Below are 56,710 nucleotides of genomic sequence, written 5' to 3'. Positions count from 1 at the left end.
CGTGGCCCTTCCAGCCGGCGCGGCGCAGCGCGTCCAGGCCGCGGTGGTAGCCCGTACGGGCGTAGGCGTACGACTCGACCGTGCGGCCGGCCCCGAAGGCCTCGTCGGCGAGCAGGGCCCAGGCGAGGGACGACGTCGGGTGCGCGGCGGCCACCTCGACGGCGGGGGTGCCGGCGGCGATGGCCGCGCGGCCGGGCTCGTCGGGCAGGTGGGTGGGGGCGGGGCCCCCGAGCAGGTTCTGGTGAAGAGACATGCCCACAGTCTGGGGCACCGGGGACATGCCGAAGGCGGCAGCCCCGCGGGAACGGTGCTGCCGCCTCTTGCCGGCTCAGGTCGCCTCGTGCCTGTTCATGCTCAGTACAGGGACTTGTACATGTTCCAGCCGCCACCGATGTCCACGGGGCTGCTCAGGGTGCCGTCGGACTTGCCGTCGTAACGCCACAGCCTGCCCGCCTTGTCCCTGGCCACCAGCTCACCCTGGTAGAAGTCGCCGTGCAGGTCCGACACGCCCACGATCGCCGTGTAGGTGTTCCAGCCACCCGTGCCGATCATGACGCGGGGCGCCAGCTTGCCCTTGCCCAACGCGTCGTAGCGGAACAGCTTGCCCGAGGGGTCCCGCGCGATCAGCGCACCGACTCCGCCCTTGCCCATCTTGTGACCGCCGACCAGCAGGTAGCCCTTGAAGCCGCCGGTGAGCTTCACCTTGGCCTTGAACTTCCCCTCCGTGCCGTAGCCCTCGTACAGGTACAGGTCACCGGCGGGCGTCTTGGCCAGCAGATCGGGACGCGTGTCGCCGATCATGTCGCCCGGCGAGACGATCTGGTCGTAGACGTTCCAACCACCGCCCACGACCTTGTACTTGGTCTTCGGCGTCAGCACGCCCGTGCAGCCGGGCAGGTACGCACGGAGCTCACCCGAGGGGTGCCGAACCAGGACGTCCGAGCACAGGTCCTTGTCCACGTCGCCGAACGGTACGGCGGCCGTGACGGCGTTCGCACCGGTCCAGCCGGCGCCGGAGACCGGAGCCTCGAAGGTGCCCTTGCCGGCTATCGAGCCCGGCCGGACGTCCGCCCGGCCCTCGGGCGTGAAGGCCAGCAGATCGCCGTGACGGCCCCCGGCGAGGTCACGCGCCGAGTTCTTGCGGATCCCCGTCGGCGCCTTGCCGCTGACCGAGAGCGGAGCACCCGCGCCATCGGCAGGTACGGCCGTGAGCTTCCACTCGTAGGTGCCGATGGTGACCTTCTTGCTCGTCGACGGGTCGATGCCGTCCCACTGCGCACCGATCGAGTGGCGGGCCTCCCCGCCGGTCAGCGTCTTCACCACGCGCCCGGTCAGCTTGTGGGTGAAGGTGAGCTTCCAGGACGCCGCAGGCTTCGACAGCAGCCACCGGCCGGCCCAGGGCCCGCCGGCGGTCAGGAGGTGCTCGGAAACGCGGACCCCGACCACCGAGATTGGCGCGGCCGGCACACCCGACTTCACGATCTGGATGTTCTTCCCGGCGTCGACATAGGCCAGCGACCCGCCGAAACGGTCCACGGTCCAGCCGAAGCCCGGACGCTTGTCCGCAGGACGGCCCACCGGACGGGTGGACGGAGTGCCCCGCAGCGCGGTCACGCTCAGGTTCCCGTCCTTCTCCCACGCCACGTAACCGTCCGCCAGCAGAGCAGACCCGTGCGCCGGCAGAGCGGCCACCGGAGCATTGGCGACCGTGTCGAACACGCCCGCCGCCTTCGTCCCGCACTTCCAGTACAGGTCCTTGCCGACCACCTGGATGTCCGTCAGATCGCAGTCCGCCACGTCCACGGTCCGCGACGGCGTGCCACCGGCGTTGCGGGGGATCACATTGACCACGCCGTCGGTCGTGCTCTCCACCCACAGCACCCCGTTGTCAGCCAGACCGAACGCGGGCGCGGGACGGCTGCCCGTCTGCGCGGGTAGCGACGTGTCCCCCGCGGAGTACGGAAGGGGGAGGAGCCCGATCTTCAAGCTGCCGTCCGGGTTCTTCACCCGGTAGGCGACATGGAGTCCGCGGGCCTGCACGGTGCCCTTCTGCATCCCCGCAATGGGGTACGTGTACTCCTCCGAAGGCGTCCCCGGGCCGGCCGGCGTGAGGATCGTCAAGGCCCCGTCCTCGGCCCTGAGCAGGTCGCCGGATCCACTCGCGATCCATCCGCTGTCCGTGTTCGTCCCCCCGGCCCGACGGGGGGTCCGGGGGCCCGCGGACACGGCGCCGGCACCCACGGTCAACTGCCGTTCCACCAGCTCGAAGGCGCCGCTGCTGGTGGTGGTTTCGCGCGAGCTCAGGGTGCCGTGCGCCAGTGCGAGCTGAACCGGTGCCTTCGGGACGAACGGGAAGCGCTGCAGGACTGCCGTGGTCAGCGAGCCGTCGGGCGCGGCCTGGACCGCGTAGGCCTCGGGATCCTTCTCGGTGTCCCGGAGGAGGATCAGGCGGCCGTCCGCCGTCATGTTCGGCCGGGCCGAGGACTTCCGGGCGATGACCCGCTCCGGCCCGCCCGCCAGCGGCCTGGCGATGATGTCGAAGATGCGCTCATCGGGACGCTCGGTGCGGGAGATGAAGTCGTCGCACTGCCCGTCGCACGGCGGCGGCGGGGCTACGTCCGCCCCCCGGCGGGACATGATGAGGTCCTTGCCGACCACACCCAGCACATCGGACTCACCGCCGATCTTCACGCCGCTCAGGACTGCCTGCGGCTTGTCCAGGTCCTTGGCGAGGTCCCAGTACTGCAGCTCGTCGTCTTTTGCGCCGTCCATGCCGTTGGGGTGGACCAGATAGTGGCCCTCGCCCCAGATGACCTGCTGCTGATACTCGGGCCACCCGAGTTCGGGGAACTTCGTGGGGCGTACCGTGCCGTCGGGGCCGATCAGGACGTTCCCGTCCTTCCCCGGAACCAGCAGGCCGATCGTTCCGACACGGGATCCGCCCCGCCCAATGGATTCGGCAAGCACCTCGCGAGTGGTGGGCGCGCCGTCCTTCACCTCGGTGAAGAAGACCCTGCGGTCACTGCTGCCGCCGGAGACGACCGCCTTCCCGATGTACCCGAGGACCTTGTGCCCCTCAGGGGCACTGGGCCGGACGAACTCCGCCCCCGTCTTCATGTCCCGCACGACCTGGCGGTCCGGGTAGCTGAGCACCAGCGAGTCGGACCCGTCGGCCTCCACCCCGCGGGTGGGCCGGGGCTCGATGAGCTGAGGGGCACCGCCGGCGTAGGGGTTCCAGAAGTAGTCGGACCCGCTACTGGTGACGTAGCCCGTCTCCCCGACCTTCCAGTAGCCGGCACGCGGGTCCGGTTTCACCTCGGACTTGATGGTGAGTGCGGACGGCAGCGGCGCCTCCGCCGCGAGCGCCGGAACGGCACCCAGCAGCGGGGACACCGACGCAAGAGCCGCCACGACGGCGACGGCTGCGGACAATCGCGTCACACGCGATGTCGACATAGAACTGAACAAAAGGGTCCCTCCCCCATGTGCCCTCACGGACACGACCATCGACGGGGGACGTCACACGCCACCGGAGAAAACCGGACACCGGAACAACCAGCCCCCCGCCGGTACCCGACGCACATTACCGGGCGACGGCCCGGGGACGTCGACCCGGTTACCGGCACGAAAACGCCCGGCCGGGGAAACCCGGCCGGGCGTTCTGCCTACGTGAACCGCCCCGCGATCAGTACAGGGACTTGTACATGTTCCAGCCACCGCCGATGTCCACGGCACTGCTCAGGGTCCCGTCGGGCTTGCCGTCGTAACGCCACAGCCTGCCCGCCTTGTCCCTGGCCACCAGCTCACCCGGGTAGTCGCCGTGCAGGTCCGGCACGCCCACGATCGCCGTGTAGGTGTTCCAGCCGCCCGTGCCGATCATGACGCGCGGCGCCCACTTGCCGCCGCCCAACGCGTCGTAGCGGAACAGCTTGCCCGAGGGGTCCCGCGCGATCAGCGCGGTGCGTCCCTCCTTCGTGCCCATGGTGTGGCCGCCGACCAGCAGGTAGCCCCTGAAGCCGGTGCTCACCCGGACCCGGGACTTGAACTTCCCCTCCTTGCCGTAGCTCTCGTACAGGAACAGATCGCCGTCAGGGGTCTTGGCCAGCAGGTCGGGACGCGAGTCACCGATCAGGTTCCCGGGCGAGACGATCTGGTCGTACATGTTCCAGCCGCCGCCCACGACCTTGTACGGGTTCTTCGGCGTCAGCACACCGGTGCAGCCGGGCAGGTAGACCCGGAGCTCACCCGACGGGTGGCGGACCACCACGTCCGAGCACCCGTCGTAGTCCACGTCGGCGATCGGCACGGCGGCCGTGACCGCGTTCGCACCGGTCCAGCCGTTGCCGGAGACCGGAGCCTCGAAGGTGCCCTTGCCGGCTGCCGAGCCCGGCCGGACGTCCGCCCGGCCCTCGGGCGTGAAGGCCAGCAGATCGCCGTGGTAGTCCCCGGCGAGGTCACGCACCCAATTCTTGACGCCCGCCGACGCCTTGCCGCTGACCGAGAGCGGAGCACCCGCGCCATCGGCGGGTACGGCCGTCAGCTTCCACTCGTAGGTGCCGAGGATGACGGGCTTGCCCGTCGACGGGTCGATGCCGTCCCACTGCGCACCGATCGAGTAGCGGGCTTCCTTGCCCGTGATGGTCTTCACCACGCGCCCGGTCAGCTTGTGGGTGAAGGTGAGCTTCCAGGACGACGCGGGCTTCGACAGCAGCCACCGGCCGGCCCAGGACCCCTGCTGGGTCCGGATGTTCTGGGCGCCGAAACCCTCGGGCGCGTACATCGGGGAGGCCGGTACGCCCGACTTCACGATCTGGATGTTCTTCCCGGCGTCGACGTAGGCCAGGGCCCCGCCGAAGCGGTCCACGGTCCAGCCGAAGCCCGGACGCTTGTCCGCAGGACGGCCCACCGGACGGGTGGACGGAGTGCCCCGCAGCGCGGTCACGCTCAGGTTCCCGTCCTTCTCCCACGCCACGTAACCATCGGCCAGCAGGGCCGAGTCGTGTGCCGGCAACGCCGCCACCGGAGCGTTCGCGACCGTGTCGAAGACACCGGCCGCCTTCGTCCCGCACTTCCAGTACAGGTCCTTGCCCACCACCTGGATGTCCGTCAGGTCGCAGTCGGCCACGTCCACGGTCCGCGACGGCGTGCCGCTGACGTTGTGGGGGATCACATTGACCACGCCGTCGGTCGTGCTCTCCACCCACAGCACGCGATCGTCGCCCAGACCGAACGCGGGAGCCGGCCGGCTCCCCTTCTGCGGGGGCACCCTCTGATCCACCCCGGAGTCCGTGATGGAGTGGCGCACGATCTTCAAGCTGCCGTCCGGGTTCTTCACCCGGTAGACCGCATGGCGCCCACGGGCCTGCAGGGTGTCCTTCTGCATCCCCGGCACGGCATACGTGTCCGGCACCGAAGGCTTCCCCGTGGCATCCGGCTTCAAGACCCTGATGGCCGCATCCTCGGCCCTGACGAGGTCGCCCGAGCCGGTCGCGATCCATCCGCTGTCGGTGTTCTTCGCCCCCTCGTCCCGACGGGGGGTCCGGGGGCCCGAGGAGACGGCCCCGGCGCCCACGGTCAACTTCCGCTCCACCAGCTCGACGGAGTCGTCCCCGGCGGTCTCCCGCGAGCTCAGGGTGCCGTGCGCCAGTGCGAGCTGAACCGGCGCCCCGACGTACGGGAAACGGCGCAGTGCGGTCGTGCCCGACGAGCCGTCGGCCGCGGCCCTGAGCGCGTACGCCTCGGTGTCCGTCCCGGTGTCCCGGGAAAGGATCAGGCGGCCGTCCGCCGTCATGTTCGGCCGGGCCGAGGACTTCCGTGCGATGACGCGCTCCGGCCCGCCCGCCAGCGGCCTGGCGATGATGTCGAAGATGTACTGATCGGGACGCTCGGTGCGGGAGATGAAGTCGTCGCACTGCCCGTCGCACGGAGCCGGCGGAGGAACGTCCGCCCCCCGGCGGGACATGATGAGGTCCTTGCCGACCACACCGAGGACGTCGGACTCGCCGCCGATCTTCACACCGCCCAGGACGGCCTGCGGCTTGTCCAGGTCCTTGGCGAGGTCCCAGTACTGCACCTCGTCCGCGTTCGCGCCATCCATACCCTTGGGGTGGACCAGGAAGTGGCCCTCGCCCCAGATGACCTGCTGCTGGTACTCGGGCCAGTTGAGTTCGGGGAACTTCGTGGGGCGTACCGTGCCGTCGGGGCCGATCAGAAAGTTTCCGCCCTTCCCCGGAACCAGCAGGCCGGTCGTTCCGACACGGGAGCCGGCCCACCCCTTGGCGTCGGCGAGGATCTCGCGGCTGGTGGGCGCGCCGTCCTTCACCTCGGTGAAGGACACCTTGCCGTCACTGCCGAGGGAGACGACCGCCTTCCCGACGTACCCGAGGAGCTTGTGTCCGGCAGGGGCACCGGGCCGGACGAACTCCGCCCCCGTCTTCATGTCCCGCACGACCTCGCGGTCCGGGTAGCGGAGCACCAGCGAGTCGGACCCGTCGGCCTCCACGCCGCGGGTGGGACGGGGCTCGATGAGCTTCGGGGCGCCGCCGGCGTAGGGGTTCCAGAAGTAGTCGGACGCGTTACTGGTGACGTAGCCCGTCTCTCCGGCCTTCCAGTAGCCGGCACGCGGGTCCGGTTTCACCTCGGACTTGATGGTGAGTGCGGACGGCAGCGGCGCCTCCGCCGCGAGCGCCGGAACGGCACCCAGCAGCGGGGACACCGACGCGAGAGCCGCCACGACGGCGACGGCTGCGGACAATCGCGTGGCACGCGATGTCGACATTGAGCTGAACAAAAAAGGGTCCCTCCCCCATGCGTCCTCACGGACACGACCATCGACGGAGGGGGCAGACGGAACCAGAGAAATCCGGACACGCAATGGCCGACCCCCCGTCGGTACCCGACGCACATTACCGGGCAATGACCGAAGAAAGGCGACCCGGGTACCGGCACGAAAACGCCCGGCCGGGGAAACCCGGCCGGGCGTTCTGCCTACGTGGACGGCCCCGCGATCAGTGCAGGGACTTGTACATGTTCCAGCCACCGCCGATGTCCACGGCACTGCTCAGGGTGCCGCCGTACTTGCCGTTGTAGCGCCACAGCCTGCCCGCGGAATCCCGGGCCACCAGGTCACCGTAGTTGTCGTTGGTGAAGTCCCCCATGCCCACGATGTGCGTGTACTTGTTCCAGCCGCCCGCGCCGATCATGACGCGGGGCGCCAGCTTGCCGTTGCCCAACGCGGAGTAGCGCCACAGCTTGCCCGAAGGGTCCCGGGCGACGAGCGCACCGGTCATGGTCTTCGCGCCCATCTTGTGACCGCCGACCAGCAGGTAGCCCTTGAAGCCGCCGGTGAGCTTCACCTTGGCCTTGAACTTCCCCTCCGTGCCGTAGGTCTCGTACAGGTACAGGTCACCGGCGGGCGTCTTGGCCAGCAGATCGGGACGCGAGTCGCCGATCATGTCTCCCGGCGAGACGATCTGGTCGTACATGTTCCAGCCGCCGCCCACGACCTTGTACTTGTTCTTCGGCGTCAGCACGCCCGAGCAGCCGGGCAGGTACGCACGGAGCTCACCCGACGGGTGCCGGACCAGCACGTCCGAGCAGTAGTCCCTGTCCACGTCACCGAACGGCACGGCGGCCGTGACCGCGTTCGCACCCGTCCAGCCGGAACCGGACACCGGAGCCTGCAGACCGCCCATGTTCCCGGGCCGGACGTCCGCCCGGCCCTCGGGGGTGAAGGCCAGCAGGTCACCGTCGAAGTTGCCCGCGAGGTCACGCGGTCCGGACTTCGTGTCCCCCTTCGCCGTCCCGCTGACGGTGAGGGGGGCTCCCACACCATCCGCGGGCACGGCCGTCAGCTTCCACTCGTAGGCGCCGTAGCCCACCTTCTTCCCCGTCGACGGGTCGACGGCGTCCCACTTCGCACCGATCGAATAGCGGGCTTCCTTGCCCGTGATGGTCTTCGCCACGTGACCGGTCAGCTTGTGGGTGAAGGTGAGCTTCCAGGACGACGCGGGCTTCGACAGCAGCCACCGGCCGGCCCACGGTGCGGTGGCCCCGAGGGCGATACCGCCGCCACCCTCGACCACGGACATCGGCGCGGCCGGCACACCCGACTTCACGATCTGGATGTTCTTCCCGGCATCGACGTAGGCCAGGGCCCCGCCGAAGCGGTCCACGGTCCAGCCGAAGCCCGGACGCTTGTCCGCAGGACGGCCCACCGGGCGGGTGGACGGAGTGCCCCGCAGCGCGGTGACGCTCAGGTTCCCGTCCTTCTCCCACGCCACGTAACCGTCGGCCAGCAGGGCCGAGTCGTGTGCCGGCAACGCCGCCACCGGAGCGTTCGCGACCGTGTCGAAGACACCGGCAGCCTTCGTCCCGCACTTCCAGTACAGGTCCTTGCCCACCACCTGGACGTCCGTCAGATCGCAGTCCGCCACGTCCACGGTCCGCGACGGCTTGCCCTTGGCCCCACGGGGAAGCACGTTGACCACGCCATCGGTCGTGCTCTCCACCCACAGCATCCCGTCGCCGCCCAGACCGAACGCGGGCGCCGGACGGCTCCCCGTCTGCGGGGGCACGTCCTCCGCTGCGGCGGAGCTGAGGGAGTGCTGCTGGATCTTCAAGCTGCCGTCCGGGTTCTTCACCCGGTAGGCCGCATAGCGTCCGCGGGCCTGAAGGGAGTCCTTCTGGAGGCCGCTGACGGAGTGCCTGGTCTCGCTGCCATACAGACCCGCACTCGCCGGCAGGACAGCCAGGGTGCCGCCCAGGGACCCTTCCTCGGCGCGGACCAGGTCACCCGAGCCGGAGGCGATCCATCCGCCGTCCTTGTCGGATCCCGACGCGTGCCCCCGCTCGGTCCGGGGCCCCGTGGACACCGCTCCGCTGCCCACGGACAGGTCCTGCTGCACCAGGCCCTGGCTGGGCGTGGTGCGCCTGCTCAAGGTGCCGTGGGCCAGCGCGAGCTGGGTCGGCTCCGACTGAGCGGGCGGGATGTCGCGCAGCGTGGGCGTGCTCAGCGTCCCGTCGGCCGCGGCCTGGATCACGTAGACCTCGGGTCCCTTCGCGCCCTCCCGCTTGAGGACCAGGCGGCCGTCCGCCGTCATGTTCGGCACGGCCGAGGACTTCCGCGCGATGAGCCGCTCCGGGCCGCCCGACAGCGGCCGGGCGTAGACATCGAAGATGGTCGCCCCCGCGCGGTAGGAACGGGAGGTATCGCACGACTCACAGTCGTACGGAGGGGCATCCGCCCCCAGGCGGGCGGTGATCAGGTCGTTGCCGACCACACCCAGCAGTTCGTTCTCGTGGCCGATGTTCACCCCGTCGAGGGCGGCGATCGGCTTCTCCACGTCCTTGGTCAGGTCCCAGTAGGTGACCCTGTCGTCCCCGAACTCGCCCCTGGGGTGGACCAGGTACTTGCCCGCACCCCAGGCGACATACTGCTGGTACTCGAACCAGATGGCCATCGGGGCCTTCGTGGGGCGTACCGTGCCGTCGAAGCCGACCAGGGTGACGGCACCCGACCCGGTCAGCAGACCCGCCGCACCGGCCGGGGAGTAGTCCCCTCCGTAGGCGCCGACGGCCTCACGGGTGACCGGCGTGCCGTTCTCCATCTTGGTGACGTAGTACTTGCCGTCGTTCTTCACGGAGATGACCGAGGTCGGCGAAGAGCCCCGGACGGAATGCCCGGCGGGGACTTCGATCTTCGGGATGTCCGCACCCGTCTTCATGTCCCGGTACACCGTGCGGTTGTTCGGATACGTGAGTTGGAACACGTCGGACCCGTACGTGGGAGACACCCACAAGGGGCGCGGCTCGATGGGCTTGGACGGGCCGCCGGCATAGCTTTCCCAGGTCAAGCCGCCCCCGTCAGCGGACCACGCGTAACCGGTCTCGCCGAACTGCCCCGAGGAGTAGTTGGGGCGTGCGTCTGGTTTGATCGTGAGTGCGGACGGCAGCGGTGCCTCCGCCGCGACCGCCGGTACGGCGCCCAGCAGCGGGGACACCGACGCAAGAGCCGCCACGACGGCGACGGCTGCGGACAATCGCGTCACACGCGATGTCGACATAGAACTGAACAAAAGGGTCCCTCCCCCATGTGCCCTCACGGGCACGACCATCGACGGGGGTGGACATGCGTCACCAGAGAAATCCGGACACGAAATGGCCGGCCCCCGCCGTACCCGACGCACATTACCGGCCGGTGGCCCGAGGACGTCGACCCGGGGGACGAACAGCGAAACGCCCGGCCGGGAAACCCGGCCGGGCGTTCTGCGTGTGATCCGCCGGAGCGGTTACTTCAGCTTCGTGCCCGTGGAGCGCAGGTTCGCGCAGGCCTCGGTGACGCGCGCGGCCATGCCGGCCTCGGCGGCCTTGCCCCACGTGCGGGGGTCGTACTTCGACTTGGTGCCGACCTCGCCGTCGACCTTCAGGACCGCGTCGTAGTTGCGGAACATGTGGTCCACGACCGGACGGGTGAAGGCGTACTGGGTGTCGGTGTCGAGGTTCATCTTCACGACGCCGTTCTCCAGCGCGGTGGCGATCTCCTCGGCCGTGGAGCCCGAGCCGCCGTGGAAGACGAAGTCGAACGGGGAGGACTTGCCGTACTTCTCGCCGACGCCGGCCTGGAGGTCCTTGAGGAGCTCGGGGCGCAGGACGACGTTGCCCGGCTTGTAGACGCCGTGCACGTTGCCGAAGGAGGCGGCCAGCAGGTAGCGGCCCTTCTCGCCCAGGCCCAGGGCCTCGGCGGTGCGCAGCGCGTCCTCGACGGTGGTGTACAGCTCGTCGTTGATCTCGTGGCTGACGCCGTCCTCCTCGCCACCGGTCGGGGTGATCTCGACCTCGAGGATGATCTTCGCGGCGGCGGCCTTGGCGAGCAGCTCCTGGCCGATGGCCAGGTTGTCGGCCAGGGTCTCGGCGGAGCCGTCCCACATGTGCGACTGGAAGAGCGGGTTCAGACCGCGGGCCACGCGCTCGGCGGAGATCTCCAGGAGCGGGCGGACGTAGCCGTCCAGCTTGTCCTTGGGGCAGTGGTCCGTGTGCAGCGCGACGGTGATGTCGTACTTCGCGGCCACGATGTGCGCGAACTCGGCCAGGGCGGCGGCGCCGGTGACCATGTCCTTGTTGTACTGGCCACCCAGGAACTCCGCACCACCGGTGGAGATCTGGATGATGCCGTCGCTCTCGGCCTCCGCGAAGCCGCGCAGCGCAGCGTGCAGGGTCTGGGTCGAGGTCACGTTGATCGCCGGGTAGGCAAACTTGCCTGCCTTCGCCCGGTCGAGCATCTCGTTGTAGACCTCGGGGGTTGCGATGGGCATCTGTCCGCTCCTTGGATGTGCGGGGAGTGTGCTTATTGCGGGCCCTGACCTGGGGGCGACGTTGCCGTCGTCCCCATCTTTCCAGACTCGCGCCCCCACTCCACCTCCCCGGCGGCACCGCGCGGCCCGATCCGGGTGGAGTGTTTCACGTGAAACACTCCACCGGACCGCAAAGACGCAGGTCAGGGCCTACTTCCGGACTTCCGGGGACCTAAGTCACCAGTTGTGCGGAAGCACGACCCGCCGTCCACGGGTTAGGACAAACCGAGGTCGTCCAGCTGGTAGCCCGTGAGGTAGGGCAGCCCCACGGCCGCAATCGCGTCGGCCGCGCCGCGGTCGACGATCGTCGCGACGGCCACGACCTCGCCGCCGGCCTCGCGGACCGCCTCGACGGCGGTCAGCGGGGAGCCGCCGGTGGTCGAGGTGTCCTCGACCACCAGGCAGCGCTTGCCCTTCACGTCGGTGCCCTCGATGCGGCGCTGCATGCCGTGCGCCTTCTGCGCCTTGCGGACGACGAAGGCGTCCAGGCGCGCGCCGCGCGCGGCGGAGGCGTGCAGCATCGAGGTGGCGACCGGGTCCGCGCCCAGCGTCAGGCCGCCGACGCAGTCGAACTCCAGGTCGGCGGTGAGGTCGAGCATGACCTGGCCGACCAGCGGGGCGGCTTCGCCGTCCAGCGTGATCCGGCGGAGGTCGATGTAGTAGTCGGCCTCGCGGCCGGAGGAGAGGATCACCTTGCCGTGCACGACGGCCTTGTCCTTGATCTGCTGCAGAAGCGCATCGCGTACGTCACTCATGGCCCCGAGCTTAATTGGGCACTACCCGAGCCGCCGCCACGTCCACGTCGTGGAGATCTCCAGCGGGTCCACCGGGGTGACCAGCTGCGGGAGGCTGTTCAGGCCGTTCGGCGGGCCCGACTGCGGTTCCACGCAGACGGCCTCGGGCTCCTCGTCGTAGACGACCACCCATTCGGAGCGGCTGGCGACCTTCAGCTCCAGGGCGTCGGGCCAGGTGAGGGTGACGTCCACCCCGTACGGCATGCCGAAGCAGTCGTCCCAGGGGCCGGGCTTGGGATCGATGCGGTTGCCGGTGGGCAGGTGGTCGGCTCCGCGCTCCTCCTGCCAGGCGGCCTCGAAGTCGATGCGGACGTCGCCCCCGCCGGCGCCGAGGTTGCGGCGGAACCAGGGGTGCCAGCCGGCCTGCGCCGGGAAGGAGTCCCCATAGGTCTCGATGCCCATCGTCAGGGTCAGCGCGTCCTCGCCGAGCTCGAAGATCTGGGTGACCAGGCCCTCGTAGGGCCACGGGTCGGCGAGCGGGTACGTGAAGGCGGCCTCGGTGCCGGTGGCCCGGGCGCGGTGCCAGGCGGCGTCGCGGCCGAAGCCGTGGATGGCGTGCGGCGGGTGGTTGAGCGGCAGCTGGTGCAGGGTCGCGCCGTCCTGGAACTGCCCGTCCCTGGTCCGGCCGCACCACGGGACCATCGGGAAGGACCCGTAGTGGTCCCCCTGCCGCAGCAGCTCCGTCCCGTCGATGCGCAGACTGCTGATCCGGCAGCCGTTCTCCTGGTCGATGGTCACCTCGGCGCCGCCGGCGCGCAGTTGCGTACTCATGCCATGACCTTAGTCAGCCCGGCGGGATGATCAGGTCCGCACGCGGAAGCGGGCGGGTCCCGCGGGGCCCCGGGGTCAGCGGCGGCGGCGCAGGGCGCGGCCCAGGAGCACCGCCGAGGCCACGGCCACGGCGGCCGCCGGGGCGATCCAGCGCAGGCCCGCGCCCGCGGAGGCGGAGGCGGGGGCCGGGACGGGGGCGTAGCGGCCGCGCGGGGGCGCGTGGTCGACCTCCTCCGCGCTGCGGCCGATCATCGTGCGGCGGGCGTGCGCGGCCTCGGCCGGCGGGCGCGGGGGGCCACCGAGGTCCCCGAGGTCGGCCATGCCCTCGAAGGTGCCCTCCAGGAAGGGGTCCAGGGACGGCGGCGGCACCTCGGTGTCGAACACGGACGCGCTGACCTCGGTGAACCCCGGGCCGGGGTCCTCCTCCCGGTCCGGGTCCACGTCGAAGGCCCCGACCCCATCCGCGTCCACATCGGCGTCCGCCTCGACGACGGGGGCCTCCGCGAGGGCCCCGAGGTGCCCGGCGGCCCGGTCCAGGAGGCGGTGCGCGGCCGTGGCGGCGGCCTCGGGGGCGAAGGCGGCGGCGCGGCCGTCGGCGGCGGACTCGGCGGTGAACTCCAGCCGGGTGCCGCCGTCCGCCTCGGCGAGGCGCAGCGCGAGGGTGAGCTTCACGGTCCCGCTCCCGCGCACCTCGGTGCCCTCGCCCGCGAGGGTGAAGCGGTCGGGGTCCTGCTCGGTGACGGAGAGGGCGCCGCGGTAGGTGACGGTGTGCCCGCCGACCCGCACCCTCAGCCGGCCGGACAGCGGCCCGGCCTCGGTGTCGGCGTCCTGCTGGAGCCCCGGCACGCACCGCGCCAGCCGGGCGGGGTCGCGCAGCACGGCGCGGACGTCGGCGGAGGGGACCGGTACGAACACCTGATGCTCCATGCGAACGAGCCTACCGACGCGGCCGCCCGGCCACGAGTACCCGGCTACGAGTACCTCGGGTGCGGCAGCGTCGAAGGCGGCAGCCCCGCCACCCGGGTGCGCTCCGCGTCCCGGGCCGCGTCGGCCAGGGACTGCGTGGACAGGGAGCGCAGGGCGGGCGTGTCCCGGTCCACCCGCAGCCGGGGCACGCCCTCGCGGGCCGCCAGGACGAAGCCCCAGTCCTGCGGGAGCTGCGCGGCGGAGCCGGAGGCCGCGCCGAGCGCCCGGTCGGGGCCGGCGGCGAAGCCCGAGAGGCGGCCGCCCGCGCTGTAGGGGGCGGTGCTCAGGCCGGCCGCGCGCAGGGTGGCCTCGACGGTCCAGTAGGTACGGGGCCTGGTGCCGGGCGGTCCCGCGTGGACGGCGAGCCGCCCGCCGGGGCGCAGGGCCCGCGCCGCCAGCCCGTAGAACTCCTGCGAGTACAGCTTCGTGCTGGGGGTGATCCCGGGGTCGGGCAGGTCGGAGACGATGACGTCGAAGCGGCCCCGGGAGGCGGGTGCGCGCAGCCAGCGGAAGGCGTCCTCGGTGACGACCCCGAGGCGCGGGTCCTCGTACGCCCGGCCGTTCAGCGCGGAGAGCATCGGGTCGGTCCGGGCGAGCCGCACGACCCCGGGGTCGAGCTCGACGACGGTGACGGAGGCGACGTCGCGGTAGCGCAGCACCTCGCGGGCGGCGAGCCCGTCGCCGCCGCCGAGGACCAGGACGCGGGTGTGCGGGCCGGTCATCGCGGGGTGCACGAGGGCCTCGTGGTAGCGGTACTCGTCGTAGCCGCTGACCCGCAGGCGGCCGTCGAGGAAGAGGTCGAGGGAGCGCGGGGAGCCGGTCGGGGGGCCGGTGAGGACGAGTTCCTGCACTCCGGTCTGGACGGCGACGCGGACCTCGCCGCCGTAGACGGCGCGGCGGGCCATGCGTTCGAAGTCGTCGGCGAGGACGGTGGCGCCGCCGAGGACGGTGAGGACGGTGACGTTGACGGCGACGAGCAGCCAGCGGGCGCGCCGGCTCAGGTCCTGGCGGAACAGCCACAGGACGAGGCCGCCGCCGGCGACCACGTTGACGGTGCCGGTGAGCATGGCGCCGGTGAGCTGTCCGAGGACGGGCAGCAGCAGGAAGGGGAAGGCGAGGCCGCCGACGAGGGCGCCGACGTAGTCCGCGGCGAACAGGTCGGCGACGGCGCCGCCCGCGTCCTGTCTGCGGATCCGCTGGATGAGGACCATCAGGAGCGGGATCTCGGCGCCGATGAGGACGCCGATGGCGAAGGAGAAGGCGACGAGCGCGGGCCGGGACTCCCCCAGCCAGGCGAAGCTGGCGTAGAGCGCTATGGCGGAGAGCCCGCCGAGCAGGGCGAGGCCCGCTTCCACGAGGGCGAAGCCGAAGGCGGGGCGGGTGCGCAGGGCCTTGGCGAGCAGGGATCCGACGCCCATGGCGAAGACCATGACGGACAGCACGACCGAGGCCTGGGTGACGGAGTCGCCGATGAGGTACGAGCCGAGGGCGAGCAGCTCCAGCTCGTATACGAGCCCGCAGGCGGCGCAGACGAACACGGTGGCCAGGACGAGGAGCCGGCCGGTCCTGGGCCGTACGGGCAGGGCGGCCGGGACGCGGGCCACACCGCGCGGATCCGGAGCCGGGGGGCGGCGCCACCGGGTGCGGAGCACCCCGCGCGGGGCGGAACGGTCGATCATGAAGCGAACCGTACGTCACCGCCTGCTCGCATCCGGTCACCCACATGGGTGTAAGTGGCGCACTGGTTCGGGCAGTTGGCGTAACCGGACGGCAACCGCGCCCGGAGGCGGCCTAGATCAGCACCGGCGCCTCCAGGACCGCCGCGGGGGCGTCCGCCGGCGCCGGCGCCGCGCCCGGTGCGGCCGCCCGGACGCCGACGCGGGTGCGGGTGGCCACCAACTGGCCTTCCTGCGGGTACGCGTGCCAGGTCCGCCACCGCACCTGGCCCTCGTAGCGCTGCGCGAGCATGGCGGTGAAGGCGTGCGGGCTGCCGGGGAAGGTCCCCGCGAGCCCGTTCGGGTGGTCCGCGACCAGCGCGAGCAGCTCCTGCGCCCGTCCGGCGAAGGAGCCGCGCGAGAGGTTCTCGACCCGCGCGGCGAACTCGTACTCCCAGTCGCCGACGCGCTTGGCCACGCCGAGCGGAAGCGGGGTGCTGCTGCCGGGCATGCAGGCGACGGTCTCGGAACAGAGCACGTCGCCCTCCTCCAGGAGCACCTGGTGGGAGGCCCCGAGCAGGCGCAACTCGACTTTGGCACCACCCAGTTCGAGATTCAGTACGGCCAGGGCGGGCAGCCGCTCCCGACCCAGGGCCCAGGCGAGATCGGCGGCACGCGTGTCGGTATAGGTGGTCTGGAGGGTCGTGAGCATGAGTCGGCTCCGCAAACGCGCGAGGGAGATGGGCCGGGGCCCGCCAGCGGTAGTCAACGGGTGGGGGGACACCGGCACGGGTCCACAGGAAGTCCAGGGAGGTCCGAGGACTGGTCTACTCAACCGAGGGAATCATGAAAGGCACGGCACTCACAGCGTTTTTACCCAAGTTGCAGGGGTTTACATCCCCTCGGGGGCTACACAGTTCACGTGTTCAGCAACATGCCGCCCGTACGCCGTAATGCGCGGCCGTGACGTCCGAACAAGAAGACGCCCGACGGAAGTTGTGCCCGGCGGGCGTCTCACGTATGCGGGACGCGGGAGGAAGGTGGTCCTGCGGCGGAAGCCATGGATCCATGCTGCCCCGTGTCAGCTGGAACCGCATCCTCCGCCGCCGCCACCGCAGGACGAGGAGGAGGAGCTGCAGGAGGAGGAACCTCCCGAGTCGCCCCCGATCCACCAGGCCGAGCTGCCGCTGCCGGCGGCACTGCTGCCGCCGCTCCAGCCACCGCGCCGGCCGGCCTTGACCACCATCGCGACGATCACCACGGCCACCACAACGAAGATCGTTATTCCGAGGAACATCCCCCGACCCCTCTCTGACCCCCCGGTTCCCCGGGGTGCGGGATCCCCTTCGTCCCGCGTGCTGGGGGGATGCCCGCGCCGTACACGGCCCAAAGCACACTTGAGCAAGTCCAGAGCTTCCCCGCAGGATGACGCCCATGAGCGATCCCGAACGCACCCACCGCCCCTTCCTCAACCGCAAGCTGGCGGCCTTCGGCACGACGATCTTCGCGGAGATGTCCGCCCTGGCCACCGCCACGGGATCGATCAACCTCGGCCAGGGCTTCCCCGACACCGACGGCCCCGCCGAGATCGCCGAGGCGGCGGCGCGCGCCGTCCGCGACGGCCGCGGCAACCAGTACCCGCCGGGCCCCGGCGTCCCGGAGCTCCGTCAGGCGATCGCCGCCCACCAGCAGCGCTTCTACGGCCTGACCCACGACCCCGACACCGAGGTCCTCGTCACCGCCGGGGCCACGGAGGCCATCGCCGCCTCGCTCCTCGCCCTCCTCGAACCGGGCGACGAGGTCATCGCCCTGGAGCCCTTCTACGACTCCTACGCCGCCTGCATCGCGATGGCCGGAGCCGTCCGCGTACCGCTGACCCTGCGCGCCCCGGACTTCCGCCTCGACGTGGACGCGCTGCGGGCGGCGGTCACCCCGCGCACCCGGCTCCTCCTCCTGAACACCCCGCACAATCCGACGGGCACCGTCCTGACCCCCGCCGAGCTGGCCGCGGTCGCGGAGCTGGCCGTCTCCCGGGACCTCCTCGTCATCACGGACGAGGTGTACGAGCACCTGGTCTTCGAGGGCGCCCACACCCCGCTGGCGAGCCTGCCGGGCATGCGCGAGCGCACCGTCACCATCTCCTCCGCCGGCAAGACCTTCTCCTTCACGGGCTGGAAGGTCGGCTGGGTGACGGGGACGCCGGAGCTGGTCACGGCGGTCCGCTCGGCGAAGCAGTTCCTGACGTACGTCTCCTCGGGCCCGTTCCAGTACGCGATCGCCGAGGCCCTCGCCCTCCCCGACACGTACTACGACTCCTTCCGCGCCGACCTGGCCGCCAAGCGCGCCCGCCTCTCCGACGGCCTCGCCGCGGCCGGCTTCGAGGTGTTCCGCCCACAGGGCACCTACTTCGTCACCACCGACATCACCCCCCTCGGCGAGCGGGACGGCCTGGCCTTCTGCCGGACCCTGCCGGAACGCTGCGGGGTGGTGGCCATCCCGAACCAGGTCTTCTACGACGACAAGGCCGCCGGCGCCACCCACGTCCGCTGGGCCTTCTGCAAGCGAACGGACGTCCTGGAGGAGGCGGTGGAGCGGTTGCGGCGGCTCTGAGGCGGGTGCGGGCCCGCCGGAAGCGGGCCCGGCCTCGTTAGGGTTCCTCTCGTGGCGGCTCCGACCGGGAGCGCCCCAGGGAGTCGGGACGCGGGACGCATGGCGACGGAAACGCTGACGGACGGCGCACGGCCCGACGGGCCCGCCGGTCGGCCCACCAGTCGGCTCACCGGCCGGGGCGACCGGGTCCCCGGCGCCCTCCTCGCGCTCGGGGTGTACGCGGCCGTGCGCGGGGGCGGGGTGCTGGCGGTCGCCGTGGCGGCCTGGTGGAGCGGGCGGAGCCCCCTGCGGGTGCTCGGGGAGTCCTGGGACTCCGTCTGGTACCTGCGGATCGCCGAGCACGGCTACGGGCGGACCCAGATCTATCCCGCCATCGGCTCCGTGCAGAGCGACTCCGCGTTCTTCCCGCTCTACCCCGCCCTGATCCGCTGCGCCTCCGCCGTGCTGCCGGGCCCCGTGACCGTCGCCGCGCTGGCCGTGGCCTGGATCGCCGCGGGCGCGGCCGCCGTGGGGGTGTACCGGGTCGGGACGCACCTGCTCGGGGCCCGCGCCGGGGTGCTGCTCGTCGCGCTGTGGGCCGCGCTGCCGCACGCCCTCATGCTGACCCTCGCCTACACCGAGCCGCTGCTCGCCGCCTTCGCCGCCTGGGCCCTGTACGCCCTGCTGCGCGGCCGCTGGGGGTGGGCGGCGGGGCTCGCCGTGCTCGCGGGGCTGACCCGGCCCACCGGGATCGCGGTCGCCGCCGCGGTGACGGCGGCCGCCGCGTACGAGATCTGGCGGCGGCGGGGCCGCGCGCCCGCGGCGGTGTGGGCCGCCGGGCTGGCCGCTCCCGCGGGCTGGGCCTCGTACGTCCTGCTGGTCGGCGTGCGCCGGGGGGATCCGCTCGGCGGCTACTTCGCCGTCCAGAGCGGCTGGGGCTCGCGCTTCGACTTCGGCGCCGGGGCGCTCGCCTCCGCCCGGCACGCGCTGGGCAGGGCGCACGTGGAGCTCGCCACCCATGTGACGGTGGTGCTGCTGGTGGCCGCGCTGGTGCTCGCCGGACTGCTGGCGGCGGACCGCCGGACCCCGCTGCCGCTGCTGGTGTACACCGGCGTCCTGCTGCTGATGACCTACGGCGGCGCGGGCTTCTTCGAATCGAAGCCGCGCTTCCTGCTGCCCGCGTTCCCGCTGCTGCTGCCGGTGGCGGCCCTCATGGCGAAAGCCCGGCCGCGCACCGCGGTCGTGGTGACCGTGGTGCTGGCCGGGCTCTCGTACGGATACGGGCCGTACCTGCTGCTCGCGTCCGGGGTGGCGCCGTAGGGCGCCGCGGGACCTAGTTGGTCTCGGAGTCGCCGTCGCCGGCCTCGTCGCCCTCGGCGGAGTCGACTTCCTTCTCCAGCCCGAACTGCTCGACGAGCCACTTGTCGAACTCGATCGACGCGCGGACCCAGCTGACCGTGGAGGACACGAAGTGCTCCAGGTTGACGCCGGTGCCGATCAGCATCTGCGCCTCGCCGATCAGGCGGACGGAGCCGTCGTCGTGCGTGTGGCTGTAGACCTTGGGCCACAGCGTGCGGCGGTTCCAGTCGTCGATCGACTCGAGGAGCTGGGGCTTCTCGTCGATCTTGTGCGGGCGGTCGTAGAAGGTCCGCACGGAGAAGACCTGCTGCTCGTCCTCGCCGCGGAACATGAAGTACGTGCGGAAGTCCTCCCACGGCGCCGCGAGGTCACCCTCGTCGTCGACGACGTACTTGAGCTCCATCTGCTCCAGGAGCTGCTTCACGAGGTCCTGGTCGGGGACGACGGGGCCCGCCGGTCCTGTGGCCTGCGGATCGGGCTGCTGCCCTCCGAAGTTCGGAATCGAGGCCGGGTCGATGCTCACCGTGTGACTTCCCTTCGTGCGGATGCGGCCATCCTCCCCCATCGCGCCCCGTCCGTGTCCACCCCGGAGGGCACCGATCCGCGCAGGGCGGACAGGAGTAGGGCCCGGGTAAGCCGGGCCCCGGGGATACGGGGCCCGGCTGGAGCGGGAATGCGCCGGAATACGGCCACTGTCCTACAGGGCCTTGCCCACCAGGAGGTCATCGCCGGCTACGGACACGCGGACGGTGTCGCCGTCGCGGACCTCGCCCGCGAGGATCTCCTTGGCGAGGCGGTCGCCGATGGCCGTCTGGATCAGGCGGCGCAGCGGGCGGGCGCCGTACGCCGGGTCGTTGCCCTTGTCCGCCAGCCAGGCCAGGGCCTCGGGCGTGACGTCCAGGGTCAGGCGGCGTTCCGCGAGACGCTTGGCCAGGCGGCCGATCTGGAGCTCGGCGATGTGGGCCAGCTCGGCCCCGGACAGGGCGGAGAAGACCACCAGGTCGTCGAGGCGGTTGAGGAACTCCGGCTTGAAGGAGGCCCGCACCACGTCCAGGACCCGGGCCTTCTTCTCGTCCACACCTGTGGACGGGTCCATCAAGAACTGCGACCCCAGGTTCGAGGTCAGGATCAGGATGGTGTTGCGGAAGTCCACGGTGCGGCCCTGGCCGTCCGTGAGGCGGCCGTCGTCGAGGACCTGGAGCAGGACGTCGAAGACCTCGGGGTGGGCCTTCTCCACCTCGTCCAGGAGCACCACGGAGTACGGGCGGCGGCGGACGGCCTCCGTCAGCTGGCCGCCCTCCTCGTAGCCCACGTAGCCGGGCGGGGCGCCGACGAGCCGGGCCACGCTGTGCTTCTCGCCGTACTCCGACATGTCGATGCGGATCATGGCCCGCTCGTCGTCGAAGAGGAAGTCCGCGAGGGCCTTGGCCAGCTCCGTCTTGCCCACGCCGGTCGGGCCGAGGAAGAGGAACGAGCCGGTCGGCCGGTCCGGGTCCGCGATGCCCGCGCGGGTGCGGCGCACGGCGTCGGAGACGGCGCGCACGGCCTCGCCCTGGCCGATCAGGCGCCGGCCGAGCTCCTCCTCCATGCGGAGCAGCTTCTGGGTCTCGCCCTCCAGGAGGCGCCCCGCCGGGATGCCCGTCCAGGCGCCGACCACGTCGGCGATGTCGTCGGGGCCGACCTCGTCCTTGACCATCGTGTCGCGGGACACCTCGGCCTCGGCCTCGGTGGCCTCCACGAGCTCGTGCTCCAGGGCCGGGATCTCCCCGTAGAGCAGCTTGGAGGCGGTGTCGAAGTCCCCGTCGCGCTGGGCGCGCTCGGCCTGGCCGCGCAGGTCGTCCAGGCGCTCCTTGAGCTCGCCGACCCGGTTGAGGGACTGCTTCTCCTTCTCCCAGCGGGCGGTGAGGCCGCGCAGGTCCTCCTCCTTGTCCGCGAGGTCCTTGCGGATCTTGTCGAGGCGTTCGCGCGAGGCCGGGTCGGACTCGTTGTTCAGGGCCAGCTCCTCCATGCGCAGGCGGTCGACGGAGCGCTGGAGCTCGTCGATCTCCAGCGGGGAGGAGTCGATCTCCATGCGGAGCCGGGACATGGACTCGTCGACGAGGTCGATGGCCTTGTCCGGGAGGAACCGGGAGGTGATGTACCGGTCGGAGAGGGTGGCCGCGGCGACGAGCGCGCTGTCGTTGATGACGACCTTGTGGTGGGCCTCGTAGCGGCCCTTGAGCCCGCGCAGGATCGCGATGGTGTCCTCGACGCTCGGCTCCGCCACCAGCACCTGCTGGAAGCGCCGCTCCAGCGCCGGGTCCTTCTCGATCCGCTCGCGGTACTCGTCGAGGGTGGTCGCGCCGACCATGCGCAGCTCGCCGCGGGCCAGCATGGGCTTGAGCATGTTGCCCGCGTCCATGGAGGAGTCCCCGCCGGCGCCCGCGCCGACGACCGTGTGCAGCTCGTCGATGAAGGTGATGATCTGGCCGTCGCTGGACTTGATCTCCGCGAGGACGGTCTTGAGCCGCTCCTCGAACTCGCCGCGGTACTTGGCTCCGGCCACCATCGCGCCGAGGTCCAGGGAGACCAGCCGCTTGTTCTTCAGGGACTCGGGGACGTCGCCCTTGACGATGCGCTGGGCCAGGCCCTCGACGACGGCGGTCTTGCCGACGCCGGGCTCGCCGATGAGCACCGGGTTGTTCTTCGTACGGCGCGAGAGCACCTGGACGACGCGGCGGATCTCGTGGTCGCGGCCGATGACCGGGTCGAGCTTGCCCTCGCGGGCGGCCGCCGTGAAGTCGGTGCCGAACTTCTCCAGGGCCTTGTACTGGCCCTCGGGGTCGGGGGTGGTCACCCGCCGCCCTCCTCTTGCGTTCTCGAAGGCGTCGCGCAGCTTCTTCGCGGTCGCGCCCTGGGCGGAAAGGAGCTCGCCGGCCGCGCCGCCCTTGGCGGCGATGGCGATGAGCAGGTGTTCGGTGGAGAGGTACTCGTCGCCGAGCTTCCCGGCCTGCGCGTCGGCCTCCGCCAGTACGGCGAGCAGCTCGCGGCTGGGCTGCGGGGGCGCGACCGTGGAGCCCGTGACGCTGGGCAGGGCGGCGAGCAGCCGGTCCGCTCCGGCGCGTACGGCGGCCTGGTCGGCGTCGGTCGCGGCGAGCAGGTCGGTGATGTTCTCGTTGTCCTCGCCGGCGAGCAGCGCCAGCAGCAGGTGCGCGGGCGTCAGGTCCGCGTGCCCGTCCTTGACGGCCCTGGTGGTGGCCGCGTTCAGCGCGTCCCGGCTCCTGTTGGTCAGCTCGGCATCCACGTGCGCCTTCTCCCTTCCACTACTTCGTGTGCTTTACATGGGTAACCTGCACAAAGTTGAGTCTATTCCACTCAAGGTGGAGGGACGTACCCTTCGCGCATGTCGACTCCCAGCCCGGCCGGCACGGCCCGCCCCTCCCAAGACGTACTCAACCCGACGCCGGAGTTCCTCGCCTTCTGGCGGGAGCGGCACCTCTGCACGCTCACCACGCAGCGCCCCGACGGCAGCCCGCACGTGGTCCCGGTGGGCGTGACCTACGACCCGGAGGCCGGACTGGCACGGGTGATCACCAACAAGGGCAGCAAGAAGGTCCGCAACGTGCTGGCGTCGCAGGGCGGCCCGCAGGGCGGGGCCCGGGTGGCGGTGTGCCAGCTGGAGGGGCGGCGCTGGGCGACCCTGGAGGGCCGCGCGGTGGTCCGTACGGACGAGGCCTCGGTCGCGGAGGCGGTGCGGCGCTACGCGGAGCGGTACGGGCGGATGCCCTCGCCGAATCCGGACCGGGTGGTCGTGGAGATCAGCCTGGACCGGGCCATGGGGCGCGCGTAGCGGGCCGTGGCGTGTTCAACCTTGTCCGGTTCAACCACTGGACACGGACATCACAGCGACGCCATCGTGGTCAGGTCCACGATGGCGTCGCTGTGTGGGGGTAGCACCTGAGCGATCTGCGACGACAGGGGAATCGCTTCAGGCACTGCGGGGGGTGGCGGCGGAGTCGGGCTCGAAAAGTTGGTGATCACGCTGGTCCAGATTGACGAAGACCATGCCGTACCGGATCTCGCAGCGGACAGGCTGCGGCGCGCCCCGGGGACGACGCAGACAACGGTAGGCGCGGACGTCCTCGTCCTCCTCGCGCACCACGATGATGGGCTGGCCGAAGAGGGTGACCTTCAATGAGTCGCCGGCATAGGGAATGGCACTGGTGAGATCGATGAACTGCCAGCCGGAGCGGTACGCGGACGCCATTTCGCGGCGGAATCCGCTGTCGTCGGGGGTCATCAGGCAACCCGCGCAGTGATGGTGTCCCAGCCGAAGTCGTTGCCGACCTTCTTGTCGGCGGGCGAACTCGCACTGACTTCAGCGCTTCCCGTGTCCCCGTTGACGGCGGCGACTGCCCCAAGGATCGCGACGACGGAGAAAACAACGGCAAGCGCCGAGCGAAGCATTCTCTTATACATGGTCGGCTTCGTCCTCACTTGATGGAATCTTCTCCCCCGCACTGACAGACGATGGCTCATTCAGGCACGTCAGTGCCACAGGGACGATGCATCATGTTCTTACATGTTCAGGACCCTGGGGGGTGGAGATTTGCCGCAAAGCACAACGAACCCGACACATCGCCACCCCGTCACGGAGATGTGCGCCGAGGGAACCCGACTCTACGCAGCGGCCCTGAGCGCCGGCCGCGTCGCCCGCGGTGATGTCAGGAACGCCCCCTGCCTGCTCGAATTCGCTCTGCTGCGCCCCGACCCCGACGACGCGAACCAACTCCGCGCGGTTCCACCGTCCGTCGCGCTCGCCCAGCGGCTCCACCCGATCGAACGGGAGATCCAGGACCGCCGGCGCACCGCCGTGGATCTCACCGACGCATTCGAGCCGTTCCTCGCCCTCAGCGCCCAGAGCCCCGCCAACACCCACGCCATCACGGTGCTGGAGGGATTCGACCAGATCAACGCCGCCATCGACCTGGCCACGGCCGAGTGCCACACCGAGGCCCTGACCGTCCAGCCGGGCGGCGCCCGGCCGACCTTCAGTCTCAGCCAGTCCCTTGAACGCGCCTCACCCATGATCGACCGCGGGGTGAAGATCCGTACGCTCTACCAGCACACCGTCCGGCACAGCCAGGGCACGCTCGCCTACGTGGACAGGATCTCCACGGGGAAGGTGGAGATCCGCACGCTCGAGGAACTGATCGAGCGTCTCATGATCTTCGACCGCACGGTGGCTTTCATCCCCGCGAGTCACGATCGGCGGGTCGCCCTGGAGCTGCGGCACCCGGGACTGATCGAGTACCTCATCAAGGTCTTCGAGCAGCTGTGGCGCAGGGCCGTACCGCTGAACGACAAGGTCACCTACACGCACAGCCCGGACGGAATCTCCGGAGTGCAGCGCTCCATCGCCCAGCTCCTCATCGAGGGGCACGTCGACGAGGCCATCGCCCGGCGCCTGGGGATGAACGTGCGCACCTGCCGCGCGCACATCGCGAAGCTGGCCAGCGCCCTCGGCAGCGGCAGCAGGGCCCAGCTGGGCTACCTCATCGCCCAGTCCGGCATCCTGCACGACTCGGGCCCCGGCGACGCCGAGGGGCTCGTGGAGCCGCACTGAGGGCCCCGGAAGCCCGGAAGACCCCGCTGACGGCGGACAGGGCTCCAGACACGCACCGAGGCCCCGCGCGGGCCCTTCGAGAAGGGTCCGCGCGGGGCCTCAGCACATGTCCGACGGCCAGCCGGGGATCAGCCCAGCGGCCGCTTCGGCGCCGGCCGCCACACCACCAGGGCGTTGCCCGGCTGCGGGGGCTGGTACGGGACCAGGTCGCGCCGGTACGAGGCGTGCACCTGGGCCTCGCGCTGCTGGAGGACGGCGGCGGCGCCGTCGACGGCCGTGGAGAGCTCGGCCACGCGCTGCTGGAGCGCGGCGACCTGGTTCTCCAGCTCGATGATCCGCTTGATGCCGGCCAGGTTGATGCCCTCTTCCTGGGACAGCGCCTGCACCGTGCGGAGCAGTTCGATGTCACGGGCCGAGTAGCGCCGGCCGCGCCCGGCCGTACGGCCCGGGGAGACCAGGCCGAGGCGGTCGTACTGGCGCAGGGTCTGCGGATGCAGTCCCGAGAGCTGGGCGGCCACCGAGATCACGTAGACCGGGGTCTCATCGGTGAGCTGGTACTGGCTCCTGCGGCGGCCGTCCATGTCATGCTCCCTTCGCGGACTCGAACAACGCGGAGCGCGGGTCCTCGGACTCCGTCGCCTCGCGGTACAGCTCCATGGCCTCACGGGCCTTGTCGTTCAGCTCGGTCGGCACCGCGACCTCGATCGTCACGAGCAGGTCGCCGCGGGTGCCGTCCTTGCGGACCGCCCCCTTGCCGCGGGCCCGCATCGTGCGGCCGCCGGGGGTGCCCGGGGGCAGCTTCAGCGTCACCGCGGGGCCGTTCAGGGTCGGGACCTTGATGTCGGCTCCGAGCGCCGCCTCCGCGAAGGTCACCGGGACGGTCACCGTGAGGTTGTCGTCCTTGCGGCCGAAGACCGGGTGCGCGTCCACGTGCACGACGACGTACAGGTCACCGGCCGGGCCGCCGCGCTCGCCCGGGGCTCCCTTGCCGCGCAGCCGGATCCGCTGGGAGTCGGAGACCCCCGCCGGGATCCGGACCTGCATGGTCCGGGAACTGCGGGCCCGCCCGCTGCCCTTGCAGATGTCGCACGGGGTCTCGGCGATGAGGCCGCGGCCCTTGCAGTCGGCGCAGGGGTCGGTCAGCGAGAAGCCGCCGCCGCTGCCGCGCGAGACCTGGCCGGTGCCGACGCAGGTCGGGCACACGCGGGGCGTGCCGTTCTTGTCGCCGGTGCCCGAACAGGCCTTGCAGGGCGACTGCGAGGACATCCGGAGCGGGACCGTGGCCCCGTCCACCGCCTCCGTGAAGGAGAGGGTGACCTCCGACTCGATGTCCTGGCCGCGGCGCGGCTGGGTACGGTTCCCCGCACCCGCGCCGGCGCCGCCGCGGTTGAACAGGCCGCCGAAGACGTCGCCCAGACCGCCGCCGCCGAAGCCGCCCGCGCCGCCCTGCTGCTGGCCTCCGAAGAGGTCACCGAGGTCGAAGTTGAACGAGCCGCCGCCCCCGCCGGGACCGGGGCGGAAGCCGCCGTTCCCGAACAGGGCGCGGGCCTCGTCGTACTCCTTGCGCTTCTTGGCGTCCCCGAGGATGTCGTTCGCCTCGGAGATCTCCTTGAAGCGCTCCTCGGCCGAGGCGTCGCCCTTGTTGGCGTCCGGGTGGAACTCGCGGGCGAGCTTCCGGTACGCCTTCTTGATCTCGGCCTCGGTGGCGTCCTTCGGGACACCGAGGACCTTGTAGTAGTCCTTCTCGACGAAGTCCTTCGTGCTCATCCCCGGTGTCCCTCCTCTCGTGCCTCTACTGGTTCAACCTCAGCCGTTGTCGGCTGCATCCGCGTCCTTGTCGGACGGGTCCGACGCAGATTCGGCCTCCGCCGCCTCGGACTTCGGCGCCGCGCCCGGCTGGGGCTCGGCCACCGCGACCCGCGCGGGACGGATCGTACGCTCGCCGATCCGGTACCCCGGCTGCAGGATCGCCACGCAGGTGTCCTCGGTGACGTCCGGCGCGTACGAGTGCATCAGGGCCTCGTGGATCGTCGGGTCGAAGGGCTCGCCCTCCTTGCCGAACTGCTGCAGGCCCATCTTGGCCGCGGCGGTCTCCAGCGATTCGGCCACCGACTTGAAGCCGCCGACCAGCTCGCCATGTTCCCGCGCCCGGCCGATGTCGTCCAGGGTCGGGAGCAGTTCCGTCAGGAGGGACGCGACCGCGATCTCCTTGACGGCGATCCGGTCCCGCTCCACCCGGCGGCGGTAGTTCTGGTACTCCGCCTGGAGCCGCTGGAGGTCCGCGGTGCGCTCGCCGAGCGCGGTACGGGCCTGGTCCAGCTGGGCCAGAAGAGCTACATCTGCTGCTGCGGAGTCCCCGGCCGGGGCCGCGGCCTCCTCCTTGGAGGAAGCTGCGGCCTTCGGCTCGGCGGCCGCGTCGTCAGGCGCGGCGTCGGCGGGGACTTCGGGCTTCTCGTCGAAGCCCGGGGTCTCCTCCGACATCAGGCAGCGCCGCCCTTCGGCTTCTCGTCGTCGACGATCTCGGCGTCGACGACGTCGTCGTTGGCGTCGGCGTGGCCGGCGTCACCGGTCGGCGCGCCACCGGCGGCCTGGGCGCCCTGGGCGTCGGCGTAGATCGCCTGGCCGAGCTTCTGGCTGACGGCACCGAGCTTCTCGGTCGCGGTGCGGATCTCGGCAGCGTCCTCGCCCTTGAGCTTTTCCTTCAGCTCGGCGATGGAGGCCTCGACCTCTTCCTTGACGTCGGCCGGGACCTTGTCCTCGTTGTCCTTGACGAACTTCTCCGTCTGGTAGACGAGGCTCTCGCCCTGGTTGCGGGACTCGGCCGCCTCCTTGCGGCGCAGGTCCTCGTCCGCGTACTGCTCCGCCTCCTGGCGCATGCGGTCGACCTCGTCCTTGCCGAGCGAAGAGCCGCCGGTGACGGTCATCTTCTGCTCCTTGCCAGTGCCCAGGTCCTTGGCAGTGACGTGCATGATGCCGTTCGCGTCGATGTCGAAGGAGACCTCGATCTGCGGGACGCCACGCGGGGCCGGCGGCAGGCCGGTCAGCTCGAACATGCCGAGCTTCTTGTTGTACGCCGCGATCTCGCGCTCGCCCTGGTAGACCTGGATCTGCACGGACGGCTGGTTGTCCTCGGCCGTCGTGAAGATCTCGGACCGCTTGGTCGGGATCGTGGTGTTGCGCTCGATGAGCTTGGTCATGATGCCGCCCTTGGTTTCGATACCCAGGGACAGCGGGGTCACGTCGAGGAGCAGGACGTCCTTGACCTCACCCTTGAGCACGCCCGCCTGGAGGGTCGCGCCGATGGCGACGACCTCGTCCGGGTTGACGCCCTTGTTGGCGTCCTGACCGCCGGTGAGCTCCTTGACGAGCTCGGCGACGGCCGGCATGCGGGTGGAGCCGCCGACCAGGACCACGTGGTCGATCTCGGACAGGTTGATGCCCGCGTCCTTGATGACGTTGTGGAACGGGGTCTTGCAGCGGTCGAGCAGGTCCGCGGTCAGCTGCTGGAACTGCGAGCGCGTGAGCTTCTCGTCCAGGTGCAGCGGGCCCTCGGCGGAAGCCGTGATGTAGGGCAGGTTGATCGAGGTCTCCGTGGAGGAGGACAGCTCGATCTTCGCCTTCTCGGCGGCCTCGCGCAGACGCTGGAGCGCCATCTTGTCCTTGGACAGGTCGACGCCGTGGCCGTTGGCGAACTGCTTCACCAGGTAGTCGACGACGCGCTGGTCCCAGTCGTCACCACCGAGGTGGTTGTCACCGTTGGTGGCCTTCACCTCGACGACGCCGTCGCCGATCTCCAGCAGGGACACGTCGAACGTGCCGCCACCGAGGTCGAAGACGAGAATGGTCTGGTCGTCCTTGTCGAGGCCGTAGGCCAGGGCGGCGGCGGTCGGCTCGTTGACAATACGCAGGACGTTCAGGCCCGCGATCTCGCCGGCCTCCTTCGTCGCCTGGCGCTCGGAGTCGTTGAAGTAGGCCGGGACGGTGATGACCGCGTCCGTGACCTTCTCACCCAGGTACGCCTCGGCGTCGCGCTTCAGCTTCTGCAGGATGAAGGCGCTCATCTGCTGCGGGTTGAAGTCCTTGCCATCCAGGTTGATCTTCCAGTCAGTGCCCATGTGGCGCTTGACGGAGCGGATGGTCCGGTCCACGTTCGTGACCGCCTGGCGCTTGGCGACCTCGCCGACGAGGACCTCGCCGTTCTTGGCGAAGGCGACGACGGACGGCGTGGTCCTGGCGCCCTCGGCGTTGGTGATGACGGTGGGCTCGCCGCCTTCCAGAACGCTGACGACGGAGTTAGTGGTGCCCAGGTCGATGCCGACCGCACGTGCCATTTTGATTCCTCCAGCTGACTTGAGTGGAACAGACTCAAGAGTGCCCCACCACCCTCCGCGTGTCAACAGAGGTGAGTCGAGGGGACTCAACCTTTAGGCTCCCCTTACGCGCAACGTGAGCAGATCCAGCCCCGCCGGCGTTTGAGGCGCAGGGTCCGGGGCTGAGCCCCGGCAACGGCGCCGCACCCGAACGGGGCACCACGGCCGCGCGGCACCCGCACACGGCCGGAGGCGTGCGGCACCGTGCTGGCATGCCTCTGCTGCTACACCTCCCCGCACGGCCGGTGCCATGGCCGTCGGCCAAGCGGGTGCTCGACCTGGCCGGGGCGGTGCTGCTGCTCGGGGTGCTCCTCGTACCGCTGCTGCTGATCGCCGGGCTGCTGTACGTGGCCCCGGGCGCGGGCGCCCTCGTACGCGAGCCCGCGGCGGGCCTGGCCGGGCGGCCCTACCGGGCGTGGCGGTTCCGCGCCGGCAAGGGGCGGGCCGGGGCCGCGCTGGAGCGGTGCGCACTGGACGGACTGCCGCAGCTGCTCAACGTGGTGCGGGGCGAGATGTCGCTGGTCGGGCCGCGACCGCAGCCCGGGGACGACCGCCCAGAGCGGCTCCTCGTACGGCCCGGGATGACCGGGCTGTGGCAGGTGAGCGCGCGCTCGGACCTGCCGTGGGAGGAAATGGACCTGCTGGACCGGCACTATGTGGAGAACCACTGGCTGGGGATGGACCTGGCGATCCTCGCGCGGACCCCGCGGGCGGCCTGGCGGCACAGGCAACCCTGAGCGACGCAGATCACCGCGCGCTCGGCTACATTGCGGCGTCGGGACTGGGTAACCTCAAGCCTTGACTGAATAAGTTACCGCTTAGTAAGTGCCGCCCGAGGAGCCCTCCCATGCAACTCGCCGCGATCATCGTGTCGCTGGTCCTGACCGTGGTCGGCGTCGCGCTGCTCGCCCGAGCCGTGGCGCAGATCTACCGCTTCGTGAAGCTCGGACAGCCCGTACCGGCAGGCAGCCGTACGGACGCCCCGAAAGCCCGAACGCTCACCCTGGTCCGGGAGTTCCTCGGCCACAGCCGGATGAACCGCTGGGGCCTCGTCGGCTTCGCGCACTGGTTCGTCGCGATCGGCTTCCTGACGCTGCCGCCCACGCTGGTGCAGGCGTACGGGCAGCTCTTCCAGGCGGACTGGGTCCTGCCGCTCGTCGGCGGCTTCCTGCCGTTCGAGCTCTACATCGAGTTCATCGGCCTGATGACGGTGGCCGGCATCCTCGTCCTGATGGGGATCCGCCTCGCCTCGCTGCCCTCGCGGGCCGGCCGCAAGTCGCGCTTCGCCGGCTCCAAGGCCTGGCAGGCGTACTTCGTCGAGTACATCATCCTGACCATCGGCCTCGCGATCCTGTGCCTGCGCGGCCTCGAAGGCGCGATCCACCACGTGGACTCGTACGAGCCCGCGTACTTCGTCTCGTACCCGCTGGTGCTGGCCTTCAAGGGCATGTCGCTCGGCGCGCTGCAGAACGCCATCTACTTCACCGCGATGATCAAGATCGGCACCTCGCTGATCTGGATGATCGTCGTCTCGCTGAACACCAACATGGGTGTGGCCTGGCACCGCTTCCTCGGCTTCCCGAACATCTGGTTCAAGCGCAACGCGGACGGCGCGGTCGCGCTGGGCGCGCTCCAGCCCATGACCAGCGGCGGCAAGGTCATCGACTTCGAGGACCCGGGCGAGGACGACGTCTTCGGCGTCTCCCAGGTCGAGCAGTTCTCGTGGAAGGGCATCCTCGACTTCTCCACGTGCACCGAGTGCGGCCGCTGCCAGTCGCAGTGCCCCGCCTGGAACACCGGCAAGCCCCTCTCCCCCAAGCTCCTGATCATGTCGCTGCGCGACCACGCGCACGCCAAGGCCCCGTACCTGCTGGCCGGCGGCGGCAAGGACATGGAGGGCAACGAGAAGGCGACGGCGGAGCAGCTGGCCAACGTCCCGGCCGCGGCCATCGCCGAGGCCGAGCGCCCGCTGATCGGCACCGCCGAGGAGAACGGGGTCATCGACCCCGACGTGCTGTGGTCCTGCACCACGTGCGGCGCGTGCGTCGAGCAGTGCCCGGTGGACATCGAGCACATCGACCACATCGTCGACATGCGGCGCTACCAGGTGATGATCGAGAGCGCGTTCCCGTCGGAGGCGGGCACGATGCTCAAGAACCTGGAGAAGAAGGGCAACCCCTGGGGCCTCGCGAAGAAGCAGCGCGTCGAGTGGACCAAGGAGGTGGACTTCGAGGTCCCGATCATCGGCAAGGACGCGGAGGACCTCTCCGAGTTCGACTACCTGTACTGGGTCGGCTGCGCGGGCGCCCTGGAGGACCGGGCGAAGAAGACCACGAAGGCCTTCGCGGAGCTCCTGAACATCGCGGGCGTCAAGTTCGCGATCATGGGCGGCGACGAGAAGTGCACCGGTGACTCGCCGCGCCGCCTGGGCAACGAGCCGCTGTTCCAGCAGCTCGCGCAGGAGAACGTCGCGATGCTGAACATGGCCTTCGGCGAGGACGACGAGGACGAGTCGACCAAGAAGCCGAAGTCGGCGAAGCGGATCGTCTCCACCTGCCCGCACTGCTTCAACACCATCGCGAACGAGTACCCGCAGCTGGGCGGCGAGTACGAGGTCATCCACCACACGCAGCTGCTCCAGCACCTGATCGACGAGGGCCGGCTCACGCCGGTGACCCCGGTCGACGGGCTGATCACGTACCACGACCCGTGCTACCTGGGCCGGCACAACAAGGTCTACACGCCGCCGCGCGAGATCATGTCGGCCGTGCCGGGCCTGCGCCAGCAGGAGATGCACCGCCACAAGGAGCGGGGCTTCTGCTGCGGCGCCGGTGGCGCGCGGATGTGGATGGAGGAGCGGATCGGCAAGCGGATCAACAACGAGCGCGTCGACGAGGCCCTGTCCCTGAACCCGGACATCGTCTCCACCGCCTGCCCCTTCTGCCTCGTCATGCTCACCGACTCGGTGAACGGCAAGAAGAACGACGGCCAGGCGAAGGAACACGTCACGGTAGTGGACGTGGCGCAGCTGCTGCTGGAATCGGTGAAGACGCCGGAACCTCCGGTGGCGGAGCCGGAGCCGGAACCGGAGCCGGAGGCGGCGGAGGAGCCGGCGGAGGCAGTGGCAGAGGCCGCTGCCGAGGCTGAGGCACCGTCGGCGGAGACCGCGAAGCCGGCCGCCGAGGCCGCGAAGCCGGCCGCCGAGGCCGCGAAGCCGGCCGCCGAGGCCGCGAAGCCGGCCGCCGAGGCGGAGGTCCCGGCGGAGCCGGGGACCGACGCCGAGGCGAAGTAGCCCGCGCAGCAGGAACGCCGGAACGGCCCGCTCCCCTGAGGGGGGCGGGCCGTTCCGCTGTACGGGGTCGGGTCAGGACTGGTCGGACCGGTGGCGGCGCAGCATCGCGAAGCCGAGGCCCGCGGCGCCGACCGCCGCCATGCCCCCGCCGGCGGCGAGCATCAGCGTGCCGTCGCCTTCGGAGGACACCGGCGCGACACCCTCCGCACCGGCCTTGACGCCGCCCTTCGGCACGACCCGCTCGACGGCCGTGTCCACGGCCTTCTTCTCGACCGGCTGGGCGACCGGCTTCTTGCCGCCCTTGTCGCCCTTGTCGACCTGGTACTTCTCGATCAGCTTGCCGGTGCTGAAGTCGTAGACCCAGCTGTTCCCGCCGCTCTTGCCGTCGATGACGACGAACTTCACGCGCTTCCCGTCCTGGACGAGCTTGTACGTCCAGCCGTCGTTCGTCGCGGTCGGGTTCTTCAGGTCGATCGTCCCGAGGAGGTTCCCGTTCGGCATCGAGATCTCGACGCGCTTGCCGTTCGGGCCGTCGATCAGCCGCGCGTTGCGCCCGTCGGGCATGGCGACCTGGAAGGAGTTCTCCTTCTTCTCCACCGGCGGCTTCGGCTTGGGCTTCGGCTTCTCGGCCGGCTTGGTGGCGCCCTCGATCCACGAGGTGACGGTGCCGTTCGGCTGGAGGACGACGTGCATCCCGTTGTTCTGGCCGTAGGCCGGCGAGCCGCCCTTGCTGACCAGGGTGTCCAGCTTGACGCCACCGGCGAAGACGTCGGCCTCGAAGTGACCCTCGCCGATCTTGTAGACCTTGGCGACCGATCCGTCGGCCAGCTTCACGGTCGTGACGTAGGCCCGGACGGACGGCTTCACCGGCGGGGTGGTCGGGGGCGTGGTGGGAGGCGTGGTCGGCGGCGTGGTCGGCGGCGTGGTGGGCGGGACGCTCGGGTCCACCTGGGGCTGCTGCGGGTCCACGGACGGCTGCTCGATGCCCGGCAGGACCTGCTGGTCCGGTACGGCCGGGGAATCGGCGAAGGCGGACCCCACCGGGAGGGCGAGTACGGCGGCCGCACCGGCCACGACGGCGGCGGTACGGAGGGTGGTGCGGCGGTGCGGGCTGCGCATGAGGGGGGCTCTTCTCGTGCTCGTTCGTACTTCGTGGGCGGGGTGGGGCTGCGTCGACACCTACGAAGCTACGGACCCGGTATGTCCGTATTCCGTCGGAGATGTAACGGACATCAGCAGACTGCCGCGCAGCCACGTAACCCGCCCGGGGCCCACCCCGGGCCCACCCCGCCCCCGTCCCCGACCCACCCCGAGAAGGCCCTCCAGGTACCCCCTAGGGGATGTCACAGCTCAGCCGCAAAGGGGGCCTCTTCCCCCGCCCCGGCCACCGGGGCGCCCGGGAGCGGGTACTTTCGATCACGTGGCTGGATTCAGGATCGGACGCGGCCGGGACAACAACCGCACCCCGCAGCAACCCCCGCGGCAGCAGCCGTACGGTCAGCAGCAGGCGCCCCAGGCGCCCGCGCCGTACGGCCAGCAGCCCTACGCACCCCAGCAGTGGCCGCAGCAGGCCGCTCCCGGGGGGCACGGCGAGCCCGAATACTTCGACCCGCACGGCGGACACGGCGGCCAGGCCGGCCAGGGTCAGGGGTACGGCTACGACTACGGCCGTCCCCCCGCCCAGGGCCCCGGCGGCCCGGCCGACTCGCCCGGGTACACCCAGGCCTTCGCCATCGGCGAGGACCCGTACCCGTACAACCAGGGCGCGACCTACCAGGCGGGCGCGGCCCAGGCCGCCGGCCCCACCGGTCCGCGGCTGCCGTGGAAGGACCTGCTCCGGGGCATCGTGACCCGCCCGGGCCCGACCTTCCTGCAGATGCGCGACTACCCCGTCTGGGGACCCGCGCTGATCGTGACCTTCCTCTACGGGATGCTCGCGGTGTTCGGCCTCGACGACGCCCGCAAGGACGTCATCAACGCCACCCTCTCCAAGGCCGTCCCGATCGTCCTCTCGGCGGGCGTCGCCTTCGTGATCTGCGGGCTGATCCTCGGCGCCGTCACGCACACGCTGGCCCGCCAGCTGGGCGGCGACGGCTCGTGGCAGCCCACGGTGGGCCTGTCGATGCTGGTCATGAGCCTGACGGACGTACCGCGCCTGCTCTTCGCCATCTTCCTCGGCGGCGACAACATGCTCGTCCAGATCCTGGGCTGGGCCACCTGGGTGGCGGCCGGGGCGCTCTTCGTCTCCCTGGTCAGCAAATCCCACGACCTGCCGTGGCCGAAGGCCCTGGGCGCATCGGCCATCCAGCTGATCGCCCTGCTGTCGATCATCAAGCTGGGCACGATCTGACCCGTACGCCCGCACAAACGGAGGGGCCCGCCGCGCTGTGCGCGGCGGGCCCCTCCACACTCACCCTCAGGCGTCGAGGACCTGTCCCTCGCGCTTCACGACGGGCGGTTCGACCGACCAGGGGAAGTTGACCCACTCGTCGGTCTTCTTCCACACGTACTCGCACTTCACGAGCGAGTGGGACTTCTCGTAGATCACGGCGGACCGGACCTCGGCGACGTGCCCCAGGCAGAAGTCGTGCACCAGCTTGAGCGTCTTGCCGGTGTCGGCGACGTCGTCGGCGATCAGCACCTTCTTGTCGGTGAAGTCGATCGCCTCGGGGACGGGCGCCAGCATGACCGGCATCTCCAGGGTGGTCCCCACCCCGGTGTAGAACTCGACGTTCACCAGATGGATGTTCTTGCAGTCGAGCGCGTACGCCAGACCGCCCGCGACGAAGACGCCGCCCCTGGCGATGCTCAGGATGATGTCGGGCTCGTAGCCGTCGTCGGCGATGGTCTGCGCCAGCTCGCGCACGGCCCGCCCGAACCCCTGGTAATCGAGGTTCTCGCGCACTGCGCCACCCACTCCGTCGCTCACTCCGTCACTCATGCCTCGTGCCTCACCTGGGTCCGGTGGAAGTTCTGGAAGGACCGCGAGGCCGTCGGGCCGCGCTGGCCCTGGTACCGCGATCCGTACCGCTCGCTCCCGTACGGGAACTCGGCGGGCGAGCTGAGCCGGAACAGGCACAGCTGCCCGATCTTCATGCCCGGCCAGAGCTTGATCGGCAGCGTGGCGAGGTTCGACAGCTCCAGGGTCACGTGCCCGGAGAACCCGGGGTCGATGAACCCGGCGGTCGAATGCGTCACCAGCCCGAGCCGGCCGAGGCTGGACTTCCCCTCCAGTCTGGAGGCAATGTCGTCGGGCAGCGAGATGACCTCGTAGGTCGAGGCGAGGACGAACTCACCCGGGTGGAGGATGAACGCCTCGTCCCCCTCCGGCTCGACCATCCGCGTCAGGTCGCTCTGCTCGGTGGCGGGGTCGATGTGGGCGTAGCGGTGATTCTCGAAGACCCGGAAGAACCGGTCGAGACGTACATCGATGCTGGAGGGCTGCACCATCGACTCGTCGAACGGGTCGATGCGAACCCGTCCGCTGTCGATCTCGGCCCGGATGTCTTTATCAGAGAGAAGCACGTCCCGAGGATACGCAGAGCGCGCGGGCCGCCCCAATCGAGGCGGAATCCCGCGCGCCGGTACCTACCGTTCCCTACCGCTTCAGCGTCGCCGCCACGGGCACCGCGTGCCGCAGCCGCGCACACCGCGGACACCGCAGCAGCCGCCCCGGCCCGATCCGGCCGGCACCGAGGTGCTGCAGCGGAAACGAAGCGGTGCTGAACACGTGCCCTTCGGCACAACGGACGACGGTGTGCTCCATCGAGTCCCTTTCCCCAACCAGCCGTACTGCGATGAATCGCCACATTAGGGGATGAACAAGACCCACTCCAGCCACCACTCCGCACGCACAAGGTACGCCCCAACTCCCGCCCCCACGCCCCCGCATGCACCGCACACGCGACACCACGCCCGGGACGAATTCACCAGGGGTCGATCATGGGGTAGGGTGAGAAACGATAGCGCTCCAGGCAACTGGACCACTGTGCGGATGTAGTTTAATGGTAGAACATGAGCTTCCCAAGCTTATAGCGCGGGTTCGATTCCCGTCATCCGCTCTTGCAAGAAGGCCCAGGTCAGCGACCTGGGCCTTCTTCGTTGTCCAGACCTGCGAGACCCTGATGCGCCCTCCGCGTGCCCCAACTGGCTGGAATGCCCCGCTCGGAGGGCCTGCCGCGCACCACTTGCACCACACGGGCCCACGAGGATCCCGCGTCGCGAGACGCGCTCTCGACGACCTACACCACACCGTCGCTTCCTTCGCGTGAACTCGCTTTCAAAAAAGGGCAGTTGGCCAGAGGGGTTGACTCGGATCCTCGACGGGGCCGCCCAGTCGAGAGGGCACGGCTGGTCCTGCCGTTCACGTGTGGGCCACAGCCGACGCACCGCGCCTTCCCACTGAGGCGGCCGCCACCATCGAGGCCATCGTGCGGGCTGCGCACCATGGCGATGGCGTTCGCATCCGGATCCCGGTGGCAGCCCCGGGCGACCCCGAGACCGTCGTGGAGCACCTGCGAGCTTCTGATCCCTTCGGGAGGGTGCTGCGGGCCCACCCCGCAGGCCCGGCTCACGCCCCTGGACTGCATGTCGCAGCTGTCGGCCGCCCTTACTCGCGAAACGCTCCACTCGAGGGGAATCAATATCTATCGCCGCGGTCGGAGAGTTAATGGACCCCGCAGGGAGAATTTTTCCGCACCGCACGCGATGGAGATATTTAACGCACACAAACCGCTGCAGCGTGCTACTGTCGATCTCGGTTGCAGTTTTGGTACCCAAAAACTTCAAGCGCTCCAGCCGGCCTCCGCGCCACATTCGAGCGCTTCATATTTCCGGTCATTTTCCGGCGGGGCATCATCGCGGCGACACGGCGTCCGTGCGGGTGCTGGTGTAATGCCCCAAAGGAGATATGACATGGCATCTGGCACTGTGAAGTGGTTCAACGCGGCCAAGGGTTTCGGCTTCATCGAGCAGGACGGTGGCGGCGCTGACGTGTTCGCCCACTTCTCGAACATCGCCGCTCAGGGCTTCCGTGAACTGATGGAAGGTCAGAAGGTCACCTTCGACATCGCGCAGGGCCAGAAGGGCCCGACGGCCGAGAACATCGTTCCCGCCTGACCCTGACGCGCATTTCGTAGCTGGGGCCCGCATCCCTCGGGGTGCGGGCCCCAGCTGCACACATTTCCCGCAGCGACGCCACCTGCGGGACGAAAGATTCAGGGTTACAGCGCGCTCGGCGCTTCGCCCCTCGATTTCCCTTTGTTTCGCGTCCATATGACGCCACCCCACCTCAGCACATGTGCCCGTACAGAATCCCTGTAGGCCAGAGGTGCTTTCGCATTCCATTCGGCCCGTTCTTGCGATTCCCCGCGCCACGTTTCTGCTTCGGGAATTCCTTGATATGTGCCGCATCAAGGAAGGTTCTGAATGAACCGCACACGTACGAACGACCGTTCCTCTCGCACCCGCAGCCGCACCGGCGGCCCCGCTTTCGGCGCTGCCGCCGGTTCGGAGCGAGGCAGCCGCTTCGGCTCGTCGGCCCCGAGCCGTTCCGCAGATCCGCGCCGCTCCGGCGGCTCCGGCCGCCGACCCGCCTCGGTCCCAGGCGAGTTCGCCCTGCCGAAGACGATCACACCGGCGCTGCCCGCCGTCGAAGCCTTCGCCGATCTCGGCATGCCGGTCGAGCTTCTGGCCGCCCTCGGCGCGCAGGGCGTGACGGTGCCCTTCCCGATCCAGAGCGCCACCCTGCCCAACACCCTTGCGGGCCGTGATGTGCTCGGCCGCGGGCGCACCGGCTCCGGCAAGACGCTCGCCTTCGGCCTCGCGCTGCTGGCCCGTACCGCCGGGCAGCGCGCCGAGCCCCGCCAGCCGCTCGCCCTCGTTCTCGTCCCGACCCGCGAGCTGGCCCAGCAGGTGACCGACGCCCTCACCCCGTACGCCCGCGCCGTGAAGCTGCGCCTGACCACGGTCGTCGGGGGCATGTCGATCGGCAAGCAGGCCGGCGCGCTGCGCGGAGGCGCGGAGGTCGTCGTGGCTACGCCCGGCCGGTTGAAGGACCTCATCGACCGTGGCGAATGCCGACTGAACCAGGTCGCCATCACCGTCCTCGACGAAGCCGACCAGATGGCCGACATGGGCTTCATGCCGCAGGTCACCGCGCTGCTCGACCAGGTGCGTCCCGAGGGGCAGCGGATGCTGTTCTCCGCCACCCTGGACCGCAACGTCGACCTGCTGGTCCGCCGCTACCTCACCGACCCGGTCGTCCACTCGGTGGACCCCTCGGCCGGTGCGGTGACGACGATGGAACACCACGTGCTGCACGTCCACGGCGCTGACAAGCACCGGACGACGACGGAGATCGCGGCGCGCGAGGGCCGGGTGATGATGTTCCTGGACACCAAGCACGCCGTCGACCGGCTGACCCAGGACCTGCTGAACAGCGGTGTCCGGGCCGCCGCCCTGCACGGCGGGAAGTCGCAGCCCCAGCGCACCCGCACCCTCGCCCAGTTCAAGACCGGACACGTGACCGTGCTGGTCGCGACGAACGTGGCGGCGCGCGGCATCCACGTCGACAACCTCGACCTCGTCGTCAACGTCGACCCGCCGACCGACCCCAAGGACTATCTCCACCGTGGCGGCCGCACCGCCCGCGCCGGCGAGTCCGGCAGCGTCGTCACCCTCGTCACCCCCCATCAGCGCCGCGACGTGATCCGGCTCATGCAGGCCGCCGGCATCACCCCGCAGACCACCCAGGTCCGCGCCGGCGAAGAGGCCCTGAACCGCATCACCGGAGCCCAGGCCCCCTCCGGTATCCCCGTCGTCATCACCGCACCGGTCGTCGCACGCGCCAAGCGCAGCGCGGCCTCCCGGGGGAGGCGTCGGCCCGCTTCGAGCGACCGGCGCGTGAGCGTGCGTCAGTCCGCTTTCGATGCGGCGGCCTGAGAAACACGTGATCAGGAAACTGACCCATCTCTGCAGGAGGCACGTTTTGACGCTGGTCCAGATGCAACCCCGCTCGACGAACGCCAACCCTGTGCACCGGACGGTGGACGACGCGTTGGAGACGGCCGGTCCACAGGTCTGTGACGACATGACGGTCGAGGTGGCCCTGGCCGTCATGGCCAGTGCCCGCGCGGGTCATCTGCTGGTCTGCGACGAGGACGGCCTGTGCACCGGGCTGGTCACCCAGGCCAGGCTCACCGCCGTCCGCGACAGCACGGCGTACACGGACCAGGTCCGTCTCCGCGACCTCCTGGGAGACCCCGGGCCGGTCACCTCGCCCTTGACCACGATGGCCGAAGCCGAGCGCACGATGCGCTACCGCCGGCTCGATGCCCTGACGGTCGTCGACGAGCAGGGCAGCGCTCCGGGCGTCCTCGCCCTTGCCCGCTGAACCGCCTCACCACGGCACGACCGTCCCCTCTTCCTTCTTCCTGTGAGGCAACATGCGCTGTGTCATCGCCCGCTTCCCGTTCGACCTGACCAAGAGCGGCGTCCTGGAGTCGATGAAGGGCATCAAACCCGAGCAGGCCGTCGGCGAATCAGTGATCATCGGGCGCCGCACCTACCCCGTCAAGCAGGTCGGCCAGGTCATCACCCGCCAGGACCGCCGTGACTTCAGCGCCGGTGAAGTCCTCCGGGCCATGACCCAGCTCGGGTTCACCTGCCACGGCCTCCCCCGGGCCTCCGAGCCCACGCGCGGCCTCAGCCCACTCCAGCAGGCTTCCGCGATGCTCGGCATCCCGGTGACCGTCTGACGGACAGGATCGGCGCAAGCCGACACCCGAACAGCGAAGAGGGCCCGACCGGCACGCGCCGGTCGGGCCCTCCCACATGCCGGGGGTTACGCGCGTGTCGGGTATCTGGGCCGACGCGAACGTCCGGCCCTCCTCGGCGGGAACAAAAATCTATGACGGCCGAGGTAGACATTGAGAGGTGACGTAGTTATGGTTTCTCTCGTAGCCCAGAGAGACAGTAAGGCCCGGCAGAGACGAACTGCCGGGCAGCAGTACCCGCAGTTGCAGCTCGTAGTACGTAGTACCCAGCAGTGAAGTCAGTGAGCAGTTGATCACCGAGGGAAGAACGGAGGAGCCGAGCACCATCAGGATCGCCCGGGCGCAGGCCTTGAGCCCGGGTACCGCAGGACATCGATAGTGAGGTGGTCTCCGGTCGAGCAAACGCGATCCCCGCACTCCCGGCAGCGTCTCGGTCGGGTCGGCGGAAACACAGGGTCGGCGCAGTATCAGGGCCGGCAGATGGTGTAGTAGTTCCTTCGGGGCCCTGGTGCCGTACGGCACCAGGGCCCCTCCACGCGTTCCATGAGAGAGGTTCAATGACAGCAGACGACTCGTTCGGCCGTCTCGACGACGACGACTACCCCGCCTACACGATGGGCCGGGCGGCAGACATGCTCGGCACCACGCAGGGATTCCTCCGCGCCCTCGGCGAGGCCCGCCTGATCACCCCGCTCCGCTCCGAGGGCGGCCACCGCCGCTACTCCCGCTACCAGCTGCGCATCGCCGCCCGCGCACGGGAGCTCGTCGACCAGGGCACCCCCATCGAGGCCGCCTGCCGCATCATCATCCTCGAGGACCAGCTCGAGGAGGCACAGCGCATCAACGCCGAGTACCGCCGCGCCGCCGAATCCTCCGCGCCGCCGTCCTCGGCCTGAACCGAGTGTGCCCGTCGGGATCGGCGGGCCTCGGTCGTCGAAAGAGTGCCGTTCGGGCGCGGACGTCTCCGCCAGGTCCCCCCCGGCGTCACAGGTCGACCTCCACGAGAACTGCTCCCGGGAACTAGTCACGTGTGCGCTGGTCGTGGCTGTCCTGTCGGAGCTGGTCGGTGTGGCGGGTCAGGGCGTCGATGCGTGCGGCGAGCTCGGCGTCTTCGGGTCGCAGGTGAGGGCGGGTGTCGGCGAGCGGCCGGACGAGACGGGCGGCGTCGTTGTCGGCGAGGGCCCCGTTCAGGTCGTCGACGGCACCTTGGGCGCTGGCGGGCAGGCCGATGAGGGAGGTCACCTGCCCGGCGAGGCGGCGCAGGTCGGCTGCGTTGTCGCGGGCCCAGGCGGTCACGGTTCGGTCCGCGGCGCGCGTGTCACGGGTGGCCTGGACGCGCTGGTCGCCGGTGCTGCCGGCGGTGCCGGGACGCAGGCGCAGGTAGCGGCGTTCGGCGGCCTGACGGCTGGCGACCCCGAGCGGGCCCGCGAGGTCGGCCCAGCTGGCGCCCTGGCCGCGGGCGGTTTCGATCAGCCCGCTCTCCCAGCCCGCGAGCTGCTCACGGACCTCGCGCAACATCAGCAGTGCGGCCAGAGCCGGATGCGGGCCGGAGCCCGTCGCGGGCACCGCGTTGCCCGCAGGCATGGTCACGTGGGGTCGCTGCGCGTCCTTTACGGCCTGGTCGATGGCCTCCAGCGCCGCCGCGGCGGCCAGGAAGGGGACTGGTGCGGTGGGCTCGGCGGCCTCATTCATGTCACTCTCCGTCGCTGTCATCCTCCAGATGACTCCTTGCTTGTCATCGTTCCGATGACATGTTACAACGGGAGCACGTTGAAGCGCATTGGCAGTTCCTGCCTGAACCAACTGGAGGTGTTTCGCGATGTTGATGCGCACTGACCCGTTCCGCGAGATGGACCGGATCGTCCAGCAGCTGTCCGGCACGTCGGGCACATGGTCGAAGCCGTCCGTGATGCCGATGGACGCCTACCGCCAGGGCGACGCGTACGTGATCGCCTTCGACCTCCCCGGTGTGAGCACCGAGGCGATCGACATCGACGTCGAGCGGAACATGCTGACCGTGAAGGCCGAGCGCCGGCCCGCGGAGAAGTCCGACGGCGTGCAGATGGAGCTCTCCGAGCGGCCGCTCGGCGTGTTCTCCCGCCAGATCATGCTGGCCGACACTCTCGACACCGAGCACATCGAAGCCGACTACGACGCGGGTGTCCTGACCCTGCGGATCCCCATCGCCGAGCGCGCCAAGCCCCGCAAGATCAGCATCGGCGGCGAGTCCGGCCACAAGCAGATCTCCGGCTGACCAGCCCTGCCCCCAGCGGAGGAGGACGGGGAACCGATTCCCCCTCCGGCACCCCGTCCTCCGCCCCCCTCTGCTTCCTCCACCCTCCCCGGAGGTGATGTGATGTCGATGCGCAGGGAAGCCTTTCTGGCCCACGTCCAGGAACGCGGCGAGTAGCAGCCCTGATCCTCCTCAACCCCCTGCAGGCCGCCGAACCGCTCTCGCCCGAACGCTTCGTCCGCGCGACCGCGGCCTGGATCGAAGGCGCCACCGAGAAGACGGCCCTGTGGGACATCGGCGCCGTCCTGTCCACCGTGGCCGCCGCAGCCGGCGACGTCCTCACCCGCGAGATCCTGCTCCAGCTCCCGCCCGGCTACGACCTCCTCTTCGGCCACCCCCAGCCCACCTGACCGCGGCCGCATGAAACCGAACCCTCGAAGAGAAAGGCAACCGCAGCACCATGTACGACCAACCTCGAGCGAACCCGGCCCCGATCGCCATGACGTTCGAGCAGATGCTGGAACGCGTCCGCTACGAGGGCGCCTACCCCACCCTCGAACGCGCCGAAGAAGCCGTACGCACCGTTCTCGGCGCCCTCGGCCGGCAGGTCACCGGAGACGAACGCGTCGACCTCGCACACTGCCTCCCCGTCGAGGCCGCGCTCACCCTAACCGCCCAGATCCCCGCAACCGAACAGCTCACCGGCTGGGGCTTCGTCAAGGACATGGCCACCCGCACCGGCGCCACCCCCGCCACCGCACGCTGGGACACCGGCGCCGTGCTCGCCGTCGTCACCCGCCTCGCCGGCCCCGACCTGCTGGCCCGGATCCTCCGCCGGCTCCCCGGCGGCTACGCCATCCTCTTCGGCCAGGCAGAGCTCCGGCAGGCCCGGACTGCCGCCTGATCCCGCGCTCCGTGACGCCTGCCTCCAGGATTGAGGCGGGTTCGCCGCTCCGTGACAGCCGTGAGGGCCCGACCAAGACCCGCCAGGTCGGGCCCTCACGGCTGCGGCGGGTGCTCGCCGTAGCCGCGAGTCAGCTGTCGGAGTAGCTGAAGTCGCCCACGGTCCAGGCGCTGACGTCCTCGATCGAGATGCGGTACATCCCGCCCGTCTCCGGGATGCCCACGGTTCCCTGCAGGATCCGCGCCACATGGAAGTGCAGATGCGTGGGCGGCCCCTCGTGGGGTGTCGTGGCAGTGAAGATGGCGGCGAACTCGCCCAGGCGGGCGGAATCCCTCAGCACCTCCGACACCCGCTCCCTCCATACGGCTTCGGGGGCGAGCCGGCCGGTGATGACAGCACCACCGGTGACCACGGTCAGGGACATCTGGTTGCTCTGCCCGGACTCCACCAGGGCGGCGACGTTCACGAGCAGCTCGTCAGGCTTCGACATGAAGGCCGATTCTATTGCCCGCCCTGCCCTGGCTGCCCGCGCAGTCATGCAGGCCGCGTTCGAACCCGATTACCTCCTCGTCGAACACGCGAAAATCTGTAGCGGCCGGAGTAGACATTTGATTGTGGCGTGGCTATGGTTTCTCTCGTAGCCGAGATCGAGCAAGGCCCGGAGAGACGAACTGCCGGGCATCAGTACACGCAGTGCGTAGGACGGTGCGGTGGTGGAGTTCCGAAGCCATGGTTGTTGCACGACGGCGACGGGACTGGCGACCGGACCGGGCGGCCCGCAGTGATCAGGGGCTGCCGCGAGCAGTACCGCAGTTGACGCAGTGGCAGTTCAGTAAGTGCAGTTCGCAGTACCAGCAGTGGAGTCAGTGAGCAGTACCTCGGTAAAGGCGTCGGCTGCGGGCGCGCGTACCGGGACGTTCGGCAGTGGGGTTCCAAGCCAGAGCAGACGCAGGATGGGCGACGGGGCTGGCTGCCGAAGAGCGGCGCTGCCCCAGGCCGCCGAGCAGTTCGCATCACCAGCAGTACGCAGTCCCCTTTTGGCAAGTGATCGGTTCCATCAGAGGGAAGAACGGAGGAGTTGACCGCCATCAGGATCGCCCGGGCCGAAGGGCTGAGCCCGGGTACCGCAGGACATCGATAGTGAGGTGGTCTCCGGTCAAGCAACCGCGATCCCCGCGCCCCCGACAGCAAGCAGGTCAGGTCCGCGGAAACAGCAGGCCGACGCAGTACTGGGGTCGGCAGATGGTGTAGCAGTTCCTTCGGGGCCCTAGTGCCGGACGGCACTAGGGCCCCTCAACGCGTTCCACACGAGAAGTGCGATGACAGCGCCGGCGCCCTCGTCGTTGAACCGGTCATCACCGGCGGCCAGGTACCGGAAGGAATGCGTGCTCCCACTCGGCACCTCGACCGCAGACGGGGTGGAGGGCGCGCCCATCCTCGGCACTGAAGGGATGGCTCGCCTCCCGGCGCCGCCACGCCGGGGACGGGCGTCCCCGTGTGCCGCGCTCCGTAGTCGAAATGATGCAGGCCATCACTGTCCGTCTCAGCGTGGTAGTCCGTTCAGAAGGCGTTCAGCGCTTCGCGGGCGTTGGTGCGGTACAGGCCGACCTTCGGGTTGGCGACGCTGCCCGGCTTGGCCAGCTGGAGGCTGACGCCGTCCGCGTTCGGCATGTGCTCCTTGTCGGCCAGGATGTTGACCTCGTCGGCCAGGGGGCCGTTGGCGCCCGACGGGTTGAGGTCCACGGCCGCGTACGCGGTGGCGCCGGGGCGCACCGGGTACGCCGGGGCGCCGCCCAGTCCGCCGGGGGCAGTGGCCTGGATACCGAGCGCACTGCCCTTGGCGCTGAAGCCGACGGTGGGGAAGTAGTCCAGACCGCAGGAGGTGGAACCGTTGTTGGTCACGGTGATGACGCGGACGGTGGCCGGAGTGCCCTTCGGGGAAGTGACCTTGACGGTCAGCTGGCGCGCCGAGCAGGGGTGGGTGTAGGCGTAGGAGTCACCGGTGGTGTCCCCCGTGGCCTTGCCGCCCGAACCGGCCTTCGCCGGGGTGACGGTGGCCGCGCCGTTTCCCGTGACCTTGCCGGCGGACGGGGCGGCGGAGGCGCCTTCCCCGGACGGCGTCACGGTCCCGGTCGAGACCGGCTTGTCCGCGCTCTTGGTCGCGGCGGGGTTCGCGGTCGGCCCACCGGCGCTGTCCGAGCCGCCGCAGGCGGTCAGGGCCAGAGCGAGGCCGGCGGTGGCGGTGGCCAGGGCGATGGTGCGGAGTCGGTAGGTGCGCATGGGGAACTCTCCGTGTCGGTGCGGTCGTCAGACGGAGGCTTCCGCTTCCCGCCTGACGAGACGTTGGGTGGGGCTGCTGTGCCGGTCGGCGGACCGACGGGCTGATGACGCAACTGTGGGGCCGGTTTTGTCCCAGTGGCGTCCGGACCGGGATAGTAGGAACCCTGTAACGCTCCCGACCCCTTTCACCTGGGCAATCGGGTGAGCCTGGAACGTGCTTCCGGGATGAGGGGGAGGGTGGAATGGCCACGGAGACGGAGCGGTTCGCGGAGCTGATGCGCGAATTCAAAGAGCGCTCGGGACGCAGCTACGGCACTCTCGCGAAGCGTCTGCACTCCAGCAACTCGACGCTGCACCGCTACTGCAGCGGCGCGGCCGTGCCCACGGAGTACGCCCCGGTGGAGCGGTTCGCCCGAGTCTGCGGTGCGTCGGCCGAGGAACTGCTCGCGCTGCACCAGCAGTGGCTGCTGGCGTTGGTGGAGCGGCGACGGGGGGTGACGGAGGGGCAGGCCCCGGGTTCGGGGGCGGCGGACTCCGCGGCGCCCCGGGACGGTGACGCCGCACCGGCGGTGCCGCCCGCATCGGCGGTGGTGGTGGCTGGAGAGGTCGGGGAGGCTTCGGAGGTCCGGCCTCAGGCGGAGACCGGCCCCGCGCCGGCACCGGCGGAGGCCCCCGCCCCCGCCCAGGCCCCCGCACCGGTAACGGAGGCCCCCGCACACGCCCCCGACGCCCTTGTCCAGACGGGCACCGCCCGGGCCTCCGTACTCGGGGCCCGGCGGCCTCGGCTGCTGCTCGCCGTTGCGGCAGCCGTGGCCACCGCCGCGGTGGCGGGGACCGCCGCAGCCGTCTCCGCCATGGGAGATGCGGGGAACGGGGGCACGCGCCACGGTGCCGTCCAGTCGTCCTCGCACGAGCGGGCGGAGGCGGGCCCGGCCCTGCCCTCCGGCGGGTCGTCGTCGCCCACGCCCACAGCCGATCCCGCGCCCCCGTCCAGCCCCGGGCCCTCGTCTCCCTCGGCACCCTCCGCGTCCCCCTCGGCAACGTCGACCTCTCACGCCACCGCCGAGGAAGGCGCCTCCCCCACGGCCCCGTTCACGGTCAACGTCCTGCCCGACAACTGGGACAGCCCCTGCGACCAGTGGTTCGCCCTGGACAAGGCACCCGGCACGGTCCCCCCGCCCCCCGCCGGGCAGGCGACCGAAGGGTGGGCCCGGGCCCTGAACGCCGTCCCGGCGGGGCACCTGCGCATGGAGCTGACCGTCCACGGCACCGAGGGCAAGCCCGCGGTCCTGCACGCGCTGTACGTCCATGTCGTGAGCGCCCGCAAGGCTCCCGGCTGGAACGCGTACACCATGGGCTCCGGTTGCGGCGGCACGCTGGTGCCGGCGTCCTTCGCCGTGAACCTGGACGACGCCTCCCCGAGGGCCAGGCCCGTACCCGGCAAGGAGGGCGAGCGGCCGACGGCCTCGACCGACTTCCCGTACAAGGTCTCCGCCACCGACCCCCAGGTGCTGAACATCGACGCCGCCACACTCGGTCAGGACGTCAGCTGGTACCTGGAGCTGGCCTGGAGCAGTGGCGACCGCCAGGGCACCACCCGCATCGACGACCACGGCCGCCCCTTCCGCACGGTCGCCCAGAACGCCGGCCGCAGCTACTGGTACAACGCGAACAACAACGCCTGGCTGCCGTACACGGATTGAAAGCCCCATTGCACCGGGTCCGAAAAGCGGCCGCGGTCCGGACACGCGATCGAGTCTCCGCTACGAAATGCCCCGGTAGCGGGGGCCTGGGACAATGGAGGGGAGCGGCTCAGGTCCGAACGGGAGCCTTCCGTTCCCGAGCCGACACCAGCTGCGGCGCCGCCCTGCCCTGGCACATCTGCGGGGCCGAGGCCCGGCTCGGGGGAGCCATCAAGCCCATCACGGATCCATGAGAGGGGTGGCCATGTCGCTCACCCGTTCCCGCCTCATTCGCAACCGCACGCGGGGAGCAGCGGTCGGCGCCGCCTGCGCCCTGTTCGCCATCGTCGGCGTCACGAGCACCAGCGCCGCGCCCCTGTCCCCACCCGTCGGCACGTCGACCGTGACGGTCGAGGGTACGGAAGTTCGCATCAAGGACTTCAAATTCATCCCTGCGGACGTCAAGGTAGCCGCCGGCGCAAAGGTCACCGTGATCAACGAGGACTCTGCTCCGCACACCTTGACCGCCACCGAGGGCTACGCCTTCGACACCGGCACGATCGAAGGCGGCGCGTCCGGCACCTTCACTGCACCGTCCAAGCCCGGCAGCTACTCCTTCTACTGCTCCGTCCACCCGGACATGAAGGGGACACTCGTCGTCAGCTGACCGCTCTTGAACGAAGCCCCAGGTCAGCGACCTGGGGCTTCGTCGTTGTCTGGGCTCTCTACTCCTGCCGTGGCCTCTCCGTGCACCAACTCACCGGAAATCACTGGCCCGAGGCGTTCACCGGAGGCTGCCTTCAGGGAGTGACGACCAGGCGGCCCGTGACCTCGCCGGCGGCGAGGCGGGCCAGGGCCTCGTTGACCTGGGCCAGGGGGTACTCGGCTTCCACGTGCCCGCGGATGAGACCGTCTTCGGCCATCCGCATCACGGTGTGGGCGTCGGCGAGGGTGGCGCCCACGGAACCGCGGATCTCGGATTCCCGTACGACCACGTCGAGGACGTCGAGGGTCGCGGGCTTGCCCGTGTAGCCGACCAGGACGACGCGGCCGCGGGTTCCCGTCATGCGTACGGCCTGGCCGGGGGTGTGCGCGTTGCCGACCGTGTCGACCACCACGTCGCAGCCCGCCCCCTCCGTCGCATCGTGGACGGCGGCGACCGGGTCGACCGCCAGCGGGTCGACCACGGCGTGGGCCCCGTACCGGCGGGCCTGTTCCCTGCTCGGGGCGTGGGGGTCGACGGCGATGACGCGGGCTCCGTCGGCGACGGCGACCTGGACGACGGCGAGACCGACCCCGCCGGCGCCGATGACCGTGAGGGTTTCGCCGGGGGCGGTGCGGGCGACGGAGCGGACGACGCGGACGGCGGTCGTTCCCGAGCAGCCGAGGACGGCGGCCTCGGCGAAGGAGACCGTGTCCGCGATCGGCACGAGGGAGCGGGCGCCGGCCAGGTAGTACTCGCAGAGTCCGCCGTCGGAGTCGAAGCCGACCTTGGCCGCGGGGGCCGGGCAGAGGTTCTCCGAGCCGTCCGCGCACCACGTGCAGTGGCCGCAGCCCTCGTAGTAGTAGGCGAGGACCCGGTCGCCCGGAGCCGCCGTGACGCCCGGTCCGATCTCGGCGATCTCGCCGGCGATCTCATGCCCCAGGACGATGGGCAGCGGTGGGGTGACGGCGGAGCCGTCGGCCAGGTGGAGGTCCGTGTGGCACAGCCCGGCCGCCAGGACCCGGATCAGGACCTGCCCGGGACCGGGGACGGGCCGGGCCCTGGTTTCGATTTCGAGGGGCTTGCCCAGGGCTCGGAGCACCGCTGCCGACATCTCACCACTGGCCATCGGGACCTCCAGGAACCGCCCGTCGAGGGTTCGACGGCCTCCGGCGCAAGATCGTCACACAGTCACAGCACCGTCAATGCCGGATACCGGCTCCACATAGTCGAATTGACGTTTCTCTCGCTCTTGACCTGCGGTGATGCCGTGCGTCCGGATCAGCAGTTCACCCGATGGGCGGGCGGTACCCGACGTATCGGGCTGGGGCCCGGTTCTGCCATCCGGGCTACTCGATCGCCTCTGACCTGCGGTTCTTCCTGTTGGTCCATGGAGGTACGGATCCTGTCGGACGGGAAGGCCGGGGCCGGAGGCCAGTACGTTCCGGCGGAGTGGATCATCCTCGTCGGCAGAGAGCGACCCCGTGGACTTCGAAACCTTTCACCAGGCCTACCCGCGCATGCTGCGGTCGCTGATCGAGGAGCCCGCGTACCGCAATGCTCCGCGCGGCTACGCCAGCCGCGAGCAGCTCGGCGTCCGGTTCCGGCTCGCTCGGGCGGACCAGCGGGTGCCCCTCGTCCCTGCCCGGCGCCTGAACATCGTCTTCAACTTCGCCGAGGCCCTGTGGTACTTGGCCGGGCGGGACGACCTGGACTTCATCGCGTACTACGCGCCCAGTATCCGCAAGTACTCCGCCGACGGGCGCCGGTTGACGGGAACCGCCTACGGACGTGCCCTGTTCGGGGCCTCCGAGGGCAGGCCCGACCAGTGGCCGGCCGTCGTGGAGACGCTCCGGGAGGATCCGGACTCCAAGCGGGCCGTCATCCAGATCTTCCGCGGCGAGGAACTCCAGGTCGCGGGGAATCCGGACGTCTCCTGCACCCTCGGCCTGCAGTTCCTGCTGCGCGAGGGCGCCCTGCACGGCGTGGGGTTCATGCGGGCCAACGACGTCTACCGCGGCATGACCAGCGACGTCTTCTCCTTCACCTTCCTCCAGGAGATGCTCGCCCGCGAACTCGGCGTCCCCCTCGGCTCGTACGTCCACCAGGTCGGCTCCCTGCACCTCTACGACCCCGACCACGTCCGGGCCCTGGAGGTCCTCGCCGATCCGGCCGCCGACGAGCCCCCGGCCCGGGACTTCCCCTCCATGCCGGAGGGCGACAACTGGCCCTACGTACGCGAGGTGCTGGCCGTGGAGGAGCAGCTGCGCACCGGCCGGCACCGGCTCGCGGCCGATCCGCGCACCCACGGGCTGCCCGAGTACTGGACCCAGGTGCTGGTCCTCTTCGAAATCCACCGCCGCATCCGCAGCAAGGAACACGTCGGCGAGGAGCGGCTGGCGCTCCTGTGGCCGCTCTACCGCCGGCTGGTCGAAGAGCGCTGGCCGAGCATCTCCCCCGCACCCGCACCCGTCCCCGTCGCAGGCTGAAAGGCTCCCGCCATGACGACCAGCACCCACTGGCAGTCCACCCCTTCGATCGCCGACGGCTTCGACGCCTACGACGACCTCCCCGAGCGCCTCATCGGCTACCCGGCCGTCTTCAGCGCCCTCGGCATCGGCGGCCCTGCCGTACGGACGGTCCTGGACTACGGCTGCGGCCCCGGCAAGGTCGCCACCCGCGTCACCGAATCCTGCGCCGACGTCCGGGTCGTGGCCGCCGACATCTCCCCCCGCATGCTGGAGATCGGCCAGACCCTGCGTCCGCACCCCCGCATCGACTACCGGCAGATCGACAGCGGCAAACTGGCCTTCCTCGCCGACGACTCGATCGACGCGGCCATGTCCTGCTACGTCTTCATCAACGTCGGCGAAGTACCGGTCCTGCACGAGATCGCCGCCGAGGTCCACCGCGTCCTGCGCCCAGGCGGGCGCTACGCGGTCCTCGACACCAACCCGGCCACCACGGGCGTCCGTTTCTCCACCTTCCGCAGCGGCGAACCCGGCCGTACCTACGCCCCCGGCGAGCGCCGCCAGGTCCTCCTCGACCAGCCCGGCGGCCGTGAGCCCCTGGAACTCATCGACCACCACTGGCCCCGCCAGACCTACCTCGACGTCCTGACCGGGGCCGGCTTCATCGACCTGACCGTCGAGGAACCCCTCCTCACCGAACCCTCGGCCCTGCCCGGACCGGACCCGGCCGAGACCGCCCAACCGCCGTTCCACATCGTCACGGGAGTCAAGCAGTGACCACCACGACCGCAGCCCCCACCGCCACCGCAGCCGTCCAGCAGACCCGCAGCGTCTTCCTCGGCGGCCCCTTCAAGGCCCTCGTCGACGCGGACGGCGCCATGAACACCGAGGCCCGCACCCGCTTCGAGACGCTCATCGAACGTCTGGAGGCCGAGGACTACCAGGTCTACAACGCCCACCGCCGCGAGTCCTGGGGCGCGAAGTTCCTCACCCCCGACGAGTGCACCCGCCTGGACTACGACGAGATCTCCGCGAGCACGGTCTTCGTCGCCTTCCCCGGCCACCCCGCCTCCCCCGGCACCCACATCGAGATCGGCTGGGCCTCGGCCCTCGGCAAGCCGATCGTCCTCCTCCTCGAAGACGGAGTGGACTACGCCTTCCTCGTCCGCGGCCTCCACACGGTCGCCGACGTCACCTACCTCACCATCGGCGACACGGAATCCCTCGCCGAGGAAGTCATCGCCACCGTGAACCGGCTGGCCCGGAACGGCGCGGAGGCCGGAGCGGGCGTCTGACCGATCCCGGTGTCCAACGAACTGTGCCCCGGCCGCCTCTCGCGACCGGGGCACAGCATTGCGTTCGGCAGGCCGCCGCCGACTCCAAGTCCCCTCACGGGGCGCCGCATTGGCTCATGGACGGCTGCGCCGGGAGGCTAGCGGCGCTTGGTGCACAGGGCTGCGTCCACTGCGCCTTGGAGGTGGCGCAGGCTTTCGCCTTCGGCTGCCCAGGTAGTGGTGTAGACGGTCACGGTGCCGCGGCCTGACGTGGCACGGCCTCCGGCCACGGAGTTGCCGGGCAGGTCGCCGCCGTGGCCCCAGTAGACGCCGCCGCAGCTGAGGGGGATCGAGGCGATGCCGTAGCCGTAGCGGCTGCCCGCCGGGTAGACGTCGCGGCCGCCGACCGCGGTGGTGTCCCGGGTCATCTGGCGGACCGCCCAGCCGGGCAGGATGCGGCCGCCGAACAGTCCGTCCCAGAAGGCGTTGAGGTCCTCGGGCGTGGAGACGAGGCCGCCGGAGGCGCCGAACTCGTACCCGGGAAGCTCGGTCAGATCCATCCGGCCGGCCTCCGGGGCGGCCGGATGGATGCCGTAGTTGCGGGCGTGCGGTCCGCGCAGGGACAGCTCGCCGGGCGCAGGCCAGTAGGTGTCGTCCAGGTGCAGCGGGCGCAGGATCGTGCGCTCGATGTACGTGCGGAAGCCGACCCCCGACGCCTTGTCGATCACCATGCCGAGCGCGAGGTAGTTGGTGTTGGAGTAGCCCCAGCCGGTGCCGGGCTCGAAGCCGGGCTCCTCCTTGAGCGCGAGGGCCAGGTAGTCCTCGGGCGTACCGGGCCGGGTCCAGTCGACCAGCGCGGTGTACTCCGGCAGCCCGCTGGTCTGCTTGAGCAACTGCCTGATCGTGATCGTGTGCCCGGAGAGCTGGGGCACGTACCGGCCGGCGCGGTCGTCGAGCCGTATCCGCCCGTCCGCCACCAGGCGCATCACCGCTGCCGCGGTGAACGCCTTGGTGTTGCTGGCCAGCCGGATCCGTCCCCGCTCGTCGACCATCGGCCGGCCCGAGTCGAGGTCCGCGACACCGGCGGTACGCGTCGTCCGGCCGTCGTAGGCCAAGGCGCCCGGGACCTTGTCGGCGTCGACGAGCAGGTCCAACTGCCGCTGCACGGGGTCGATCGGTCGGGCCGCCGCCGCGGGAACGAACGCTCCGACGGTTGTTGCGGCGAGCAGTACTGCGGTGGCGATGCGCTTGCGGTACATGTGTCTTCCCCCGGTCGTGACCCGGCCCGTACGGGCCGCTCGGTCGCTTGGGTACGACTCTTCCAGGGCGTGGACGCAAGATCATTGCGCCCGCCCCCCGAACGGGCGGGCGGCCACCCCCCTTGACACGAGTGGGGTCGAGCTGCCGGAACAGGGTCTACCTGAAGGCCGGCAGGGCGCGTGCGACCCACTCGGCGAAGGAACCGGCCGGACGGTGGAGGACGTTCTCCACATCGGGGCTGACCTCCCGCTCGGCCGACAGCGGGACGCCGAGGACGTCCAGGGTGCCGGGGATGACCTCCTGCGGCATGAACTGCGCCATGCGGGCGTGGGCATCCTCGCGGGACAGTTCGACGAAGTTCACCTCCTCGCCCAAGGCCTCGGACAGCGCCGCGGCCTGCTGCCGGGGGCTGATCGCCTCGGGGCCGGTCAGCTCGTACGTACGGCCCGCGTGGCCGTCCTCGCACAGCGCGGCAGCGGCGACCCCGGCGATGTCCGCCGGGTCGACGACGGGCAGCGCCACATCGCCGAACGGGGCGAAGACCGTGCGCTTCGTGCGGACCGACTCGGACCAGGCGAAGGCGTTGGAGGCGAAACCGCCCGGGCGCAGGATGGTGAAATCCGGGCCGGACGCGCGCACGGCGGCCTCGAACTCGCGCAGGCGGGTGTGCGAGAGGGCCTCCGGGCGGGTGCGGTTGATCTGGGAGGAGAGCAGGACGACCCGCTTGACCCCGGCGGCCCCGGCTGCGTCCAACAGGGCCTTCGGGCTCTCGCCGTGGCCGTTGAGCTCACCGCCCAGCAGGATGAAGAAGGCGTCGGCGCCGTCGAGGACCGGCCGCATGCTCGCGGCGTCTCCGACGTCGGCCCGGGCGTGCCGGACGCCGGCCGGGAGCCCCGCGGGCTGCGGCTGCCGCGAGACGGCCACGACCTCCTCGCCGGCCTCGGCCAGCAGCGGCACCAGCGTCCGCCCGATGTTGCCGGTGGTACCCGTCACCACGATCATTGCGACCCCCGTGTCAGTAGCCCAGTTAGCTACTTAGTTAGTTGGCTGACTTGAATGGACCCTAACACGACGCTCCGGGGCGCTGTCTATAGTTGGTTGGGTGACTGACTCAGTGAAGCCCCGGGTGGCACGGGGAGCCGACAAGCGCCGGCGGCTCACGGCCGCGGCAGCCCAGGTCCTGCACGAGCAGGGCGTCGAACGGACCACCCTCGCCGACATCGCGCGCGTGGCCGACGTCCCTGTCGGGAACGTCTACTACTACTTCAAGACCAAGGACGAGCTGGTCCGGGCCGCACTGACCGAGCACAGCGCACACCTGGACGAACTCACCCGTCGGCTGGACGAGATGACCGACCCCCGGGACCGCCTCAAGGCCCTGATCGAGGCCTGGGTCGGCCAGCGCGACATCGCCGCCCGCTACGGCTGCCCCACCGGAACCCTGGCCGTCGAGCTCGACAAGCGTGCGGACGGGACCCTCGACGCGGAGGCCGGGGCAGTGATCCGACGCCTGCTCGACTGGGCCGGACAGCAGTTCCGCGCCCTGGGCCTGCCCGACCCGGACGACCTCGCCGTCACCCTCATCTCCGCCTATCAGGGCATGTCGCTCCTGGCCAACGCCCTGCGCGACCCGGAGATCATGACCCGCGAGGGAGCCCGCCTCCTCGGCTGGCTCGACGCCCTGGAGGCACCGCACCAGTCGTCCTGACCGCCTGACCGGCGCTCCACGAAGCCGTCACCGGCCCCAACCCGGTGCGCCGGGAAACCCTGTTAGGCGCCGAGGGCCGCCTCTGGTGAGCTGTTCGATCGTGGGGCGTTCGCCTTCGGTCATGGTGTGGGGTCCTCGGGCTGGTCGGGGTCCTGCTGGGCTGAGGCGAGGGCCAGCATCCGGGCCGCCGACTCCAGCAGGGCTTCGTACGTGATCACTTCGATGCGCGAGGTGTGGGTGTTGTAGGTGCGCAGCGTCTCCGCGATGTGTTCGGGGGTGATGTCCCCGCTCACGTAGCGCGGGTGGCCGATCACGACCGTTGCCGAGGCTCTGCGGGTGTCGACGCCGTGCCGCGCGAGGATGGCCTCGCGGTTCTCGTCCATGGTGCGGAGGTAGTTCTGCGCCTGCGACACCGCGTGGTGGGCCGCGGCTCCCAGCATGAGGTGGCCGCTGCGGCGGATCACCAGGTCCTTGATGTTGGCGCGCTTGAGCTCCACCACGTGCAGGGACCCGTCGCCGCGCAGGAGCGGGATGTCGAGGATCGTGTCCGCCGTGTACTGCCGGCGGGCCAACTCCGCGACGTAGGCGCCGCCGAAGATCCACTCCTGATTCCTCAGGCGGGCGTGGAGGGTGCTCTCGGAGCTCGTCCCGTCCTCCACCGCGGCGCGCAGAGCGTCAAGACCCGCTCTCCGGGCCTTCAGCTCCAGCAGCTGGGCGAGCAGCCCCGCGTCGGCATCGGCCAGGAAGTCGCCGACCATCCGCGCGGCCTCGGCCGAGGCCGGGCGCGGCAGGTTCCTCAGCACCAGCTCCATGTGGCCGTACTGCTGGAGCCGCCTCCGCTCCCGCGTGGGCAGCCGGATGCCGCCCTCGCCGGTGCCGATGCCCAAGTGGTCCACGGACAGGGCTATCCCGCGGAAGAGGTCCCGTGCGTCGGCCACCGTGGCGTGGGGGTCGCCCTCGGAGAGGGCGTCCAGCACGGCCACCGCCCGGTCCGCGCCCAGGGCCACCGTCCTGCGCATGGCTTCCTCGCTGATATGCCGCGCCTCCGCGTCGTAGTAGTTCTCCAGGATTTCGAGGAACAGCTCGCCGCCGGCGTAGGCGGCGAACCGCTGGAAACGCTGGGCGAGGGCGAAGGCCTCGCACAGGACGGACTCTTGAGCCACGTCCTCCAGGGCGTTCACCAGCGGTCTGCCCTTGCCGTATCCCGTCCCGCCGTGGGCCGGGCCCATGATGCGCAGCACCGCGTCGATGCGCTCCAGCACGCTCGGATGCTCGGTGAGCTCACGTGCCCCGCGGACCATCTGCCAGAGCGTGAAGCCGGAACGGAACGTCGTCATGCCGGGACCCTAGAAGGCGGCACTGACAACGCTGAGGGCGCGCGTTGGGCTTCAGGTGTGGCGGGCGACCTTGAGGGCTGAGAGGAGGAGGATGATCGCCAGGCCCGGGATCAGGAGCAGGTCGGGGATCGCGCCCAGGAGGAGGCCTCCGAGGAGGGCGCCGGCGATCGAGCCGGTTGCCATGAGGGTGGCGAAGCGCAGGTTGGAGCCGAGGACGGCGAAGCTGCCGTCGCGGCTGTAGCGGGCGAAGGCGACGAGCATGGTGGGCAGGGAGACCAGGAGGGACAGGCTGCCCGCGAGCTTGATGTCGGCGCCGAAGAGCAGCACGATC

General features: G+C 70.5%; 50 protein-coding genes, 1 tRNA gene and 1 pseudogene (2 of these 52 cut by a window edge). 22 read left to right on the top strand and 30 right to left on the bottom strand.

Annotated features, from left to right (window positions below):
• The 11 genes from NLX94_RS10645 to NLX94_RS10595 all read right to left on the bottom strand — a co-directional run.
• Positions 1 to 253, bottom strand: partial view of a DUF3151 domain-containing protein gene (locus tag NLX94_RS10645; protein ID WP_254382384.1) — the 5' portion only. It extends 161 nt beyond the left edge of the window; the window shows 253 of its 414 coding nt (coding positions 1-253); it begins with the start codon at positions 251 to 253; its stop codon lies off the left edge, out of view.
• A 101-nt stretch (positions 254 to 354) separates the two neighbouring features.
• On the bottom strand, positions 355 to 3,441 hold the full coding sequence (locus NLX94_RS10640) for a hypothetical protein (RefSeq protein WP_254382383.1): 3,087 nt from the start codon (positions 3,439 to 3,441) through the stop codon (positions 355 to 357).
• 244 nt (positions 3,442 to 3,685) lie between these two features.
• Positions 3,686 to 6,778, bottom strand: a complete 3,093-nt coding sequence (locus tag NLX94_RS10635) for a hypothetical protein (protein WP_254382382.1) — start codon at positions 6,776 to 6,778, stop codon at positions 3,686 to 3,688.
• Positions 6,779 to 7,007: 229 nt separating this feature from the next.
• A complete protein-coding gene (locus tag NLX94_RS10630) occupies positions 7,008 to 10,049 on the bottom strand; it encodes a hypothetical protein (protein WP_254382381.1) in 3,042 nt (1,013 codons plus the stop codon).
• Between the two features lie 240 nt (positions 10,050 to 10,289).
• Positions 10,290 to 11,312, bottom strand: coding sequence for a class II fructose-bisphosphate aldolase (gene fbaA / locus NLX94_RS10625; RefSeq protein ID WP_254382380.1), 1,023 nt, complete (start codon positions 11,310 to 11,312; stop codon positions 10,290 to 10,292).
• A 254-nt stretch (positions 11,313 to 11,566) separates the two neighbouring features.
• Entirely contained in the window at positions 11,567 to 12,106 is a 540-nt protein-coding gene (gene pyrE / locus NLX94_RS10620) for an orotate phosphoribosyltransferase (protein WP_254382379.1), read from the bottom strand.
• A gap of 21 nt (positions 12,107 to 12,127) precedes the next feature.
• Positions 12,128 to 12,916 (bottom strand): aldose 1-epimerase, encoded by a 789-nt coding sequence (locus NLX94_RS10615; RefSeq protein WP_254382378.1) that lies wholly within the window; start codon positions 12,914 to 12,916, stop codon positions 12,128 to 12,130.
• 75 nt (positions 12,917 to 12,991) lie between these two features.
• Positions 12,992 to 13,843 carry a CoxG family protein gene (locus NLX94_RS10610; RefSeq protein WP_254382377.1) on the bottom strand — a complete coding sequence of 284 codons (852 nt, stop codon included), beginning with the start codon at positions 13,841 to 13,843 and terminating at the stop codon, positions 12,992 to 12,994.
• A 44-nt stretch (positions 13,844 to 13,887) separates the two neighbouring features.
• Complete coding sequence (locus NLX94_RS10605; RefSeq protein ID WP_254382376.1) at positions 13,888 to 15,561, bottom strand: polyamine aminopropyltransferase; 1,674 nt, start codon at positions 15,559 to 15,561, stop codon at positions 13,888 to 13,890.
• 112 nt (positions 15,562 to 15,673) lie between these two features.
• A complete protein-coding gene (locus tag NLX94_RS10600; RefSeq protein ID WP_254382375.1) occupies positions 15,674 to 16,249 on the bottom strand; it encodes a DUF2617 family protein in 576 nt (191 codons plus the stop codon).
• Positions 16,250 to 16,618: 369 nt separating this feature from the next.
• A complete protein-coding gene (locus NLX94_RS10595; protein ID WP_254382374.1) occupies positions 16,619 to 16,834 on the bottom strand; it encodes a hypothetical protein in 216 nt (71 codons plus the stop codon).
• 128 nt (positions 16,835 to 16,962) lie between these two features.
• Between NLX94_RS10595 and NLX94_RS10590 the strand changes: the two genes are divergently transcribed.
• Both NLX94_RS10590 and NLX94_RS10585 read left to right on the top strand, forming a co-directional pair.
• Positions 16,963 to 18,147, top strand: coding sequence for a pyridoxal phosphate-dependent aminotransferase (locus tag NLX94_RS10590; protein WP_254382373.1), 1,185 nt, complete (start codon positions 16,963 to 16,965; stop codon positions 18,145 to 18,147).
• 99 nt (positions 18,148 to 18,246) lie between these two features.
• Positions 18,247 to 19,446, top strand: a complete 1,200-nt coding sequence (locus NLX94_RS10585; protein WP_254382372.1) for a mannosyltransferase family protein — start codon at positions 18,247 to 18,249, stop codon at positions 19,444 to 19,446.
• A gap of 13 nt (positions 19,447 to 19,459) precedes the next feature.
• Here NLX94_RS10585 and NLX94_RS10580 read toward each other — a convergent pair whose 3' ends face one another.
• Both NLX94_RS10580 and clpB read right to left on the bottom strand, forming a co-directional pair.
• The gene (locus NLX94_RS10580; protein WP_254382371.1) at positions 19,460 to 20,008 is read right to left on the bottom strand and encodes a YbjN domain-containing protein; all 549 of its coding nucleotides are present in this window, start codon (positions 20,006 to 20,008) and stop codon (positions 19,460 to 19,462) included.
• 174 nt (positions 20,009 to 20,182) lie between these two features.
• Entirely contained in the window at positions 20,183 to 22,768 is a 2,586-nt protein-coding gene (gene clpB, locus NLX94_RS10575) for an ATP-dependent chaperone ClpB (protein ID WP_254382370.1), read from the bottom strand.
• Between the two features lie 99 nt (positions 22,769 to 22,867).
• Here clpB and NLX94_RS10570 point away from each other — a divergent pair, with 99 nt between their 5' ends.
• On the top strand, positions 22,868 to 23,314 hold the full coding sequence (locus NLX94_RS10570) for a pyridoxamine 5'-phosphate oxidase family protein (RefSeq protein WP_254382369.1): 447 nt from the start codon (positions 22,868 to 22,870) through the stop codon (positions 23,312 to 23,314).
• 138 nt (positions 23,315 to 23,452) lie between these two features.
• Here NLX94_RS10570 and NLX94_RS10565 read toward each other — a convergent pair whose 3' ends face one another.
• Both NLX94_RS10565 and NLX94_RS10560 read right to left on the bottom strand, forming a co-directional pair.
• Entirely contained in the window at positions 23,453 to 23,764 is a 312-nt protein-coding gene (locus tag NLX94_RS10565) for a (2Fe-2S)-binding protein (RefSeq protein WP_254382368.1), read from the bottom strand.
• Positions 23,764 to 23,961, bottom strand: coding sequence for a hypothetical protein (locus NLX94_RS10560; protein ID WP_254382367.1), 198 nt, complete (start codon positions 23,959 to 23,961; stop codon positions 23,764 to 23,766). Before NLX94_RS10560 ends, NLX94_RS10565 begins: the two co-directional genes overlap by 1 nt.
• Before the next feature lie 85 nt (positions 23,962 to 24,046).
• Between NLX94_RS10560 and NLX94_RS10555 the strand changes: the two genes are divergently transcribed.
• A complete protein-coding gene (locus NLX94_RS10555) occupies positions 24,047 to 25,090 on the top strand; it encodes a helix-turn-helix transcriptional regulator (RefSeq protein ID WP_254382366.1) in 1,044 nt (347 codons plus the stop codon).
• 128 nt (positions 25,091 to 25,218) lie between these two features.
• Here NLX94_RS10555 and NLX94_RS10550 read toward each other — a convergent pair whose 3' ends face one another.
• From NLX94_RS10550 to dnaK, 4 genes are read right to left on the bottom strand one after another with little or no spacing between them, the layout of a single operon-like run.
• A complete protein-coding gene (locus NLX94_RS10550; RefSeq protein WP_254382365.1) occupies positions 25,219 to 25,671 on the bottom strand; it encodes a heat shock protein transcriptional repressor HspR in 453 nt (150 codons plus the stop codon).
• Position 25,672: 1 nt separating this feature from the next.
• Positions 25,673 to 26,857 (bottom strand): molecular chaperone DnaJ, encoded by a 1,185-nt coding sequence (dnaJ, locus tag NLX94_RS10545; RefSeq protein ID WP_254382364.1) that lies wholly within the window; start codon positions 26,855 to 26,857, stop codon positions 25,673 to 25,675.
• 39 nt (positions 26,858 to 26,896) lie between these two features.
• Complete coding sequence (gene grpE, locus NLX94_RS10540; protein ID WP_254382363.1) at positions 26,897 to 27,571, bottom strand: nucleotide exchange factor GrpE; 675 nt, start codon at positions 27,569 to 27,571, stop codon at positions 26,897 to 26,899.
• The gene (dnaK, locus tag NLX94_RS10535; protein ID WP_254382362.1) at positions 27,571 to 29,421 is read right to left on the bottom strand and encodes a molecular chaperone DnaK; all 1,851 of its coding nucleotides are present in this window, start codon (positions 29,419 to 29,421) and stop codon (positions 27,571 to 27,573) included. Before dnaK ends, grpE begins: the two co-directional genes overlap by 1 nt.
• Before the next feature lie 251 nt (positions 29,422 to 29,672).
• Here dnaK and NLX94_RS10530 point away from each other — a divergent pair, with 251 nt between their 5' ends.
• Both NLX94_RS10530 and NLX94_RS10525 read left to right on the top strand, forming a co-directional pair.
• Complete coding sequence (locus NLX94_RS10530; protein WP_254382361.1) at positions 29,673 to 30,197, top strand: sugar transferase; 525 nt, start codon at positions 29,673 to 29,675, stop codon at positions 30,195 to 30,197.
• Between the two features lie 110 nt (positions 30,198 to 30,307).
• Positions 30,308 to 32,752 (top strand): (Fe-S)-binding protein, encoded by a 2,445-nt coding sequence (locus NLX94_RS10525; RefSeq protein ID WP_254382360.1) that lies wholly within the window; start codon positions 30,308 to 30,310, stop codon positions 32,750 to 32,752.
• Positions 32,753 to 32,824: 72 nt separating this feature from the next.
• On the opposite strand, the gene NLX94_RS10520 is transcribed toward NLX94_RS10525, so the two are convergent.
• Positions 32,825 to 33,871, bottom strand: coding sequence for a hypothetical protein (locus NLX94_RS10520; protein WP_254382359.1), 1,047 nt, complete (start codon positions 33,869 to 33,871; stop codon positions 32,825 to 32,827).
• 301 nt (positions 33,872 to 34,172) lie between these two features.
• Between NLX94_RS10520 and NLX94_RS10515 the strand changes: the two genes are divergently transcribed.
• Positions 34,173 to 35,102 carry a Yip1 family protein gene (locus tag NLX94_RS10515; RefSeq protein WP_254382358.1) on the top strand — a complete coding sequence of 310 codons (930 nt, stop codon included), beginning with the start codon at positions 34,173 to 34,175 and terminating at the stop codon, positions 35,100 to 35,102.
• Positions 35,103 to 35,168: 66 nt separating this feature from the next.
• Here the strand turns inward: NLX94_RS10515 and NLX94_RS10510 are convergent, their stop codons facing one another.
• A complete protein-coding gene (locus NLX94_RS10510) occupies positions 35,169 to 35,693 on the bottom strand; it encodes a phosphoribosyltransferase (RefSeq protein WP_254382357.1) in 525 nt (174 codons plus the stop codon).
• Entirely contained in the window at positions 35,690 to 36,277 is a 588-nt protein-coding gene (gene dcd / locus NLX94_RS10505) for a dCTP deaminase (RefSeq protein ID WP_254382356.1), read from the bottom strand. The genes NLX94_RS10510 and dcd overlap by 4 nt, the downstream gene beginning before the upstream one ends.
• A 465-nt stretch (positions 36,278 to 36,742) precedes the next feature.
• Between dcd and NLX94_RS10500 the strand changes: the two genes are divergently transcribed.
• From NLX94_RS10500 to NLX94_RS10475, 6 genes are all read left to right on the top strand, one after another.
• A tRNA-Gly gene (locus tag NLX94_RS10500) sits at positions 36,743 to 36,813 on the top strand.
• An 853-nt stretch (positions 36,814 to 37,666) separates the two neighbouring features.
• On the top strand, positions 37,667 to 37,870 hold the full coding sequence (locus NLX94_RS10495) for a cold-shock protein (RefSeq protein ID WP_254382355.1): 204 nt from the start codon (positions 37,667 to 37,669) through the stop codon (positions 37,868 to 37,870).
• Between the two features lie 309 nt (positions 37,871 to 38,179).
• Positions 38,180 to 39,694, top strand: a complete 1,515-nt coding sequence (locus NLX94_RS10490) for a DEAD/DEAH box helicase (RefSeq protein ID WP_254382354.1) — start codon at positions 38,180 to 38,182, stop codon at positions 39,692 to 39,694.
• A 46-nt stretch (positions 39,695 to 39,740) separates the two neighbouring features.
• Positions 39,741 to 40,145, top strand: coding sequence for a CBS domain-containing protein (locus tag NLX94_RS10485; RefSeq protein WP_254382353.1), 405 nt, complete (start codon positions 39,741 to 39,743; stop codon positions 40,143 to 40,145).
• A gap of 52 nt (positions 40,146 to 40,197) precedes the next feature.
• The gene (locus tag NLX94_RS10480) at positions 40,198 to 40,509 is read left to right on the top strand and encodes an SCO5918 family protein (RefSeq protein WP_254382352.1); all 312 of its coding nucleotides are present in this window, start codon (positions 40,198 to 40,200) and stop codon (positions 40,507 to 40,509) included.
• Positions 40,510 to 41,084: 575 nt separating this feature from the next.
• Positions 41,085 to 41,423: a MerR family transcriptional regulator gene (locus NLX94_RS10475; protein WP_030726644.1), complete on the top strand. Its 339-nt coding sequence runs from the start codon at positions 41,085 to 41,087 to the stop codon at positions 41,421 to 41,423.
• A gap of 124 nt (positions 41,424 to 41,547) precedes the next feature.
• On the opposite strand, the gene NLX94_RS10470 is transcribed toward NLX94_RS10475, so the two are convergent.
• Positions 41,548 to 42,219 carry an HSP18 transcriptional regulator gene (locus NLX94_RS10470; RefSeq protein WP_254382424.1) on the bottom strand — a complete coding sequence of 224 codons (672 nt, stop codon included), beginning with the start codon at positions 42,217 to 42,219 and terminating at the stop codon, positions 41,548 to 41,550.
• Positions 42,220 to 42,346: 127 nt separating this feature from the next.
• Here NLX94_RS10470 and NLX94_RS10465 point away from each other — a divergent pair, with 127 nt between their 5' ends.
• The 3 genes and pseudogenes from NLX94_RS10465 (at position 42,347) to NLX94_RS10455 (ending at position 43,664) form a co-directional block, all read left to right on the top strand.
• Complete coding sequence (locus NLX94_RS10465) at positions 42,347 to 42,781, top strand: Hsp20/alpha crystallin family protein (protein ID WP_254382351.1); 435 nt, start codon at positions 42,347 to 42,349, stop codon at positions 42,779 to 42,781.
• A gap of 158 nt (positions 42,782 to 42,939) precedes the next feature.
• Positions 42,940 to 43,170 (top strand): annotated as a pseudogene (locus tag NLX94_RS10460) (DUF2267 domain-containing protein); the annotation flags it as partial.
• A gap of 50 nt (positions 43,171 to 43,220) precedes the next feature.
• Positions 43,221 to 43,664, top strand: coding sequence for a DUF2267 domain-containing protein (locus NLX94_RS10455; RefSeq protein WP_254382350.1), 444 nt, complete (start codon positions 43,221 to 43,223; stop codon positions 43,662 to 43,664).
• Positions 43,665 to 43,794: 130 nt separating this feature from the next.
• Here the strand turns inward: NLX94_RS10455 and NLX94_RS10450 are convergent, their stop codons facing one another.
• Together NLX94_RS10450 and NLX94_RS10445 are read right to left on the bottom strand one after the other, a co-directional pair.
• On the bottom strand, positions 43,795 to 44,154 hold the full coding sequence (locus NLX94_RS10450) for a hypothetical protein (protein ID WP_254382349.1): 360 nt from the start codon (positions 44,152 to 44,154) through the stop codon (positions 43,795 to 43,797).
• A gap of 1,070 nt (positions 44,155 to 45,224) precedes the next feature.
• On the bottom strand, positions 45,225 to 45,944 hold the full coding sequence (locus NLX94_RS10445; RefSeq protein ID WP_254382348.1) for a DUF4232 domain-containing protein: 720 nt from the start codon (positions 45,942 to 45,944) through the stop codon (positions 45,225 to 45,227).
• 242 nt (positions 45,945 to 46,186) lie between these two features.
• Between NLX94_RS10445 and NLX94_RS10440 the strand changes: the two genes are divergently transcribed.
• The gene (locus tag NLX94_RS10440) at positions 46,187 to 47,647 is read left to right on the top strand and encodes a helix-turn-helix transcriptional regulator (RefSeq protein WP_254382347.1); all 1,461 of its coding nucleotides are present in this window, start codon (positions 46,187 to 46,189) and stop codon (positions 47,645 to 47,647) included.
• A gap of 244 nt (positions 47,648 to 47,891) precedes the next feature.
• Entirely contained in the window at positions 47,892 to 48,293 is a 402-nt protein-coding gene (locus NLX94_RS10435) for a cupredoxin domain-containing protein (RefSeq protein ID WP_254382346.1), read from the top strand.
• 133 nt (positions 48,294 to 48,426) lie between these two features.
• On the opposite strand, the gene NLX94_RS10430 is transcribed toward NLX94_RS10435, so the two are convergent.
• The gene (locus NLX94_RS10430; RefSeq protein ID WP_254382345.1) at positions 48,427 to 49,458 is read right to left on the bottom strand and encodes an alcohol dehydrogenase catalytic domain-containing protein; all 1,032 of its coding nucleotides are present in this window, start codon (positions 49,456 to 49,458) and stop codon (positions 48,427 to 48,429) included.
• A gap of 355 nt (positions 49,459 to 49,813) precedes the next feature.
• On the opposite strand from NLX94_RS10430, the gene NLX94_RS10425 reads away from it, so the two are divergent.
• Genes NLX94_RS10425 through NLX94_RS10415 form a run of 3 tightly spaced genes read left to right on the top strand, consistent with a single transcriptional unit; the run spans position 49,814 to position 52,095 of the window.
• The gene (locus NLX94_RS10425) at positions 49,814 to 50,818 is read left to right on the top strand and encodes a thymidylate synthase (RefSeq protein WP_254382344.1); all 1,005 of its coding nucleotides are present in this window, start codon (positions 49,814 to 49,816) and stop codon (positions 50,816 to 50,818) included.
• Between the two features lie 12 nt (positions 50,819 to 50,830).
• Entirely contained in the window at positions 50,831 to 51,577 is a 747-nt protein-coding gene (locus tag NLX94_RS10420) for a class I SAM-dependent methyltransferase (RefSeq protein WP_254382343.1), read from the top strand.
• Positions 51,574 to 52,095 carry a nucleoside 2-deoxyribosyltransferase domain-containing protein gene (locus tag NLX94_RS10415; protein ID WP_254382342.1) on the top strand — a complete coding sequence of 174 codons (522 nt, stop codon included), beginning with the start codon at positions 51,574 to 51,576 and terminating at the stop codon, positions 52,093 to 52,095. The genes NLX94_RS10420 and NLX94_RS10415 overlap by 4 nt, the downstream gene beginning before the upstream one ends.
• 137 nt (positions 52,096 to 52,232) lie before the next feature.
• On the opposite strand, the gene NLX94_RS10410 is transcribed toward NLX94_RS10415, so the two are convergent.
• Together NLX94_RS10410 and NLX94_RS10405 are read right to left on the bottom strand one after the other, a co-directional pair.
• On the bottom strand, positions 52,233 to 53,333 hold the full coding sequence (locus tag NLX94_RS10410) for a serine hydrolase (protein WP_254382341.1): 1,101 nt from the start codon (positions 53,331 to 53,333) through the stop codon (positions 52,233 to 52,235).
• A 157-nt stretch (positions 53,334 to 53,490) separates the two neighbouring features.
• Entirely contained in the window at positions 53,491 to 54,336 is an 846-nt protein-coding gene (locus NLX94_RS10405) for an SDR family oxidoreductase (protein ID WP_254382340.1), read from the bottom strand.
• Between the two features lie 100 nt (positions 54,337 to 54,436).
• On the opposite strand from NLX94_RS10405, the gene NLX94_RS10400 reads away from it, so the two are divergent.
• Positions 54,437 to 55,042, top strand: a complete 606-nt coding sequence (locus NLX94_RS10400; RefSeq protein WP_254382339.1) for a TetR/AcrR family transcriptional regulator — start codon at positions 54,437 to 54,439, stop codon at positions 55,040 to 55,042.
• Positions 55,043 to 55,161: 119 nt separating this feature from the next.
• Here NLX94_RS10400 and NLX94_RS10395 read toward each other — a convergent pair whose 3' ends face one another.
• Both NLX94_RS10395 and NLX94_RS10390 read right to left on the bottom strand, forming a co-directional pair.
• Positions 55,162 to 56,379, bottom strand: coding sequence for a Shedu anti-phage system protein SduA domain-containing protein (locus NLX94_RS10395; protein WP_254382338.1), 1,218 nt, complete (start codon positions 56,377 to 56,379; stop codon positions 55,162 to 55,164).
• Positions 56,380 to 56,430: 51 nt separating this feature from the next.
• A protein-coding gene (locus NLX94_RS10390) for a sulfite exporter TauE/SafE family protein (RefSeq protein WP_254382337.1) crosses the window boundary here: on the bottom strand, positions 56,431 to 56,710 show its 3' portion. It continues 533 nt past the right edge of the window; 280 of the gene's 813 nt are visible here — the last part of the coding sequence; the start codon falls outside the window, past its right edge — the gene reads right to left on this strand; it ends in the stop codon at positions 56,431 to 56,433.

The sequence above is a fragment of the Streptomyces sp. TBY4 genome (assembly GCF_024213195.1).
In the GTDB taxonomy this organism is placed as follows: Bacteria; Actinomycetota; Actinomycetes; order Streptomycetales; family Streptomycetaceae; genus Streptomyces.
The sequence above is the reverse complement of the archived record's forward strand: the minus strand, read 5'-3'. Positions and strand labels throughout refer to the sequence as shown.

Coding starts and splice junctions, on each gene's coding strand:
- NLX94_RS10635 (WP_254382382.1), bottom strand. CDS start 6,778: ATGTCGACATCGCGTGCCACGCGATTGTCCGCAGCCGTCGCCGTCGTG.
- fbaA (WP_254382380.1), bottom strand. CDS start 11,312: ATGCCCATCGCAACCCCCGAGGTCTACAACGAGATGCTCGACCGGGCG.
- pyrE (WP_254382379.1), bottom strand. CDS start 12,106: ATGAGTGACGTACGCGATGCGCTTCTGCAGCAGATCAAGGACAAGGCC.
- NLX94_RS10615 (WP_254382378.1), bottom strand. CDS start 12,916: ATGAGTACGCAACTGCGCGCCGGCGGCGCCGAGGTGACCATCGACCAG.
- NLX94_RS10610 (WP_254382377.1), bottom strand. CDS start 13,843: ATGGAGCATCAGGTGTTCGTACCGGTCCCCTCCGCCGACGTCCGCGCC.
- NLX94_RS10605 (WP_254382376.1), bottom strand. CDS start 15,561: ATGATCGACCGTTCCGCCCCGCGCGGGGTGCTCCGCACCCGGTGGCGC.
- NLX94_RS10600 (WP_254382375.1), bottom strand. CDS start 16,249: ATGCTCACGACCCTCCAGACCACCTATACCGACACGCGTGCCGCCGAT.
- NLX94_RS10595 (WP_254382374.1), bottom strand. CDS start 16,834: ATGTTCCTCGGAATAACGATCTTCGTTGTGGTGGCCGTGGTGATCGTC.
- NLX94_RS10590 (WP_254382373.1), top strand. CDS start 16,963: ATGACGCCCATGAGCGATCCCGAACGCACCCACCGCCCCTTCCTCAAC.
- NLX94_RS10585 (WP_254382372.1), top strand. CDS start 18,247: ATGGCGACGGAAACGCTGACGGACGGCGCACGGCCCGACGGGCCCGCC.
- NLX94_RS10570 (WP_254382369.1), top strand. CDS start 22,868: ATGTCGACTCCCAGCCCGGCCGGCACGGCCCGCCCCTCCCAAGACGTA.
- NLX94_RS10565 (WP_254382368.1), bottom strand. CDS start 23,764: ATGACCCCCGACGACAGCGGATTCCGCCGCGAAATGGCGTCCGCGTAC.
- NLX94_RS10555 (WP_254382366.1), top strand. CDS start 24,047: ATGTTCAGGACCCTGGGGGGTGGAGATTTGCCGCAAAGCACAACGAAC.
- NLX94_RS10550 (WP_254382365.1), bottom strand. CDS start 25,671: ATGGACGGCCGCCGCAGGAGCCAGTACCAGCTCACCGATGAGACCCCG.
- dnaJ (WP_254382364.1), bottom strand. CDS start 26,857: ATGAGCACGAAGGACTTCGTCGAGAAGGACTACTACAAGGTCCTCGGT.
- grpE (WP_254382363.1), bottom strand. CDS start 27,571: ATGTCGGAGGAGACCCCGGGCTTCGACGAGAAGCCCGAAGTCCCCGCC.
- dnaK (WP_254382362.1), bottom strand. CDS start 29,421: ATGGCACGTGCGGTCGGCATCGACCTGGGCACCACTAACTCCGTCGTC.
- NLX94_RS10530 (WP_254382361.1), top strand. CDS start 29,673: ATGCCTCTGCTGCTACACCTCCCCGCACGGCCGGTGCCATGGCCGTCG.
- NLX94_RS10525 (WP_254382360.1), top strand. CDS start 30,308: ATGCAACTCGCCGCGATCATCGTGTCGCTGGTCCTGACCGTGGTCGGC.
- NLX94_RS10520 (WP_254382359.1), bottom strand. CDS start 33,871: ATGCGCAGCCCGCACCGCCGCACCACCCTCCGTACCGCCGCCGTCGTG.
- NLX94_RS10510 (WP_254382357.1), bottom strand. CDS start 35,693: ATGAGTGACGGAGTGAGCGACGGAGTGGGTGGCGCAGTGCGCGAGAAC.
- NLX94_RS10495 (WP_254382355.1), top strand. CDS start 37,667: ATGGCATCTGGCACTGTGAAGTGGTTCAACGCGGCCAAGGGTTTCGGC.
- NLX94_RS10490 (WP_254382354.1), top strand. CDS start 38,180: ATGAACCGCACACGTACGAACGACCGTTCCTCTCGCACCCGCAGCCGC.
- NLX94_RS10480 (WP_254382352.1), top strand. CDS start 40,198: ATGCGCTGTGTCATCGCCCGCTTCCCGTTCGACCTGACCAAGAGCGGC.
- NLX94_RS10475 (WP_030726644.1), top strand. CDS start 41,085: ATGACAGCAGACGACTCGTTCGGCCGTCTCGACGACGACGACTACCCC.
- NLX94_RS10470 (WP_254382424.1), bottom strand. CDS start 42,219: ATGAATGAGGCCGCCGAGCCCACCGCACCAGTCCCCTTCCTGGCCGCC.
- NLX94_RS10465 (WP_254382351.1), top strand. CDS start 42,347: ATGTTGATGCGCACTGACCCGTTCCGCGAGATGGACCGGATCGTCCAG.
- NLX94_RS10455 (WP_254382350.1), top strand. CDS start 43,221: ATGTACGACCAACCTCGAGCGAACCCGGCCCCGATCGCCATGACGTTC.
- NLX94_RS10450 (WP_254382349.1), bottom strand. CDS start 44,154: ATGTCGAAGCCTGACGAGCTGCTCGTGAACGTCGCCGCCCTGGTGGAG.
- NLX94_RS10445 (WP_254382348.1), bottom strand. CDS start 45,944: ATGCGCACCTACCGACTCCGCACCATCGCCCTGGCCACCGCCACCGCC.
- NLX94_RS10440 (WP_254382347.1), top strand. CDS start 46,187: ATGGCCACGGAGACGGAGCGGTTCGCGGAGCTGATGCGCGAATTCAAA.
- NLX94_RS10435 (WP_254382346.1), top strand. CDS start 47,892: ATGTCGCTCACCCGTTCCCGCCTCATTCGCAACCGCACGCGGGGAGCA.
- NLX94_RS10430 (WP_254382345.1), bottom strand. CDS start 49,458: ATGGCCAGTGGTGAGATGTCGGCAGCGGTGCTCCGAGCCCTGGGCAAG.
- NLX94_RS10420 (WP_254382343.1), top strand. CDS start 50,831: ATGACGACCAGCACCCACTGGCAGTCCACCCCTTCGATCGCCGACGGC.
- NLX94_RS10410 (WP_254382341.1), bottom strand. CDS start 53,333: ATGTACCGCAAGCGCATCGCCACCGCAGTACTGCTCGCCGCAACAACC.
- NLX94_RS10405 (WP_254382340.1), bottom strand. CDS start 54,336: ATGATCGTGGTGACGGGTACCACCGGCAACATCGGGCGGACGCTGGTG.
- NLX94_RS10395 (WP_254382338.1), bottom strand. CDS start 56,379: ATGACGACGTTCCGTTCCGGCTTCACGCTCTGGCAGATGGTCCGCGGG.